Below are 44,187 nucleotides of genomic sequence, written 5' to 3' on the forward strand. Positions count from 1 at the left end.
ACGCCGACCGCCACACCGAACGCCACGCCGAACGCCACGCCGAACGCCACACCTCCCGCCACACCGAACGCCACGCCTCCCACCACGCCGAACGCCATGCCGACCGCCACGCCAACCGCCACGCCGAGCGCCACGCCGAACGCCACGCCAACCGCCACGCCAACCGCCACGCCGACAGCCACGCCGACAGCCACGCCGACAGCCACGCCGAGCGCCACGCCGACAGCCACGCCGACAGCCACGCCGAGCGCCACGCCGAGCGCCACGCCGACCGTAACGCCAAGCGCCACGCCGACCGTAACGCCGAGCGCCACGCCGACCGCTACGCCTCCCCAATCAATCGTAAAACCTATTTGCTCTAGGAGTCCACAAAACAAATAGGGAACGCAAACAGTCAAAATTAATCCCTGAAAGCATAATTTCAAGTGGTTAGGATGCTCGCGCGGAAATTCTAGCCTGCTTTTCCAGGTTGTTTGTTCCGCCAAACCTTCTCCTCCCCCGTAATTTTCCACATACCACGGCAACGCCTGGGGGAAATAAAACACCCAATACAACAACCGCAAATAATCCAAAGGATTCCAAAGAGAGAGGGGGCGCTGCAACTGCGGCGCTAGATCGAGACGGGGAACAGAATCATTGTTTTTATTCATCATTATTTATCGAATCTATTAGATATTTAAGCTGTTTTTTATCCCCCCCTGCCCCCCTTTGAAAGGGGGGAGTTAGAGGAAGAAACTTTATTTTTTCGCGTCTACTTTCCCATGATTTAGGGACTCAAAAACCTTCCTTTCCAAGGAAGATTTAGGAACTCAAAAGCCCCCCTTTCCAAGGAAGATTTAGGAACTCAAAAGCCCCCCTTTCCAAGGAAGATTTAGGAACTCAAAAGCCCCCCTTTCCAAGGAAGATTTAGGAACTCAAAAGCCCCCCTTTCCAAGGGGGGTTGGGGGGATTAAACTCTTCCATATCCAAAAGGATATCTAAGTTGTTTTATAAGTTGTTGGTTTTCCTGACGTTAACCCAACTTACTAATACTATTTTAATTTAATCAAATTATGAAACTCCCCTTTTTTATCCCCCCCTGCCCCCCTTTGAAAGGGGGGAGTTAGAGGAAGACCTTGGAAAGGGAGGAGTTAGAGAAAGAAATTTTATTTTTTCGGATTTGGGGAAATCAAACTCTTTTATACTCCCCTACTTTCCAAGGATTTAGTGACTCAAAAGCCCCCCTTTCCAAGGGGGGTTGGGGGGATTAACTCTCCAAAAGCCCCCCTTTCCAAGGGGGGTTGGGGGGATTAACTCTCCAAAATCCCCACCAACACATCAACCAAAACCTCCAAATCTCCAGGCACCCTCAAAGAATCAATATTCTGCTGAATTAAACGTTGTTTTTTATCCAAAATGCCAAATATCCAAAGTTCCCCCATAGTCACACAACCAAAAATTAAATCCTGTTCCGGTTCCCATTCAGATAATGCAATTAATTCCACAGCTAACTGGGTAAAACCTCGCCTCATATCCTCATGTTTTGCCTCAATTACTAACAGTTGAGAATTACTTTTTAGGAGATAATCAAGACTACCTTTCAATCGTTCATTCACATTCAAAGGATATTCAATTCTGAGCTGAAATTGACAGTAACGAGCAACTTCCAAAAGTACGGGAGCAATTAAAATTTCTCGCCGTGCTGCCTCACTACTCAAACTAACCAAAGGCAAAGTTTCCTCAATTCGCTGACGTAATTCTGGCAAACGTTCCAGTTGCCGATTTGAAGTAGGCAAAGACAATCTTGTTCTTTGGAAATTGTAGTCAAATTCAGCTAAAATATCGTCAGTTTCGTAAGACAACTTCATAATGGATAATGGATAATGGATAATGGATAATTACCTCTTCCTAAAAGGAAAATATTGATTTTATCTTGGTCGAGGGGCGGCTTTTAACCTGAATTATTTAATTATTAATTATTAATTATTCGGTAAGAATGAACCACATTAAAAAAAATGATAATTCTGTAGGGACGTTCCATGGAACCTCCCTACTTTCTTGACCACATTATTACTGTAATTTAATCAATTTTCTCCTCCAAATCTAGCTAATAGTTCCTCACGGGACAATTGTAATAGTAAGGGCATTAATTCTGGTAAAGATAAAGATAGTAAAGGTTCAATAATTACCTCTAGTTGGCTATCCAATTCTCCAAAGCGAAATACAAGTAAGTTTTCGATCATTTGTCGATATCCTTGTTGTATACCTTCTTGCATACCTTCTTGTCTTCCCGACTGAGTAGCCTCTTCTAAACGTTGGGAAAAAAGTGGTGATAATCTCATAATTAACTCCCTATCTTCTGGACTTTTATCTGGATTTACTTCTATATTACTCAGCAAATCTGCTAATAACAATAAAGTATTTTCACGGTGGGGACTACCCTCGGGTAATGCTTTTAATTCATCAATGGCTTGAGTCTGAACTTTGTCCTTTCCTAATATTCTTAGCCATAAGGTTTCTGGAGTTTTTGGTAATTGATGAATCACTACTATTGCTGTGCGGAAATATTCTCCGAAAAAGTAAATTCCCGAACACCAGTTTTCTTCATTTAAAGTAGCTTGAAATCCATTTAATATATTTTGGGAAGCTGTCGGAGTTAATATCCATAATTTCGGATAGTCATCCAGAGAAATACAACTGTTATTTCGGTTAATTTCTCGTTTAAATTTCAGTAATTTGACAAGAAAACTATCAATTTCATCAGGGGTTACAGGATTACGATAAGGTTCAAATAAAGCTGAAGTTGTAGCCAAGCGACCTAATAATCCTAATTCTTCTAGATTTCCTTGAAGTTGTGGTTGAGGTGAAAAACAAACATCTGTTTGTCTGATTTCTCCTCGAACTTCACGGGGTGCTTTTACTTCCCCAATACTTGATAGTAATTCTTCTAAATGTTGTTTGGCAAATTGGTCGTGGGGGAATATTGTCATTTGAGTTATTAGCTAATTAAATTGCATATTTTATTGATTATAATTATACCTCATATATTAAACAGAACTTAACTAAAGAAACCCGGTTTCTCGCAGAAACCCGGTTTCTGGGTTTCCTCTGGGTAAGTCATGCTAAAGAAATGCTATTATTTTTTACTCTCAAATAATTCATAACATTGATACCTTACTTTACCAGGATAACCATCACTTGTTTTAATAATCTCTAAAATCTCATCCTCACTAAATTTAATTCCTTGATATTCTGGTTCCAAAAAATCAGCTTGGAGGCGATCGCTAATAAAATCACGAATCGTTTTTTCATCCCAGGGTTGCAAATATTCTTCAATACAAATATTTTTAAATGGAGAAGTTTTATCCCCACTATCTGGAAATAAAATATCCAGCGATCTAGAAGCAGCAACCACTAAACGCAAAGGAGGATCGACATCATTTGCTAATCCTCGTAATTGACTACGAAGTTTATCAGTAAACCACTCATAACTCATATTTTCTACCACATCAAGCAACAACAAAATTCGATATGGTTTGATATTCCTTTGTAACTGATACCCCCGACAAATTTCAATCCCAACCTTCTCACAAAATGCTGCATAAAAATCATCATCACTCTGAATATTTTGCAAATCCATATATATTGGTTTTCGAGGTTTCTTGAGATATTGATTTGCTTTTTGAGCGATCGCCTTCAACACAGAAGACTTTCCGACTCGACTCTCGCCAATAATAGCAATACTACTGCCACTATTAAGTACCTCAAAAATTCTGTTAATTTCTCGCTCTCTACCAAATATTTCTCGATCGCCTGTTAATTCAAAGGGATTAGAAATCGGAATTGGTACATACCGATCGCCCCTCAGTTGAGCAACGAAAAAATTATTGCCACCCATTTCAAAATAAGGTGTTTGTTTTTTTTGACATTCCTTTGTAACAGCTCGCTCGACATTTTTGGTTAAATGAGTCATTATGTTAGAAATGCTTACCCCTGTATCTCCCTGTTTGTTATCTGCACCTTGTAACGCCTCCAAAAAGTAAAAAGTGTAGATACTCTGGGATTTATCTTTGAAGTAATAAGATTTCTGTTCCGGTTCACAAGAACTAAAAACAACTCTACCTTTCCCTGTTGCCAAAATCTTAAGTAAATCTTTCGAGGGAGCAACACTATGCATATCTGCTGCATTCTTAGAGGTTGCCATTCCACCAGCGTGACAGCTATCAATAACAACAAATAGACGACTTACCTCAATTTTTCTGAGAGCTTCATTAAAACTTTGAGCTGATAATAGAGAATTAGGATCGATAACATTTTCTTCAGAAACTTTAACATCGTATGGCACTAAATAATAATCATCTTTATCTAGCCAACCATGTCCTGAAAAATAGATAAATATAGTTGCTTCACTATCAGCTTTTGCAAATTCCTGTAACCAGCTTAATCCATCTAAAATATTTTCTTTAGTTGCATCTTGGTTATTTAAAAGTCGAACCTGATTTTTAGGATAAGCACATAATTTAGGATTAATTAAAGCATTATAAATCGCTTCAGTATCTTTAACTGTTACAGTTAAAGATAAACCAGGAATTGCCGATTCTCCTACACCTATCAGCAAAGCATACCCATACTTAAACTTTTCTGACATCTTGATTTTATGCTCCTTAAATCATTAAACTTTGGGTGCATCTCAATTTTGAATAAAGCCAAAAATTTATTGCTTTTAGGGAACAGGGAACAGGGAACAGGGAACAGAGAATAGGGAATAGGAAAAAAGTATTTTGGCAAATATGAGATGCACCCTAAACTTTTCCCACTCCTGACTTCTATGTTCAAAATAACAACTCACCCAAAAAAACTAATTTTTAGTCATCATATTCTCCAAGAACCTTTAAATCGGCCAATAAATTAAGTAGTTCATTATTTGGAACATAGTCTTTCCTTGTTATCTTAGGTATTATTAAATGTTATTATATAAGTCGATCGTCTAAAAATTAAAGTAATGTGGGCAAATACAAATATTACTTTAATTATCACTCTAAAAAATAATTTAGGTACGTTTCAGTATTAACGCGAGGAATACCTCAACCAATCCACAACCGTGTACGGATTTCCTAACAATATAATGTGGTTAAGCGATGAAGGCGTTAAAAAACTTCCTGATCGAGTTAAAATGAAAGAATATACAATTAACTTTGGTCAGTTGCAACTGTCGGGACTGCTTCTGAGTTAATTGGGCAGTTGTACTTATGTACTGTGAAAAGTGCTAAATTGCAACATTAGACTTAGGGAGAATAATTTTGGCCAAAAAAGACAAATTAAAAAAGTCTAATCTTCTCTACCAAAGACTAAAAGAAGCATTAGAAAATGGTAGTAAAGTACGTATTGAAGCTGAGGAAAGCTATTATGGTTTCCCTATTACTTTAACAAAAGATTTTGTAGAAATTATGGTCTTAGTGCCTCCAGATGAATATGATGAAGAGGATGATTCTTTTAAACAGGTGACATGGTTAGTTCGACTTTCGTCTATTTTTGCGATCGCCTACCCTACGGAATATTGGTCAACGGCAAGATTGGAAAAATTACTGGAAGTAGGTTCAAATCAAGTTTAAATTTTTTTTAGTTAAAATAATACAGAGGTAGATTAACATTTTCCTATTATTATCTTGAATTTAATAGGAGTTGATTAGAAAAAGGTAAAGAAATCGAAAACCGGGTTTGTGCCAACAGATATCAGTATTGTGATATCTCTAAAACCAACCCGGTTTCTTATTATTGACTTTTTGCAGAAAAAAATCTTTATTCTTGTAGTGCGAGCATCTTGCCCGCGACGAATGTACCTCACGGGTAGCGGTAATTGCTGTAATATCATGTCCGGTTGAATAGTTATAAATAAAAATGGAGGAGTCAGGAGACAGGAGACAGGAGACAGGAGAAAAGAATGTACCAGGAGAAAGAAGTGTTTTTATCACTAATTATCCGGACATGGTATAACTGATAACTGATAACTGATAACTGATAACTGATAATATCATGTCCGGTTGAATGGTAATAATTACAGGACTTACACAGAACCGCCATATCTAGTAAGGGCGAATGCCATTCGCCCCTACATATACCGCCATATCTAGTAAGGGCGAATGCCATTCGCCCCTACATATACCGCCATATCTAGTAAGGGCGAATGCCATTCGCCCCTACATCTGGCGTATAATTCCACATTTTGCCTAAGTCCTGAATTAATTAAAGTTCGTAGTTTTGCTCTCAACCCTATCTATAGTTCGGACTGAGAGCAAAACTACAAACAAAGACTTTTTTATCACTAATTATCCGGACATTGTATAACTGATAACTGATAACTGATAACTGAAATAACCCTATTTTGGAGATGACTCAGGAGCAGGAGGTAATTTATATTGATTAGGATCGACTGTTCTTGCTGGAGTCGGTTTTTTTTCAGACTCAGATGGAGTAACCGACTTCCCAGAAGTACCGCCAGCACCTCTTTGAGGCGAACCGGGTAAAGTTGCTAGAGCTACGCGATCGCCTCCCACTGCTCGCAACAAATCTAAAACTTGCACAACATCATTATATCTTGCTTCTTTAGGAGCATACAATACAACAACTCCTGTGGGATTAAACTGATTATATCTACGCACAAATTTTTCCAGTTCCACAGCATTCACAGGTTGTTGTTCAATAAAAGTTTTTCCCACCTCATTCACACTTACAAGTAACATATCTTGTGATTGAGGTTTACCCGTGCTTGCTTTTGGTAAATCAACATTAATTGCTTGCTGACGGGTTAACTGCAAAGCAGCTAAAAGAAAGAAAGTTAGAATACAAAAAATTACGTCAATTAGAGGTATTAATTCAATCCTCACTTCTTCACTAGCAAATTCTTGATTAAGTTTCATAGTTTTTTTGTTTAGATATAACGATAAATCATAGCGCTACACGCAAAATTAGGTTATCAAAAGATAGAAATGTAATTTTCACCCATCCTCCTTAAGCATCTCCACATCACATATTATTAGGCCGATCTGGAGGTTGTTCAACATCAGTTTCCGGTGCAGAATCTGTTGGCTTTTTATCTAGTTCTAAAGTACCTGGAGTCTTCCCAGAATTCTCCACTCTTGAAGCTGCAAAATAAGTATCTTTATCTGGTGAATTGTAGTTATTTAAAAATACCTGTTGCCAATATTGTCGGTAGAGCAATTCTAACTCATTACCAGCTTTCCGAAAAATCTTTATTTGATTAAATAACAAACTTTGAAATAATCGATAAAATACCAGACTAAAAATAGCTACTACTAAACCGGCAGCTGTACTAATTAAAGCTTCACCAATACCTACTGTTACCCCGGCAGTTGAAGAAGTACCCAAGTCACCCAGGCGAATTGAACCCAGGGAACCAATCAAACCCAAAACAGTGCCCAGTAAACCTAACATGGGAGCTAAAGCAATTACCCCTTCCAGTAATTTATCTCCCTTTCGCATCGAGGCCAACTCATCATCAGCTGCGGCCTCCAGTGCTAATTTAAACACTTCCGGTTCCGGGTTTTGTAACCGTAAAGGTGCGTAGAGAAAACGACCAATAGGTTGTTTCAGGGTACGTCTCGCCATTTCTGTTGCTATACTCCAGTCACGGCGTGCTGCCTCTAATACCCTGGCAACTGTTTGTTTTTCCTTAATTAATAGATTTGTCCAAAACCAGAGGCGATCGATTATGGTACTTAGGGACAAAATTGATAAAACTAACAGAGGCCACATAGAAGGGCCTCCTTTCTGAATCAGCTCTTCAAAAGTCACAGTATATTCACTCCAGCAGTTTCTAACTGATTACTTTGCTTAATATTTGTCTATTTACTTTTTATTAAGTTCTGAGGAACTATCAAATTTTAATATATATATTATAGGAATATATATTGAAAAAAGTTAGAGTAAATGATATCCTTAAGGGTTAGCAAATATTAAGATTTATACATATTCTTTTTAGTATTAATCTTTATAGCGCTACGCGCTAGGGAACAGGGAACAGGGAACAGGGAACAGGGAACAGGGAACAGGAGACTATTAAACGGTTTTTCTGATAGGGAAATGCTCCGCAAACAGGATTTAGAAATGTCCGCGCCCAATATTCGACTGCTATAAATAAAGTTTCAGGATATTTTCAGAACTTCATTTTGATAACTGGTCCAAAAGAGAATGAAATTATCAGGTGTAGACTACATAAACTTGGTTTGAAACCCCTATTATTAATATTAAGGGTGTTATTTCAGTTATCAGTTATCAGTTATCAGTACCTCCAGCTATCAGTACCTCCAGCTATAGGGAGGCTAAGAAATTTAGAATTCTGAATTTAGAATTTAGAATTTAGAATTTAGAATTCTGAATTTAGAAGTCAGAACTCAGAAGTTAAATTCTTAAGATAACTAAATTTGAGAGGTGCGAGATTTAGAACTCAGAATTCTGAAGTTAAATTCTGAGGGTGACTAAATTTGAGAGGCGCGAGATTTAGAATTCAGAATTCTGAATTTAGAATTCTGAATTTAGAAGTCAGAACTCAGAAGTTAAATTCTTAGGGTGACTAAATTTGAGAAGCGCGAGAATGTCCTAACTGCTCTGACGACTGCTATATGACTGAAAAGTCGATCGCTACTCACTAAAGGAAACCTCCAAAATTCCATGATTCGGGACAAAAACCCACATTTACAATTTTTAGCAAACACCATCAGAGTAACTGCAAGATGTTTATTCCCTCCATAAGTCAGGCCATTGATTATCATCCCCTTACTGCTACACCAGAAACTCCTGTAGAGGATGTAATTGTTTCCATGAGTAGTACAGGTTCAAGTTGTGCGCTAATCATAGAAAAACTATCTCCTACTGGTGCTATAACAAGAGCGGAACCAGGCGATCGCACTCCTGAATCCCCTGACTCAAGTAAGAATTCCAATTCTCTAGATACAAGGTTACAATCTTTAGGGCCAATCATTGGTATATTTACTGAGCGAGATTTAGTACAGTTAGCCTCTATCGGCGCTCCTCTCAGTGGATTTCCGATTGCTCAAATTATGATTAGATCTATAATAACAGCCCGACTATCGGAAATTCCAGATATTTTTGCTTTCTTTGCACTACTAGAAAAACATCAAATCAACCATCTACCAATTGTTGATGACTCAGAAGAACTTATTGGCCTAATTACTGGGGGCAGTTTTATTTTCAATCAGCGTCAGATAAATAGTGAAAATAAAAAATCAAAAACAAAAAGCCAAAAAAAAATATCAAATAAAGATTTAGAAGCTAAGGATAATGTACCAAAAAATCAGAATAATTCACAATTACCTCCAAAAATAACCTTTGACTCATCCTTAAAATTACCAACCAATTTAATTCAAATTAATCAGTTAGAAAAAATCCATAAATCTCAAGTTATTCAAGCTTCATTGTGTTTATCAATTAGGCAAATTACTCAACTGATGTTTAGCCATAATGTCAGTTATATTCTGATTATTGAAACAAAGGAAACCAAATCTAAAAATCAGACTGATAGTAACCCCAAAAAACACAATTCACAACCTCAAAAATTCACTAAAATAATCGGTACAATTAGTAGTAGAGATATAGTACAACTACAAGCATTAAAAATAGATTTTAATAGAACTAAAGCGGAGATAGTTTGTAACAATTTACCAGTCCTAATACGCTCCCAGGCAAGTCTAGAAGTGGCTTTAGGTTTAATGAAAAAAAATTATTACCTACTGCCTCTAATTGTACAAGTTTCTACAGGCAAAATAAGTCATCTTATTACTCCGACAAAAATTATTCAACAAATATTTACAAGCAAATCATTATATCAATCATTAATTCGCTTTCATAATTATATAGAACAAACATCTATTAGATTGCATCAAGCTGATGAAAAACTTAAGCAATCTGCCATTGAACGGAAAAATTTAGAACAAAATCACTTAAAAGCACAAGAAATTGCAGCCCTAGCTATTGAAGGAAGTCAAGATGGAATTTGGGATTGGAACATCCGAACTAATGAAATTTTCTACTCTCCTCAGTGGAAAAAAATGTTAGGTTACACAGAGGATGAAATTTTCCATAAAATTGATGAATGGTTAAAGCGAATTCATCCAGAAGATATAGATAAAGTTAGTGCTGCTATTCAAGAACATTTAGCTAAAAAAAATCCTAGTTATCGAATAGAATATCGAATTAAATGCAAAGACGATCGTTTTATATGGATTCTTGACAGGGGAAAAGCTTTATGGGAATCAGAAACGCCAGTGAGAATGGTGGGAACTTTTGTTGATATTAGTCATATAAAAGAAAAAGAAACACAACAACAGTATCAAGTAGAACACTATAGCTACATCATTAATAATTTTCAGGAAATAGTCTGGCAAACTGATGCTCAAGGCAACTTGATTTTTTTAAATGATACATGGGAAAAAATTACAGGATTTACAGCTAAAAATAGCTTGGGTAAAAATTTTTTAGACTATATTCATATAGAAGATATAAATAAGTTAAATTCTACAACAGAAAATAATCCAGAAAATACAGAATTAGCTGTTATTAATAACAAATTAGTTGCAGGTTGCTATCAATTAAGGTTGTTAACCAAAAAAGGAAGCTCTTGTTCAGTGGAAATGAAGAATACATTGCTGGTTGATAGCGAAAACAATATTACTGGTATGATCAGCACCCTTAGTGATATTTCCACGAAGATTGCTACCCAAAAAGACTTACAAACAAGTGAAAAAGCAATCAGAGAATTGTATGAAGTCACGGCAAGTGCAGATAACTCCTTTGAAAGTAGAATAGTCGCATTACTTGAAATGGGATGCCATCGTTTTGGCATGGATATAGGTTTATTAGGGCAAGTTTTAGGAGAACGTTATGAAGTTATTGCCGCTCACCTACCAGAAGACTTCCTATTTGGAATAGCAAAAGGAGACGCTTTTACCCTAGAACAAACATTTGACAGGGAAGTGTTACGATACAATGAACCCCTCGCGATCGAATCAGCTAAAGATTCCCAGTGGCGACATCATCCAGCATATATGGTGCGTCGTGTCGCATCTTATATTGGCACGCAAATTTTGGTCTCAGGAAGAGTTTATGGTACCCTCAGTTTTACCAGTCGTCTTCCGAAGGATAAATGGAGTGTAACAGATATAGAAGTTTTAAAATTAATGGCAACTTATATTGGCGGTGAATTGTTGCGACAAGATGAGATAGAAGCTTTACAAACAAAATATCAGCACTTTTTATTACTCAAACAAATTACCCAAGAAATTCGTTCTAAGTTAGATACTAAAGAAATTGTTCAGACTACTGCAACCCAAATTGGACAACTATTTGGGGTTAACCGTTGTTCAATTCATAGCTATGTGACTGAACCCTATCCACACCTACCTTGTGTTGCTGAATATTTGGAAGCAAATTATGAATCAACATTAGATTTAGAAATTTCTGTTACTTACAATTCTTATACAGAAAAATTATTAGCAGAAGACAAAGCGATCGCTTCTCCAGATGTATTTTCAGATCCTCTATTAAAATCAGCAGAACCGATGTACCGGAGGCTAAAAGTTAGGTCAATGTTGGCAGTTCGTACTTCCTATCAAGGACAACCAAATGGCATTATTAATTTACATCAATGTGATTATATGCGTCAGTGGAAACAGGATGAAATAGACTTATTAGAAGAGGTGGCATCTCAGGTAGGATTAACATTAGCTCAGGCACAAATATTAGAGTCAGAAGTTATTCATAAACAAGAATTAGAAACTCAAAATAAAGCTCTGGAACAAGCACGAGAAGCAGCAGAAGTAGCAAACCGTGCCAAAAGCGATTTTTTAGCAATGATGAGTCACGAAATTCGCACCCCAATGAATGGTGTAATTGGAATGACAGGTTTATTATTAGATATGGAATTAACTCCCGAACAACGAGATTTTGTGGAGACTATTCGCACCAGTGGAGATGCACTGCTAACTATTATTAATGATATTCTTGACTTTACTAAAATTGAATCTGGAAAACTGGAATTAGAACACAGTCCTTTGGATATTAGAAGCTGTGTTGAAGAGGCGCTAGAATTATTGGCACCGAAGGCAGCACATAAAAATTTAGAACTAGCTTGTTTAATTGATGATTCAGTGCCAGGAATGATTGTGGGAGATGTGACAAGGCTGCGTCAACTATTGGTAAACTTATTGGGAAATGCTGTTAAATTCACAGAAACAGGAGAAGTAGTTGTCTCTGTTAGTGCTATAAAAATTGGTGAAAATAATCAAGAAGATATTCTCTTAGAAGAAATCAATTACGAAGAAATATCTAATTTTAAAACTCCGGTTAAAATCACAAGTAGTTATGAAATACAATTTGCTGTTAAGGATACAGGTATTGGTATTCCTCCAGACCGAATGGATCGCTTATTTAAAGCTTTTTCTCAAGTGGATGCTTCTACAAATAGACAATATGGTGGTACAGGTTTAGGATTAGCCATTAGTAAAAGATTGAGTGAAATGATGGATGGTCAAATGTGGGTGGTTTCTCAGTCAGTAGAAATCAATAATTTGACAGAAGAAAAACAACAAAAATCCTTCTTAAATATTGATAATAATGGCAGCATTAATAACAAAAAAGATCGAATAAATATTGAGCAGATTGATCCTGATGAATCTATAGTAAATATTGCCGGAAATCCACCGGATTACTTTGTAAAACCAGAAGCAGGTAGTAGAGGTTCAACCTTTTATTTTACTATTCAAGCTAAGGCAATTAAAATGCCTTATCCCGAAAAAATTGATAGTTTCTTAAAAGGCAAGAAAATATTATTTGTAGAAAGTCATCCTATTAATCAAGAGGTAATTAAACAACAGGTTAAATCATGGGAAATGATACCTGTAATCGCTGATTCTGCTGCTAAAGCTTTAAGCTGGTTGGAACAGAAAAGAGTTTTTGATATTGGAATTATCGCCATGAATCTTTTAGATATGGATGGATTGACATTAGCTAGAAGGATTCGCAAATTGGAAGCTAAACAAAACTTAGAACAAAATAATAATTCGGAGTTATCTTTACCGCTAATAATGTTTACTTATATTGGCAAAGCAGAAATTTTACGAGAACTTCAGGAAGAACAAGTTAGTCTAGCTGGATTTTTGAATAAACCAATAAAACAGTCTCAATTTTATAATGTTTTACTGCAAGTATTTGGAACTACAGGAGAAGGATATCTTAACGCCAAAACTCCTAGTTTAGGCGTGAAATATTTTCAAGATCTGAGTGAAAAAAGTAGCGTTCGCTCTAATGTTCGCATATTGTTAGCAGAAGATAACGTAGTTAATCAGAAAGTCGCAAAACATTTATTAGAAAGAATTGGTTATCGTGCAGATTTAGCTGCCAACGGAATGGAAGTTTTAGATGCTCTGAAACGAGTCCCCTACGATATAGTATTAATGGATGTACAGATGCCAAATATGGATGGGATAGAAGCAACCCGTCAGATATGTCAAAAATACCCAGAAGAAAAACGCCCTTGGATTATTGCGATGACAGCTAATGCGATGGAGGGCGATCGCGAGAAGTGTCTAAATGTTGGTATGAATGATTATGTGACTAAACCAATTCATCGTGAAAAATTAGCAGAAGCTTTAAACAAATTTAAGCCAAGAAAAAACAAAAAATCACAATCCCAAACTGATTCAGAAAATATAGTCAGTAGTGATTTACCTGTTAGAGAGTCAACATTGGTAAAAATCAACTCTCCCAAGCAACCAGTTACTCAGAAGTCGAATTTTACCAACGGCAAGGTAGAGTCAACTTCTCAGTTAGAAGAAACAATCTCACTCAAAAGTACATCGCCTATTCTTGTGCCCAACAATACGAAAAAAGGTTTACAGGAATTAGCAAAATTTGATGATTCTATTGATTTAGATAGAGAGGATGTACCAGCAACTAAAGAAACTACAGCGTTAGATTTAGACTTATTAGAAGGTATCTTAGAATCAAAAGGCGATCGACAACCTGCCCTCGATCCTAAAATTATAGAAGACTTTCGCAATCTTTATGATGATGAACCAGATACCCTGGCTATTTTGATACAAGACTATCTTGCTGATGGGGATAAACATATAAGTACGATTAGGAAATCTATCAAAAAACGCGATCTTAGTGCATTAAAAGGAGCTTCTCATACACTCAAGTCTAGTAGTGCTTTATTAGGGGCAATTAATTTTTCTGAACTATGTAAAGAGTTAGAATCTATGGCTCGTTCTGCGATCGAGTCTGGAGCAGATTTTAATTTAGAAAAAGCTACGGAAATTTTCTCAAAAAGTGAAAGTGAATGGGAAAAAGTTCAAGAAGAGTTAAGTCAAGAGATAAATTTATAGGATTTTTTAGGACTCAGAATTCTGAATTCAGGAGTCAGGAGTCAGGACTCAGAATTCTGAATTCAGGAGTCAGGAGTCAGGAGTCAGGAGTCAGGAGGAAAGAAACAAGTAAAGAATAAGGAAGAGGAGAAGAAGAAGAAAGTTTTTTGATCACTAATTAGGGCTTGCTGATTAAATCTAAAAGTATTGACAGATAAAGGTAACGGCGGTTTTAGGTCTTGAAAAAGTACAAGATTTTTGCTACGCAAGAGCTGCATAAAGTTAGAATGAAAGGGTTGACGCGAGGCAGAAAAACCAAGGGATAATTCTTCCTCCTGCCTTCTCTAAATTCCTTACTCCTCCTGTTTCCTGTCTCCTGTCTCCTGACTCCTACCCGAACCCATAAGACTTTTTCAGCAAACCCTAATTATCCTGACATGATATTATACCCTATCTGTAGGGGTGATTCGCGAATCACCCCTACAAGATGTAGTGGTTATGCATAAGTCCTGATTAATTCTAACCAACGGAAAGATGCTGCTTAATTGTTTGATAACAATCAGAAACAGACGCTCTTTCTGTCATTGCCTTCACTAACGCTTCATAAGCAGACTGATGATTTTCTAGCAAACTACGAGCTTGCAAAGATGCCCAACTTTGTTTGAGTTTAGACTCCCCAGGACGTTTTAATTGTCTCAAAATTGCTGTAATCTTCGCCCGATCTTCTGCTCCACCCTCAGCATTACCATAAACTAAATCCTCTGCAGCGATACCCGCCATCCAGACAATACAATATCGGTCTACAATTTGGTCAGAAATTATGCCTTTTTGTAACTGAGCTGCTAATTTTTGGTCATCAAACCTAACTCCCCCTTGAGCTGACTGACCTTGCCGAAATGCTTCCCATGCACTCAGAGCATACCCACTAATAGGAATTTCCAATAAATAAGCTACCAAAAAATGTCCAGCTTCGTGACGAATAATTCGATCGCGTCTTTCTGAAGATGCTCCTTCCACTAAATCTACAATAATCATACCTCCTTGACCCTGCCATCCCAGAGTATCTATAGTTGCTAATACCAGCACAGAAAAAGTAGCGATCGCTGGTATGACTGGAGACAGATTAAATATCGGTCCAAGTAAACTAGACATGGTAATCACAAAAATACCAATAGCAATAATATTAAGTGAAGTTTGTTTCATAATTAGGGAATAGGGAATAGGGAATAGGGAATAGGGGATAAAGAGAAATAATTAGACATCTCCAGAAAAGAGGGAGTAATGGGTAATGAGTAATGAGTAATGAGTAATGGGTAATGAGTAATGGGTAATGAGTAATGGGTAATGGGTAATGGGTAATGAGTAATGAGTAATGAGTAATGAGTAATGAGTAATGAGTAATGGGTAATGAGTAATGAGTAATGGGTAATGAGTAATGAGTAATGGGTAATGAGTAATGGGTAATGAGTAATGAGTAATGAGTAATGGGTAATGAGTAATGGGTAATGAGTAATGAGTAATGAGTAATGAGTAGGTAGGGACGTTGCATAACAAAAATGCGTTTTCTTATAGGGAATGCTGCGCAAACATGTCGCTCCGCGTTAACGTTTGCGGTAGCATGACCTAGGAAAGTTGTGCTTTAGCTAAACGTCCGTACAGAGTAGGGGGAAAGAATTGAGGGTTTATACTTGATAATTGATTTGATTTTTGATTTTTGGAGATGTCTATTGATTATTTCTTTACAATAATTGATTTGATTTTTTATTATTCTGAGGTATCTGATATGTCTAATATATCTTTATAACTCTATACTATACTTCAACCTTCCCACACTCCCCACACTTCCCACACTCCCTATTCCCTCTATTCCTCAAGTGACCTCGCTTGCTCAAAAGTCTCTGAACTATGACTATCTCCTACAAACCTCCAATGCCAAGGTTCATAACTAATACCTTGAGGATTATCTCTAGGAAACGATAACTCAAAACCATAATTACCAGCATTTTCTTGTAACCACTCGAAAGCTCTAGTATTTTCAAAACTAACTTTGAGGTAACTTCCTGGGGAGCTAGCATCGCCAATATCAATAGCGTAACCTGTATGATGTTCGCTGTAACCGGGAGGCGCACTAACCTCAGCTCTTTGAGATGTCACCTGTCCCCGTTCTGCTTTTACCTCAAAAAATAAATACTCTTGATCTGCTAAAGTTCTAAACCCCGAAAGAGGAACCAAATCAATATTTGCAGACCAAGCTGCATCTGCCAGAGCATTAAATTTTTCTGCTGCACTTGAGCGTAGTCTGACATTTTGGTTGCCAAAAACTGGCTTCAATTCTTGCCAAGATGCTTCTTCGTAGGGCAAATGTCCGAGTATATTTTCTTTTTGCTGAATAGAAGGAGTTGGAGATGGAGAAGATATAGGTATTTCTATAGGAGTTGGAGATGGTTCGACTACTTTTGTCCCAATATTTTGTTTCATTTGCTTGACAAAAAAATTGTCTGGAGTTTGATTAAATTGGAGGTGCAAACCAATACTAATTATTAGAGCGATCGCCCCTATCATTAATAATTGCCAAACCTGCCATTTTTTCTGAACCTGAACAGGTTGCTGTTTAGCACCTTCGTATTCGTCTCTTACAGCTTCAGGAATATCATCTACTGGCAATTTTGCCTCGTCTCGTGTTTTTTTAAATAGACCCAGCTTATTCAAAATTTTCACCTAAAACTCCTCTCCAGAAAGTCAAAAGTCAAAAGTCAAAAGTCAAAAGTTATAATTTTTCAGGTCGAATTGTTCAAGAAAGTCAAAAGTTAAAAGTAAGAATTTAAGGTGCTCAGATATGTCGCTATCAAGAGTAAAGTTTGCCTTGCCCATGTTATGGCTACTTGAAGCATAGCAGCTAACATTGTTAAATTTTGAAACTCATTCAGAGACTACTTCTAACTTCTGACTGTACGTGGCCAATCCAACGACTCCCCTATATGACTTGCGCAGAGCGCTATATTGGTCGGCAAATCTTTAATGGCCAGTTGCCGATTCTGTGGTTTCTACCTCATTTAGTCCATTATTGTTATCCGTAACTTTTCTTGGTCTACCTGGTTTACGTTTGTGACGTTGACTGATAGATTTATCACTAGCTACAGCTAATTCTTCTGGAGTGCATTTTAGAATATCCAGAATTTCCAGGAACTTTTGGGGAGTCATTGTTGGTTCTGTACGCCCTGTCTCCCAGTTACGAACACTGGTTTCGCTGATGCCTAACCTATCTGCTACCTCGGCACGGGTCAGTCCCGCACGTTCTCTCAGGGCTTCCATGTCCATACTTTTAATGTTTCCTCCGCCAATCATCTATTATAATAATATATAATATAACTTTTTTTTGAAAACTGATTTGATAATTAAATCAAACTACCTTATTCTAAACTCGTTCAAATAGAATTGTCTAGGTTTTTTTAAAAAAAGACTAAATTAAGGCAGAAGGCAGAAGGCAGAAGGCAGAAGGCAGAAGGCAGAAGTAATCCTTGACTGAGTTTTAGCATTTTTTATAGATATCCCAATATAAATTGGGTAGGACTATAGTTGTGGCCATAAAAAACAACCCATAATCTGAGATTCTCTTGTATAGCATAAGTATAGACAAAAGTCAATATTTTTATATTCCGGTTCAGAAAATCATACTATAGCGCTACGCGAAGCGTTAATAGGGAACACTTAACTGGGAACAGCGGTGCGACCCCGCGTCGCCGACAGGCGCAAGCGGTCAGACCCCCTGCCGCCGATAGGCGCAAGGGAATGCTGACCAAGAGAGGGAATGCTGACCAAGAGAGGGAATGCTGACCAAGAGAGGGAACAGTAGACTTTCAAAGGCTTTTCCTAGGTCATGCTGCGCAAACAGGATTTAGAAATGTCCTAACCTTAATGCGTAGTGCTATATAGCTTTAAACATTCAGCTATTAGCTGAAGTAAGATTAATATTTTTATTAATAAACAGGAATAACTCTCCAACCAATTTACTTTATTTGTGAGATTTATAATATGAAAAGCTTGAAAGAAAAAGCTCTAGATAAAATTTTATTAGGACTTAGCTTAAAACTAATTCCTTTGATAAGCGTGGGACTTCTATATCCGGGTTATGAAAATTCTAAGAGCGATGATAATTTAGCCTTAGCTTTATTCATATTGATTTCATTTCTAGTCGGGTATGTAATTTTTGTAAAAGGATGCTTTCTTTATGTAAAAAGCAAAGGATATTCTTCTAAGTGGGGATGGTTAGGAATATTCAGCTTGTTAATTTTGCCGATTTTCTTTTTTCTCCCTTCTAAGAGAGACAAAATTTATGTTGAATCTGACAACTCAGAAAATACGTCTTTTGAGGAAGTTAATATTCCCGAAATATCTTTGTCTGTATTTATAGGGATTCCTTTATTAATATCTCCTTTAACTTTCTTTTTATCCAAATATTTAACAGAATCTACCCTTGTAAAACAGTCTATTAATATTATTTTATGGCTCGTTTATGCAATTGCTTTGTTGGCAAAAATGAAAGAGTTGAAATTTGATATTAATCAAATTATTGGGCATAATAACCCTATCAACTTAAAGTCAACTTTAGTTATAACTGTTATGCGTTTTGCTTTTAATATAAGTTTAAGTTCTTTAATGTTATATCAGTTATCATTTATCTTTCCAAAATATGTAGAATATTTCATAAATGATAGAAGTTATACGAATCTTTTAGAAATGGTATTATGGTGTTTTTTAGCTATGTTCTTTGCTCCTTTGATAGAAGAATTTTTTTTTCGCGGAGTAGTTATGCAGAAATGGGTTTTGAAGTGGGGGATAAAAACAGGGGTTATAGCCTCATCTTTATTCTTTGCCCTCTATCATTTTAGATACGATATTATCCCTTTATTTGTCAGCGGTTTAATTTACTCAATTTTATACTTTAAAAATAACAATTTGATTTCACCAATCATTTCTCATTTCTTTTATAACACTCTGGTTGCAATTTTCAATGGTATAGATTTTTTCTTCACACCAGAAACAGAAAGAAATGCGTTTGTTTCTGTTGAAGTTTACCAAAATTATATCCAAGGTTTATTAAGTCAAAGAATTTTTCTGATAGCTGTATCTGCTCCTTTTGTAATTTATTTTATCTATAAAAACTTTCCTAGAAATAACGCAATTATTCCTTATTATGCTAATTCAGCTAAAATCCATGAAACAAGCTGAATTATTACCAAATAACTAATTATTAGTTATTAATTGTTAATTATTAATTGCTTAAAAATTAGCTTTAGTTTTCATCAGTTGAAAAATATTGTAAAAACCATTAGCACGAGAAGGAGTCAAGCTGGCTTTTAAACCTGTTTCTTGAATAAAATCTGGAGTTATTTCAGCAATTTCTTCAGGTGTTAATCCATTCAAACCCTCAATTAAGAAAGCCACTAATCCCTTAACTAACTGAGCATCAGAATCCCCCTGATAAAAAACTTTTCCATCATCTAAATTAGCAGTAACATATACCTGAGATTGACAACCATAAACCTTATTTTCTGGTATCTTTTCAGCTTCAGGCAAATCAGGTAACTTTTTGGCATACCAAAGTAATTGTTCGTAGCGTAACTTATTAGAAGATGCCCTTTGAAATTTTTTTACAATACGTTCTAATGAGGATGGTAAAGACATATTTAATAATTAATAATTAATAATTAACAATTAATAATTACCTGGACAGTACAAAGTTCTAAGAAAAACTATAGTCCTGAGAAAATAGGGAATTAGGAATAAGTAGAAAATTAACATACATTTTGAGAATTAGGCAATGGGTAAGAGTTTCAGAGCTTATTTCTAGTTTTTGATTTAGGTTGTGACAACCTATACACAGATTGCTATCTTTCAACTTTGGGCTAAAGTCCAACTACTAGCTTTACTTTACAGCGCTTTTCAGACGAGTGAACCACATTGTCATAACTAAAACCCTGTCAGGGCAAATACCATTTGCCCCTACTGTGGTTGATCAATTTGAAAAGCGCTGTAACTTAGAGCATTTCCTGAAAAACAAAAATCAGAGCAATAAACTCACTTGCTTGTTGAGCTATTGACTTTTTTATTTTGACTTTTGACTTGCAAATATTAGTCCTTTCATCAACTACAATAGTTAAAGAAACTTAACACTAATATCTGTAATAGAAACTTCTTATGTCTCTTCCTATTCGCAACGTAGCCATCATCGCCCACGTTGACCACGGCAAAACTACCCTAGTTGACTCGCTCCTTAAACAGTCAGGTATCTTCCGGGAAGGTGAAGAAGTTCCTGATTGTGTCATGGACTCCAACGACCTAGAACGGGAACGTGGAATTACAATCCTATCTAAAAATACCGCCGTCAAATATAAAGATACTCTGATAAATATCGTTGATACTCCCGGTCACGCTGACTTTGGTGGAGAAGTAGAACGAGTCCTGGGGATGGTGGACGGTTGTTTACTAATTGTGGATGCCAATGAAGGCCCAATGCCTCAAACTCGCTTTGTCCTCAAAAAAGCCCTCGAAAAAGGTTTACGGCCCATTGTTATCGTTAACAAAATCGACCGTCCCCGAGCGAATCCCCACACTGCTGTTGATAAAGTTCTTGACCTATTTCTCGAACTGGGTGCAGATGATGACCAATGTGATTTTCCTTATCTATTTGCCTCTGGTTTGGCAGGTTACGCCAAAAAAGACCTGGAAACAGAGTCCCAAGATATGCAGTGTTTATTCGATTCTATTTTAGACCATGTTCCTCCTCCAGTGGGAGACCCTGAAAAACCTCTACAGTTACAAGTTACTACTCTCGACTATTCAGAATATTTAGGCAGAATAGTAGTAGGTCGTATCCACAATGGCACGATTAGAGGTGGGCAACAAGCTGCTATTGTCAAAGAAGATGGCACAATTGTCAAATCCAAAATCTCAAAGTTAATGGGGTTTGAAGGTTTGGCGCGCATTGAAGTGGCAGAAGCTACTGCTGGTAATATTGTGGCAGTTGCTGGTTTTAGTGATGCTAATATTGGTGAAACTATTACTTGTCCTAATGAACCTCAAGCTTTACCTCTGATTAAGGTAGATGAACCTACTCTACAAATGACTTTCTCTGTAAATGATTCTCCTTTTGCAGGTAAGGAAGGAAAATTTGTAACTTCTCGACAAGTGCGCGATCGCTTGATGCGAGAGTTAGAAACTAATGTTGCATTACGAGTAGAAGAAACTGACTCTCCAGAGAAATTTTCTGTTTCTGGTCGTGGGGAACTGCACTTGGGTATTCTGATTGAAACTATGCGTCGTGAAGGTTATGAGTTTCAGGTGGCGCAACCTCAAGTTATTTACCGGGAAGTAAATGGTCAACCATGCGAACCTTTTGAATTATTGGTGATGGATGTTCCTGAAGATGCAGTCGGTGGTTGCATCGAAAGACTAGGTCAGCGCAAAGGCGAAATGCAGAATATGCAGGTGGGTACAAATGGTCGGACTCAGTTAGATTTTTCTGTTCCTGCTCGTGGTTTGATTGGTTTCCGGGGTGAGTTTATGCGTCTTACTCGTGGGGAAGGTATTATGAACCACAGTTTCTTAGATTATCGTCCGTTGGTTGGTGAAATTGAAGCTCGACGCAATGGAGTCATTATTGTATTTGAGGAAGGTGTGGCGACTTTTTATGCTTTGAAAAATGCTGAAGATCGTGGGGTGTTCTTTATTACGCCTGGTACAAAAGTGTATAAGGGTATGATTGTGGGAGAGCATAACCGTCCTCAAGATTTGGATTTGAATGTTTGCAAAAGTAAGCAGTTGACTAACCATCGTTCTGCAACTGGGGATGAACTGGTGCAGTTGCAAGCGCCTGTGGATATGAGTTTGGAGCGGGCGTTAGAATATATCGGACCCGATGAATTGGTAGAAATTACGCCGGAGTCGGTGCGGTTGCGGAAACTGAGTAAGAAATTGGTGAAACGCTAAATACAGTTATCAGTTATCAGTCATCAGTTATCAGTTAACTGAAATGACTTGAGCTGATAATTATGGCAAAACTTATCGGGTGCGTTAGATGGCTAAATTTTAGGCCGTGAAAGATATTTAGGAATCCTTCCTAACGCACCATTTTAGATATGTTGGTCTGCTACAACTCAACGGTACCCTGCGACACAACGTAGTAATATTTGACAGTTCAATCGTTTTGTAGTGTGTGCCTAATGCACCCTACTCGACTACTTACAAAATATCATAGGAACGTTTCTACAAAAAAGAAAGTTCAGCTCAAAAACTTTTAAAAAGAAAAAAAATTATGGAAATTGCAGCAACTACCATCGATCAAATTCTCAGCAATTTAGCATCACAACCTGATCCTGCTTGGAAAAATCTAGATTTTGACACACAGAGAAAACAGATTCAAACTGAATTATATTCTTCCGCGCCTAAAGATGGGATGATGCGAGTCATAACAAGGATGCAGTTTCAGGAAGCACCAAATTTAGGCGAGATTGATTGGGAATCAGAATTATCTACTTTTCAACCAATTCAATATCCTCAATACTACCTCCAACCTTTTCATAGTGTTCTGGGAGGATGGTTGTCGGAAACTGCTGCAGTTGGTAATCGAGTAGCAATGGAAGCGGTTTTAGAAAATGCTCATCCACAGAAATCATTGGGAGTCAGAGACGAAATCGCCCAATTATTTCCTCAAGATGCTCGCCACATTTTAGACTTGGGAGCAGGTATTGGAGATGATGCAGCAGCTATTGCTCGTTATTTCCCTTCTGCTACAGTAACGGCATGGGATGCTTCTCCGTTTATGATTGTAGTTGGTCGTCTTTACCACAAGGATATTCCAAATCTACATTGGAAACACGGTTTAGTGGAAAAAACCGAATTGCCAGATAATTCAGTTGACGCCCTCAATATGACTTATCTTCTCCATGAATGTCCTGATGAAATTAAGCAAATTATCCTCGCAGAATGCTGGCGAATTCTTTCTCCAGGTGGTCGGTTAGTTGTAACAGATACGCTCCCAGGCGACTTGCACTCATACAGAGGCTTTTTTGAACCCTATAAAGAGCAATGGCTAAAGGTTGACCCTGATAAGTTACTGCAAGCAGCAGGTTTTGTCAATATTAAGGCGTATCAGTTTGCTTATCCTACTTGGACTCGTGTTGGAGAAAAAACCAACTAATTTAGTTGTTTTGCATCTACGAATTGTAGGAGAAAAAATCTGGATAGAATCAGATGGAACTGAAGGGGGAATTGCTTTAGAATTTTTAGAATTGGAGATTCCTCAAGAAGATATTGTTTTGGGATTTATTCGTCCAAAAAGTAGGCATTTAACTGATTTTTCAGTAGCTTAAATTGCTTGGTTTGCTCTTTTCCAATTTCTTCACCAACTTGTTGAGTATTTGAGCATTTAGAAATGTCTTAACCTATTTGCTTAGTGCTATATAAATAGGGTTTTCTAGAACAATTTAGGCAAAAAAAACCTCCTCAAGTTTAGAGGAGGTTTTCTTGTTTCTCAACGGAAGAAGTTTCCATTAATTCCGCTTCAGACGAAGCACTAGAGTAGTCAGTAATGGGACTGTCAAAACTGCAAATCACGTTTCCATTAATTCCGCTTCAAACGAAGCACTAGAGGCCTTAGGTCTTTTTGATTGGCTTGAAGGTAGAAAGTTTCCATTAATTCCGCTTCAAACGAAGCACTAGAGATTCTCTTCACACCTGGTGAAAATTATCACATCGCTCAAGTTTCCATTAATTCCGCTTCAAACGAAGCACTAGAGAGTCCTAGTTATGGTGTTCTTCATCGTAGCTGTTACGTTTCCATTAATTCCGCTTCAAACGAAGCACTAGAGCATTTGGTACTGCCTTTAAGCGTACCAGTGCTAAACGTTTCCATTAATTCCGCTTCAAACGAAGCACTAGAGTATGGAATTTTGCGATTATGCCAAACCATTCTAATGTTTCCATTAATTCCGCTTCAAACGAAGCACTAGAGAAACCGAGACGCTTTCCATGGAAGGGAAGCTTTTGTGTTTCCATTAATTCCGCTTCAAACGAAGCACTAGAGCCTTACTAATATTACGTTGCGGGGGTGAAACCTTTCATTTTGTTTCCATTAATTCCGCTTCAAACGAAGCACTAGAGGGAAGCAGTTGCAGAAATGAGCGAAAAAGAAAAGCAACAAATGTTTCCATTAATTCCGCTTCAAACGAAGCACTAGAGTTAACTCCTTTGAAGCCAATATCGGGGATGTCTTCTTGTTTCCATTAATTCCGCTTCAGACGAAGCACTAGAGCCTCCATCTGAAGAGACTGTAGTGATTGCCCCTCCCTCGTTTCCATTAATTCCGCTTCAGACGAAGCACTAGAGGACATATTACAAACCAAATTATTTTTGGTGAAGACGTTTCCATTAATTCCGCTTCAGACGAAGCACTAGAGTGGGGGAGATATGTTTGCTTGGTTACAAGGTAATGGAGTTTCCATTAATTCCGCTTCAGACGAAGCACTAGAGTTTAGTGATTGTGCTAATTGTTGCAGATTTCATTTGGAGTTTCCATTAATTCCGCTTCAAACGAAGCACTAGAGGAGGCACAATGGTTAAAGTAAGAAAAGACCAAACAGTTTCCATTAATTCCGCTTCAAACGAAGCACTAGAGTCAGGAGGGCGTTCTGAAGAGTCTGAAGGCTCGAGGTTTCCATTAATTCCGCTTCAAACGAAGCACTAGAGTTAAAGAGTACAATTGGGGAGCTAACCATTCCAGAGTTTCCATTAATTCCGCTTCAAACGAAGCACTAGAGTAATGGCCCTCAACCTCTATGGTAGAGAGGCATAAAGTTTCCATTAATTCCGCTTCAAACGAAGCACTAGAGAATTTTGATCCCATTATTGGAGAGGCAATCAGCTTGTTTCCATTAATTCCGCTTCAAACGAAGCACTAGAGGCAGTAGTAGTGGGTAATAACTACCCTACCATCTACATTAAGTTTCCATTAATTCCGCTTCAAACGAAGCACTAGAGATTCCTATAGACATTAGTATTATCTCATTTGATTTTGTGTTTCCATTAATTCCGCTTCAAACGAAGCACTAGAGGTCAAAAGACAAAAACCAAGAAAAACCCTCTAAAGAGTTGTTTCCATTAATTCCGCTTCAAACGAAGCACTAGAGGAGCATATATCTGAAACATATGACGATGACCAAAAGTTTCCATTAATTCCGCTTCAAACGAAGCACTAGAGACTAGGTGTTACAGAACAGGCGTTAGTTAATGATGCTGTGTTTCCATTAATTCCGCTTCAAACGAAGCACTAGAGTCCCTGACGGCCTACAAGAAAGGATTCATCAACTCGTTTCCATTAATTCCGCTTCAAACGAAGCACTAGAGCTCTTAAGAGCAAAAAACAATGAAAGCTAGAATCAAAGTTTCCATTAATTCCGCTTCAAACGAAGCACTAGAGTTCTACGCTACCATATGATGAGTTGTAGACATTGTAGTTTCCATTAATTCCGCTTCAAACGAAGCACTAGAGTGCTCTATAGCATGATCGCGTGGCCATGGTCACACTTGTTTCCATTAATTCCGCTTCAAACGAAGCACTAGAGTATCTGGTGTTTTGGTTGTTGTTGCTGTCACATTTGGTTTCCATTAATTCCGCTTCAAACGAAGCACTAGAGCAAAGCAGTATTGTCTTTGGGCACCAAAACGGTGCTGGATGTTTCCATTAATTCCGCTTCAAACGAAGCACTAGAGGCAACCAGTGATCTTCCAGAATTTTTGGGTGTCATAATGTTTCCATTAATTCCGCTTCAAACGAAGCACTAGAGTTTTGCTTCACATGCTGAAGCTCCATTGACAACATTTGTTTCCATTAATTCCGCTTCAAACGAAGCACTAGAGTCAAAATCATGCTCGCTCCCTCAAAAAAACAGCTCAAGGGAGTTTCCATTAATTCCGCTTCAAACGAAGCACTAGAGTAAGTGAAATAGTCCCAAATAAAGTGAATGAATTTAATGTTTCCATTAATTCCGCTTCAAACGAAGCACTAGAGTTTTATAGTTGAATCTGAATTAAGTTTCGACACTCCACGGTTTCCATTAATTCCGCTTCAAACGAAGCACTAGAGAGTTCGGTTTTAGAACCACGACAGAATAAGGCTTTCAGACCCCAAAATCGACGCACCCCTTTGATTAAAAAATCAACAAGGCAAATTTTGCCAAAATGACAGCCCTCAAACCCTCTCCCAGCATGGCATCGACGGGGGTCAACGAAATAATCAGGGTTTCAGCGATTCTCTGACCCGCGTCGATGGGGTACCATGCAAAGATGAAAAACAACCCTTTAACCACTCCTAAAATACTAGAAATGACTAAAAAACTACAGCTATTCATTTGTCGAGGTTCTTTACACTACTCACGTTACTTTTAATAATAACCCTAAGCCTACAAATTGTCAACCCCAAATTAATATTTTTTTTCGGCCATATTTTTTCTACCAAATTCTATAAAATCTCAAAAGTTTTACCAAGTATTCCTGAAAGTTGGGAGTAGAAAAATTAGGAATTTAAGATATTTTAGTTTGATGTCTATAATTATAAAAAATACTCCTGAACTTTTACTTATTCAGGACTTACGCATGAGGTACGAAAAACCACGATTTGAGATTGCTTCCCTGTCGGTTGCAATGACGTATTTTCGTCATACTGGGTAAGTCCTGTTATTAACTTACATGACTTACCCAGAATCAGCATATCTACTAGAAGGTGAATGCCATTCGCCCCTACATAAGGTGTATGATTTGGAACTTTGCGTAAGTCCTGACTTAATTACCTCACATAAAAATATACCATGAAAATTTCAGATCGAAAAAACTCAGCTACACCTCAAATAGGTGGTTATGTAGTCGCTATAGCCTTAAGTACAGGTCTAACTTTAACCGCCATACGCACTTTTCCCAGAGTATTTCTGCCCACAGACAACAGACAAACTACGGAAAATCAACCTCAGCTAGCAGTAAATACAAATACCCCTAGAATCGCAAAAGTCCCCGTGAACGCTGATAGCTTTGTTGCCACTGCAGTTGAGAAAATAGGACCCGCTGTTGTGCGCATAGATACAGAACGAACAGTAGAACGTAACTTACCTAATTTTTTTAACGATCCATCTTTCCGTCGCTTTTTTGGAGAGAGTTTTCCCCAGTTTCCCAAAGAGTATCAACAACGGGGACAAGGTTCGGGATTTATTACTGATAGCAGTGGAATTATTTTGACTAATGCTCATGTTGTTAAAGGTGCAGATACAGTTACAGTCAAGCTGAAAGATGGGCGTAGTTTTGAAGGAGAAGTTAGAGGTTTGGATGAACCTTCCGATCTAGCAGTAATCAAAATTGATGGAGAAAACTTGCCTGTTGCACCTTTAGGAAATTCTGAACGGGTAAAAGTTGGGGATTGGGCGATCGCTGTCGGAAATCCCCTAGGATTAGATAATACAGTTACTTTGGGTATTGTCAGTTCCCTAAACCGTGCCAGTTCGGAAGTTGGTATTCCTGATAAACGTCTTGATTTTATTCAAACTGATGCCGCCATTAATCCCGGTAACTCTGGGGGTCCGTTGTTAAATTCCCAGGGAGAAGTGATTGGTATTAATACAGCTATTCGTGCAGATGGGCAAGGTATTGGGTTTGCGATACCTATGGATCGAGCAAAGGTGATTCAAGAAAAATTAGTAAAAGGGGAAAGTATACCTCATCCTTATATTGGGGTGCGGATGATTACATTGACTCCAGAAATCATTCAGAAGTTAAATGAAAATCCTAATTCTTTAATACAGTTGCCTGAAATTGATGGTGTTTTAATCGCACAGATAATTTCTGGTAGTCCAGCAGCTAAAGGTGGTTTACGACGTGGGGATGTGATTACAGAAATTGATGGTAAAAAAATTACCAGTGCTGAAGAATTACAGAATATAGTTCAGGAAAGTCAAATTGGTAAACCTCTAAAAATTTCGGTCAAACGTGGTTTAGAAACTAAAATATTGTCTGTAAGTCCAGGAGAATTACAGGATGCTAGTTAGGGTTTGCTGAAAAAGTCTTTTTTAAGGAGTGGGGGATTGGGGGATTGGGGGATTGGGGGAGTTGGGGAGTTGGGGAGTTGGGGAGTGGAGGAGTGGAGGAGTGGGGGATAACAATAAAAGTGCCTCTCCTGGAGATAGGTTGTCACCTTCGAGAGCGCGATTTCAAGTTGTCTCCAGGTTTGTCTGTAGGTTTTGGTGTATCAAATTGAAAGTAGTCATGTTTGTCTGGTAATATCTAATCCCAATAATTAGTTATTGTAGATCATTGCGACTGGAACTCTTGGAAGGAAGAAATCTCAGGGGTAGTGCAAAATTGCTTGCTTCCTATTGTCGCTGAGGACTTTTTATATCAAATCCAGTAGCATTGCTACAATTCACGCAACCTAGGTAGGGGTTTGGAAACGAAACCCCTACAATTGCAGGAGTTTACAGAGTCAATTGTTACTTTTGCTGGTTTGGATAGCGATCGCTCCCTGCCCATCTCTCATATCAAATCCGCTTGTTTCAGAGTGTTATCAGAAACCGGGTTTGTGGGAGGTCAACGGTAAGGACGTTTAGCTAAAGCACAACTCCGTTAACGCTACGCGACATGGAATAGGAGCATTTCTTATATGAAAACGCATTAATGCTCAAGCAACGTCCGTACAAGAGCATTTGATACAAACCCATTTTCTCTGCTTTTCTATACTAATACTACCGGATTTGATATCAACTCTTCAACCAAAGAGTTCGCTCTAGTGGTACAGAGCATTACTGCTATTTTAGCTTGAGTAGTGTACTGCCTCACCCAACCTACAAAAAAACTATTTAACTCAAATCGTCAGGATCGATACCCAACTCTCGCAGTTTTGCTGCCAAGCGCTCCTTTTGTTGTTTAGCTACTCAAATCGTCAGGATCGATACCCAACTCTCGCAGTTTTGCTGCCAAGCGCTCCTTTTGTTGTTTAGCTACTGTGGCCTCCTGTTCAGCATTGGTAGCTCGTTGTTCAGCATTGGTAGCTCGTTGTTCGGCATTGGTAGCTTGTTGTTTAGCTACTGCTGCCTCCTCTTGAGCTTTTGCTTCCTTCTCTTCTATCGTCGGTATCAAATCTCCTTCCGGAGTCATCCACCGCAACCAAAGTCTATCTCTCTTCTTGTAACTACCCTGCCACAAACCCAGACTGAGTTCTACCTCCGGAACCGACAAACGCCCCTCATTCAACTCTGCTCTTTGGTAGCGATCGCCTACCAAATGAAACGCCTTAATTTCATTAGTATAGCGACTGAAAGTAACATAATAAGGTACTCGGAGAATCCTCTCGTAAACTTCCCATTTAGTAGGAGGTTTTCCCTTTTCTGCTATTGTCTCTCCCAAATCTTCATCTTCTGTACCCGGAGATAATAACTCGACTACTACCAACGGGTTAATTTTTTCGTCCCAAACTACATAACTCAAGCGCATATCCGATTGTTCATACCACCTTGGCACTCCCACAACTGCAAACCAGTCTGGGCGTTTGTACCATTTAGGATGTTTGACATCGTAGTAGAGATTCATATCAACGCCACAAAATAAAAGATCGGGAGACCAGTTGCGAGGTTGAAAAGTTTGGTCTAAAAGTTGAGGTTGAAAGTAGTGAAATTGGTCTGGCAAACCAGGTTCCTCCGGGTTTTCGCTTGGTAAGTCGTACATGGTAGGCAAAGTTGACTTTGCTGGAAGTGGTGGTTCATGTTGAACGGATATATTTGTCATATTATTGCTCTCGACATAGTTTTGATAGTTAGGACTTACGCAGAAACCGGGTTTATGCAGGAAATTTTGCGATTTTAATAATCAGAGCAGTAAACCCGGTTTCTTGTTTGGGTGTGTAAGTCATAATTGTTTTACAAGTGACTCTATCTGCGCGTACTTTTTCCCATGATTACAGAATAACACACTATTTTCATAAATGGAAATAGAGTTGAAAATTTTTGATAAATCTAGGAGTTACGCAGAAACCGGGTTTATCGACGAAATTTCCAAATTTGAATAATCAGGGTAATCAACCCGGTTTATTGTTTAGGATTTACTCAAAATAATGAGATAATAGGAAGCATTCCCAAAACATTTATGTTCACAGAATGAGATGACAAAATATCTATATCCCCTACTGGTTTTAGAACCAGAACAGTACGATACCCTACTCCAGTTAGCGACTCAAAAGCATCAGACACTCTCTGAAGTTGCTGTGGAAGTAGTGCGTCTGGGATTAGAAACCCTGAAACAAAGAAGCGATGGAATCTCTGGTTAAAGCGATCGCTAACCTCAAAAAGCTTTAGAATGTTTAAATTCCCTCCGAGCAGAAATCCAAGAAACTCATGGCATCTATTCTGGCGATCTGGTTGCGGAAGTTAGAACCGAACGAGAAGAGCAAATTGAGAAAATAATTACAGGGGAACTATGAAAATTGTACCGGACTCAAATATAATTTTGGCTTTGGCGATCGCCCTACCCTATACATCAGTTTCTTTGGCAAAGACGCAGCAGTGGCAAGAAGAAAATGCCGAATTAATAGTTCCTAGTTTGTGGAGCTAAGAAATAGTTTCCAGTCTCCGCAAGGGAATGGCGATCGGCAGAATATCTTCCGAACAAGCGATCGCTGCACTCCAATCTATTTTGGCTATGGGAATCACAGAAATCCTACCTACACTTAGATTACATCAGCTTGCTCTAGAATGGTCTGTTCGACTCAACCAAACCGTTGCTTATGATGCTGCTTACTTAGCTTTGGCAGAATCACAACAAGCACATTTTTGGACTGCAGATAGGCGACTTGTGGATGCTGCTAATAACTGCGGAGCATCCTGGGTACATCATATTAACGAGTGACAAACTGGGTAATTAATTATCAGGACTTTACGCAGAAATACCATACCTAGTAGGGGCAAACAACCGTTCGCCCCTACAAGCGGTGTATCAATATCTTATTATTTGCTCAATGGTAAGTATTCAAGTCTGTCTTGATATTCATTGAGAAAGGAAACTCCCGCAATAATGATTAACTCTGTGAGAATTTCACCAATATTTTTGGATGGATCGATGATAAAAATCCCTGGTACATGGTGACCTTCTGTAAGATGATCTGCCAGGTGTTTAGGCATAGATTTTCGATTGTTTGTCACTAAAACGAAATTATGAGTCTCACACCAAATTAAAATCTCTGGATCAAGAGTTCCTTTGGGAGGAGCGTCTGGATCGCCAATCATTCTGACAACAAGATCGGGTGCTTGACGCACCAGTTGGGTCCGGTACAGGGGGGCGATATGCTCATCAAGTAAATATTGAATCGTCATACAGTGTTCCCTGACTCAATATACTCTTGCTGAACATCTATTGCCAATTGCCGAAACCTCTGCCGTGCTGGGGAAGGATTACGCATTTGCTCTTCCCGTTGTTGGCGACAAAACTCTAGCCAGTCAGCTAAGTATGTTCTGACTTCCTCTTTATTATGTAAATAATAGAGGATGGTGGCGTAAACATCTTCCAGGGTAATAGTCTGAAATTGTTCAGCAATTTCTTCGGGAGTTTTCGCACGATAAATGTATTCATAGAGAACACTTTCGATACCAATGCGGCTACCTTTGATGCGGATATCATCAGGCGCTAGGAAATTGAAGTAGTCTTGGATTTGCATCGCTCTTTCTGTTAATAGTGAGTTGTATGATTATGCGTAATTCCTGATTTTCTCTAAGAATTAAGAGTGCTTTCTGCCACTGAAGTTCATCATCTCTAGTCAAATAGCGAACTAGAATATTGGTATCAACTCCAATCAATAGCTGCCTCCTGAATCGCGTTTTCCATATCCTCAATGGTTGCTTTCTCAATTCCAGGATAATGTAGAATACCCGACAAGTCTTCCACAGAGAATTTCAGAGGAATTATTTTAACCTGTCCTTGTTCATCAATAACAAATTCTATTTTACTTCCTGCATTCAGTTTAAGGTAGTCCCTTATTTCTTCAGGAATAGTTATTTGCCCTTGATCGCTAACTATTGTACTTGCCATTACTATTATTTACTAAATTTACTTAATTTTAATGGATATTTATAAAAATTTACGGCATAATCTCAAAAAATTGACAATGCTTAGGTCGAAATAGCTGAAAATCTCTTCTATCCAAAGTCAAGACTTTCGTATTTCCAAACGTTCTGCTATTGCCATGACGCTAGCATCTACACTCATCAATTCTACTGTCTTGATATATCTCCAAAATTTCTGCCACTCGGAACAAATCTTCTGGAGTTAAAGCTAATATCAGAAATCGACTATTCTAATAAGAAGAAAGCTTTTCCGAAACTTATATTTTTCAACAACCTCTAAAACCTCTAATCCTGATTTTTTTCTAATAGTTTGACTCCATTCTAATCGATCAAATTCTTCTAAGTTTATCTGCTCTAGTTCAAAATTTTTCAGTAAATCAGAAATTTCTAACCATCTTGGATTATTAGAATTTTCTAAAATATTTTCATCTGTATAAATTGTATAACTTTTCGTTATTTTAATTTCTCTTGTCCATAAAATATCTAGTTTTCTATGGTGAAATTTAGTGCTTTCATCTCGTTTATATTTGATTTTTTGAACCAAACCATCAATATCATTTTCTGAATTATTTATCTCTGAAAAAATATATTTTGTGGGTGATATTTTTTCTACAAGCTGCACTTCATTTTTTGGAGTATTTTCAGAGAGTGATCGCTCCTGTTCCTCTTGATTAAAACTATTACCATCATTAGCAAATAATCTTGTTAATTCAGCCATTTCATCATCTACAGACAATCCACTTTTTTTTGCAAAAGCTTCAGCTATTTGTTTAATTTTCTCAGATCCAGGACTTCTTATATATCCATTAACTACCTTTGAAATATAGTCTTTATCTAAACCACTTTCCCTTGACAGTTCATTTTGAGATTTAAAGCGTTTAGTTTCAAATAATAGCTCTTTAAATTTTTCTCCTACCTTTTTAAACTTTTTAGGTCTTGTCATTCTTGATTTTTACAAAATTTTCTCTATTCTAAACTAAAACTTGTTCAACTCTTGTTCAACCGTTGCACGTTCAACCAGTTGAACATATACAACTTGTGCAACTCTTGGCAAAACAACACAAACAAATCAAACTAGAAAGTAAGGATTAATCCTAAACTCACTAATCAAAAATAAAGGATTTGAAAAACTATGATTATTAGACAATTCGGCATTTTTTTCGGATACCAAGATATCCATACTGAAAACCTTGCAGAAAATCAAACTTCCCAACCAAAAGTTAGTCTTCTAACACAACTGAAAAAAACCCTTAAGGCTATTCTTAATGCTAAAAATATGACCATGATTCAACCCTTAACTAATTTAATTCAGCATTGGTTTAGTCAACAAAATGATTTGTGATTTTTCCCGGTAGGTATTTTGCCTACGTTATAAGAAACCGGGTTTATGGGAGGTAGATGTTAGGTAGTGAGGCATTTAATATCAACCCGGTTTCTGTGGTTTTTTTTCCTTATAAGAAACCGGGTTTATGGGAGGTAGATATTAGGTAGTGAGGCATTTAATATCAACCCGGTTTCTGTGGTTTTTTTTCTATGTTTTTTTTTACTGTTAACTGATAACTGAAAAAAAAGTGGAGGTAAACCTCAGAATACCCCCCACTCGAAACCATCAATTTTTACCAATTGATAATTGATAATGATTAAAATTTTAAACTTTGAGTAACAAGCAAACTTTTTGAATGCAAAAGTCTTCAATTTAGTACAAAAGTTAGCAATCAAATAATTATCAATTATCCATTATCCATTAATCAAAACTACACCGTCTCCGCTGCCGCAGTCTCCACAGCAGGTTGCGGTTGGAACTGGAACATAGAATAAACCACATTCCTCCGAATATCCGTCATCATATCCAAAAACAACTCATAACCCTCACTCTTATACTCAATCAACGGATCTTTCTGCCCATAACCCCGCAAACCAACCGACTCCCGCAACGCATCCATCTGCTGCAAATGCTCCCGCCACAAAGTATCAATCTGCTGCAAAATAAAGAAACGTTCCGCATCCCGCATCAAACCACCACGAATCTGATTCACCTGCGCCTCCTTAATATCATAAGCATTCCTCACTTGCTCGTGCATAAAAGTCTTAATATCCTCCATCGACAAATCGAACAACTGCTCCGGCGTCAAATCTGCCAACAAATACACAAACTGCTTCACCTTCTCCACCAACTTATCTAACTCCCACTCTTCCGAAGGCAACTCAGGATTAATATACGCCTCCACAATATCATCCATAGTTTGCTCCGCATACTTAATCACCTGTTCCTTCAAATCCCTACCTTCCAATACCCGTCGGCGTTCCGCATAAATCGCCCGACGTTGATTATTCATCACCTCATCATACTCAAACACCTGCTTCCGCATATCATAATAATAAGTTTCCACCTTCTTCTGCGCACCTTCCAACGAACGAGTCAACAACCCAGACTCAATTGGCATATCTTCCTCAACCCCAAACGCCTGCATCATTCCAGCAACACGATCGCCACCAAAAATCCGTAATAAGTTATCTTCCAAACTCAAGAAAAATTTAGTCGAACCAGGGTCACCTTGTCGCCCCGCTCTTCCCCGCAACTGATTATCAATACGCCGTGACTCGTGGCGCTCAGTACCAATAACGTGCAACCCACCAGATCCTATTACTTGATCGTGTTCCTTCTCTGTGTAAGTTTCGTATTCTTGGCGAATTAAATTATAAACTTCCCGCAACTTTTGAATAACTGAGTCTTCAGTCGGAGCTTTTTCCGCAGCGATCGCCACCTTATCTTCCACCACCAATTCTGGCAGCGCTCTTTCACCCCACTCTTTCACCGCAAAATCTACTGCTGACTTCAACATTCCCTCTGTTTGTGGCGACAACTTAACAGGGAATATTTGAGGCGAAACCTTCCAAGTTTTCACCTTTTTCTCAGGACCAAAACCTTTTGCTGAATTAGACTTCTTCGCTCCTGGTATGCGCACCATACCCATAGCATCATCATCTTCTGGTTTCACAACTCTAGGCATCAGATACTCCCGTAGTTTCAACCTTGCCATATACTCAGCATTTCCACCCAAAATAATATCCGTACCTCGACCTGCCATATTCGTGGCAATAGTTACCGCACCACCACGACCTGCTTGTGCCACAATTTCTGATTCCCGCTCCACATTTTCTGGTTTAGCATTCAGGAGTTGGTGAGGAACCTTCAGTTGACCTAACAAATTAGATAGTAACTCCGATTTTTCCACACTCGTTGTACCTACTAACACCGGGCGACCTTCTTGGTGCATATCTGCACATTCTTGAGCGATCGACTTCCATTTTCCTACCTCTGTTTTATAAACCACATCTGATAAATCTTTTCTACCAGTTGGTCTATTAGTAGGTACGATCGTTACTTGTAGATTATAAATCTTTTCAAATTCTGTTTCTTCAGTTTTTGCCGTTCCCGTCATTCCCGACAACTTCGGATAAAGCAAAAAGAAATTCTGATAAGTAATAGTTGCCAGTGTCTGAGTTTCCGGTTGAATATCCACCCTTTCCTTTGCCTCGATCGCCTGATGCAAACCATCACTCCAACGTCGTCCTGGCATTACCCTACCAGTAAATTCATCAACAATAACAACTTCCTCATCACGCACAATATAGTTAACATCTTTGATAAATAACTCTTTTGCCTTCAAAGCATTAAACACAAAATGCGCCCAAGGATCTTCAGGATTATATAAATCTTGTACTCCCAATAATTGTTCTGCTTCGGCAAAACCCTCATCACTCAATAAAACATTTCTTGCTTTTTCATCTACTTCATAATGTTCATTGTCCTTACTCAAAGCTGCTGCAATTTCTGCTGCCTTAATATACTTTTCACTCGGTCTTTCCACCTGCCCAGAAATAATTAAAGGAGTTCGTGCCTCATCCACCAATACCGAATCAACTTCGTCAATAGTGCAAAAATTAAATGGACGTTGTACTACTTCATCCATGCTAGTTGCCATATTATCACGCAAGTAGTCAAATCCAACCTCGCTGTTAGTAGCATAAGTAATGTCGCAGGCATAATTTCTTTTCCGTTCCTCTGGGTTCATACCCTGTTGAATTAACCCCACACTTAAACCCAGAAACCGATGCACTTGTCCCATCCATTCCGCATCCCGTCTCGCCAGGTAGTCATTAACAGTAATAACATGAACACCCTTACCTGTTAAACCATTTAAGTATGCTGGCAAAGTAGAAACAAGAGTTTTACCTTCCCCAGTTTTCATTTCTGCGATTTGGCCTTGATGTAAAATGATGCCCCCCAATAGTTGGACATCAAAGTGTCGCATCCCCAGCACTCGCTTTCCTGCTTCTCGAACCACTGCAAAAGCTTCAGGTAAAATATCTTCTAATATTTCCTTTTCTTGATCCTTGGTTTTTGCTTTTTCCAGAGCTTGTCTAAATTCTCCCGTTTTTGCCCTCAACTCTTCATCTGAAAGCTTTTGAATATCTTCCTCAAGAATATTGATATCTGTCACCCAAGGTTGAAATTTCTTGAGTTTACGTGCGTTGGGGTCTCCTAGCAGTTTTTTGAACATAGTTATTATCTAAGTTAAATTTCAATTATTAACTGTCAAAATGGCTGTTTCCATTACCATTTTTTATTGATTTTGTCAATATAATTCTTGTCTGAGTTTAGTCAGTTTAAAATTATTTGGTTGTTAAAAAATGGGTATCAATTATTTTATCAAAAATTCACGGGTCTAAAACCAAGCCGGATCGGGGTGGGGAGTCTGGGAAGTGTGGGAAGTGTCGGGAGGTTTGAGAGAGCGAATCTTGTCTGCTCAAAATGGTAACTTTTTGCAGCTCTATAGACCGAAAAGCTGGCACTTTTTTCGCTTACTTTTGACTTTTTACTTAAAGACTTAGGTTTGCCCTGGGGTAGGTTTTTTATGGTTTTTCAACCACAATAATAAAGGAGTCCCGCACTATAATTTTTAATTTAGTGTTGGTAGGAATTTATAAGTAATGTTAATATCTGTTTCATTACTATTATTTCACCTATTGAAGTATGATAGAGCTATGAAACAAATAAAGACTATATCCTGCAAATTGAAGGTATCACCAGAACTGGCAAAAGAAATGAATGCCACAATGGTAGAATACGCGAATGCTTGCCAATATGTTCACTTAAATAGTGATAAGAAATTGACAAACAATGTAGCAGTGCAAGCCTTAATGTACGATACAGTTAGAGAAAAGTTTCATTTATCAGCACAAACAACAATTCATGCCATTAGACGAGTATGTTCTAATAGAAAAACATCAAGAACTAATCATATTAAAAAGGAATTAACTTTTGCTCCGACATCAGTGGATTATGATAGTAGAACATTTAGTCTAGATACAAGAAAATGGATTGTTAGTCTAAAGCTGCTAACCAAAAGAACTAAAATTGAATTACTCATTGGAAATTATCAACGTGGAATATTAAAAGGTAGTAAGCCGAAATCTGCTATATTAAGTAGAAGAAAAGATGGCAGTTACTATATTAATATTCATATTGATAATATTGCGCCCGAGCCAACAAATACAGATAAAGTAATTGGTATTGATTTAGGCCGAACAGATATTGCAACAACATCAGAAGATGAATCATGGTCAGGTAAGAAAATAACAAATAAGAGAAATCATTATTCTCAAATGAGAGCAGTTCTAGAACAAAAAGCAGCTAAAGGCACTCGTAGTAGTAGGAGAAGATGTCGGCAACTACAGCAACGGTTATCTGGCAAAGAACGCCGCTTTCAAAAACATATTAATCATCAAATAACAACTTATTTAGTTAAGAAAGCAGCGACTAATAAGACTGCAATAGCCATTGAAGATTTAACTAACATTAGAACTAGGATTAATCAGCAACGTAGGAGCAAGAAAGAACGAAGGTTATCTAAATAACTGGGCATTTTATCAGTTTCGGATGTTTCTCACTTATAAATGTGTGTTGCATGGAGTGAAACTAATATTAGTTAATCCAGCTTACACTTCCCAAACTTGTCATAAATGTTTGCATATTCATCCTACAAAAGGTAAATCATACCGGAATGGTAAGGATTATCATTGCAAAAATTGTGGATGGAAAGGCGATGCTGATTATAATGGTGCTAAAAATATAGCTGCTTTGGGGTTGTCTGTAAACCAGCCTGGAGGCTCCTGGTTATCTTGTAAAGTTAGCAATCTTGATTTTGTACCAAGACAATTAACTATATGGGATATACTGGAGGGCTACTGAAAGCCAACATCATAATCTGTGATTTGATGCCTGGTAGTTTACCCTGTTTTCCTACTTCCATTACTTTTAACTTTTGAATTTTGAATTCATTCTGTCCATTCTGAACTGAGAGTCCGAAAATCAAAATTTTGAACTTTGGGATGACAAGAAACACAACCCTTGATATTTACTTTTTGGGGAAGTTCTATCCCTGGATGAAGTGCCTTGAAATAACGAGAACTAGCAATTCTATAAGGTATTCTCTCATCTTGCTGAGATTTGCGACGAGAAGATACCTGTATATATTTCCAAACAAGTTGACGGGGTGGATCTATAAGAGGAGGGAGTTGTACACCGTAATGTTGAGAATCTCGGAGAATTATTTGCCAACTTTCTGTAGGGAGGACTTGAGGTGGTACTGCAACATGACAAGTCGCACAACTCTCTAAATATAAAGATAGTCCTAACCGATAACCTTGGGGAACCACATCAACATTGCTAATTAATTCAGAATTAATTTCTGAAATAGCAGTTGCAGTAGAGATTTTTGTCATAACCCAACCACAACTCGCACTCCACAAAAATATCAGTAGTAACAACAAAAAAAGATGTGGTCTTTCTCTACGCCTCTTTCTGAGATTAGCTCTTGACATGAATATAATCTCTATGCGATTTCATCTATAATTTTTAACCTGACTAAACAATAGGAATTGTCATACCTTCTTTTGCTACTAACCCATTAGGAAATATTGATTGGAGAGCTACTTGAACTTCATCCAATAAATCATCATTATGAGCAGGATCGTGTTGAAACATAGCTATTTGTTTGACTCCGGCCTTTTTAGCTATTTCTACCCCTACCTCCCAAGTAGAATGTCCCCAACCGATTTTCGGGGATTTTATATCATAATATTCTTCATTTGTATAGGTAGCATCATAAATTAATAGATCTGCATTACGAGCTAAATGAAGCACATTTTCATCAAAACGGTCTTCATAATGTTCTGTGTCTGGACAATAAACTACAGTTTTACCCTCCCAACAAACTCGATATCCAACGGCAAAATTTGGGTGATTTAGAGGAGCTGTTTCAATCTCAATATCATCAACCTTAATTACATCTCCATTCCTAAAGTCATAAAACTTCATCTCCGAACCCATTACCTGTAATGGAATAGGAAAGTTAGGATTTACCATTTGATCGGATAAAGATTCCTTAATAGTAGTACCATCAGGTGCTATTACGCCATAAATGTGAAATTTATTAATTGGTACAAATCCAGGCACAAAAAAAGGGAAACCTTGAATATGGTCCCAGTGAGTATGACTAAAAAATATATGAGCTTCCACTGGCATTTGCTTAAGTAAGTTTAAACCCAATACTCTTAGTCCTGTACCTGCATCAAAAATCAAACGTTTTCCCCCTACACGTATTTCTACACAAGAGGTATTACCACCATAGCGGACTGTGCTACTACCGGGAGTAGGTATACTACCTCGCACACCCCAGAATTCAACAACAAAGTCAGTTGACAAGGTGTCTGACTGAGTAGCTGTTTCCTCAGACTGTGATATTGGGGATGACGACTCTGAAGATGGCATATTTCTATGTTTCAGACTTTCTGTTAGTACAAATCTGTGGAAAATTAAGAAATTTTCAGTTTAGCTTATTCTAGCAAAATGAGTTATTACTCATTGTTAGTATATCTCGATATAATTTACTATTGTCAGCTCTAGGTTAATCAGAAAATTTTCATTGCCAAGGTGGAAATAACTAATATTTCTATATTTAGAATTCCCCAGATCGAGAAAAATTAATCCATAGCTAAACAACTAAATTATTGGAAATAGTAACTTACTCAAATAAATGCTAAAAAGGAGATTCTTTTGATGTTCACGCTTGAGAATTAGTATGAAAAAATTTTAACTCAAGAGTCCCTCACTAAAAATAATTCTGATTATAATTGATATCAATCCGCAGATATAAATTTATATTTACAATTATAAAAATTATCAAGTTTGGAGTCAGAATAATTTCTATGAAAGCTAAGGAACTTTTAACCAAACCAGAAAAATTAGACTTGGTTCAAATCAAAGAAAAAGTTTGAAAATGGCTTTCAGTTCATGCCCCTACCTCTAGAATTAGACATATTCTCAGAGTAGAAAAAATGACAGAGGAACTAGCTAGCTATTATGGCCTAAATCAATAAAAAGCTAGACTGGCAGGACTAATGCACGACTTAGCTAAATACTTTTCTCCCCAAAGTCTATTAGAAATCTCTAAGTCAGAAGGCTTAGAAATAGACCCAGTAGCAGCAGTTTGTCCTCAGTTGCTTCATGCAGATGTTAGTGCAATTGTGGCCAAACAAGAATTTGGCATAGAATATGCGGAAATTTTAGCAGGGATCACTAACGATACATTAGGATGTCCAGCTATGAATCAGCTAAGTTGCGTAATTTTCTTGGCAGATACTTTGGAACCTGGTAGAGGTAAGACCCCTGAGTTAGAGCATTTGAGACAACTTACTCAAAAAAATCTCTACCAAGCAGTTTGGCTAACCAGTGATTATATTATAAAACACCTGCTTGGCTTACATACTTTGATTCACGCACAAATTATATTGACGAGAAATTGGTTTATGGAAAAGGCCAAAATACAACTGGCTCCCCAGAAAATGAAGCAGCCAAGAAATTTACAAGATACGATCAATATAATATAAAGGCCAGTATCAATTACCAATTCAAATAATTAAGAAAATAGATAATTTTATGTCAAGTTACCCTCATATTCAATCTTTGTCAACTGAAAAAACTACAATAAATTCGGAACCAGATCAAACCTTAGAATTGACATCCACAATTGTTAACGCTGCATTAGACCGTAAAGGAGATAACATTGTTGTAATTAAAGTATCAGAAGTATCTTATTTGGCAGACTACTTTGTGATTATTACAGGTTATTCTCATGTCCAAGTAAGAGCTATATCTCAGGCGATCGCTGAAAAGGTAGAACAAGAGAGACAAGTTTATCCTTTAGGAGTGGAAGGCCAAAGCGAAAGTTCTTGGATATTAATGGATTATGCTGACGTTATAGTTCATATATTAAAGCCTGAAGAACGAGATTTCTATAATTTAGAAGCATTCTGGGGTCATGCAGAAAGAATAGATATTTCATCATTGATCGATTAGACTGTAACTGTCCATAAGAATTAGTTCTTTGCGGTTATAAAATAGGTGAGGAAAAAAATTATTTATGATTAGACAGATAACATCTAATTCTCCTGTTCCACCAGAACAACAACCCGCCAACGAATACGAAGAACTCAAAAATTCCTGGTTATTTGACTGGGTAACATTAGAAAGACCTCATTATTTAAGGAAGTTAGTCTGGGTTTGGGTCTGGAGTTGGTTAGTATCAGGCCCTGTCGCGGCAGCAAGTTTTCCACCAGAAAAATATTTGATGCAATTTTTACTGAGTAGTTCGGCAGGTGCAGGAGTAATTTTAATTTTGGTATTGTTACGACTTTATTTAGGTTGGAATTATGTCCGGTCACGTCTTGCGAATACCAAAGTTTTTTATGAGGAGTCTGGTTGGTATGATGGGCAAACATGGCTAAAAACACCAGAGGAAATTACCAAGGATCGATTAATACTTCAATATCAAGTTCAACCACTTCTACAAAGATTAAGCAAAACTTTTTATAGTTTTTTCTTACTAATTTTTATTGGTGGAATTATCTGGTTTTGTCTATAAAATCTCTCAAAGGCACTTTGAAAAAGTGCGATAATATTAGTAGATCACAAGTTAGCAATCTTATTGATTTTTACCTTCCCTATTTTTGTAGAACAAACTAACACAAAGCAAGCATATTGATTAAGAGCTGATTCTAGTTAAAAGTATTGATAATTATATCTACAAATAATAGGTTCATGGGTGTAAATCTTAACTTGATAAATACTCTCCAAAAGTATAGTTAAATAATGTACTTGATTGATACTCCAATTACCAAACATAATCAAGAAAAATGAGGGAGAAATAAGGTCAAGAACTTCCCCTTTCAACGGGATAAAAAAGGAAATTACGGATTTTCGCGCGTCTCCTAATTCAGTAGGAGGTACTGATAATTGATAATTGATAATTGATAATTGATAACTGAAATGACCAGGGGAAAAAGAACACAAACTGCACAACTGGAAGTTAGACTACTTAGAGAAGGTATTGTTGAATCAACTCACCAAGTTCAGGCCACTATATGCGACTATAGAGGTCGAGTTTTATCTGTAGCAGGAGATGCTGATACAGCTACATTTGTTCGTTCAGCTCTCAAACCATTTCAAGCTTTAGGAGTTACTACTACAGGCACTCTAGAACGATATGACTTAACTGATATAGACTTAGCTATTATATGTAGCTCTCATCAAGGTACAATAGAGCAAGCAAGACAGGTGTTTAATGTTTTATGGCGTTGTGATATTGACCCATCAAAGCTACAATGTCCAACTCCACCAGATCGAAATAGTCCTTTGCAATATAATTGTTCTGGTAAGCACGCAGGTATGTTAGCTGTTTGTCAACAAAGAAATTGGCCGATGGAATCTTACTTGGAAATGAAGCATCCAGTACAACAGTTAATTATTAGCAAAATAGCTGAATTACTGGGAATGCCTGCTGTAGAATTTATCGGCGCTCGTGATGACTGTGGCGCTCCAACTTATCTCCTACAATTGACTCAAATGGCAACTTTGTATGCCAAACTAGCTTCAGGTAATAGTTTGGATCTAGAACGAATTGTCCGGGCTATGACATATCATCCAGAAATGGTTGGGGGAGAGGGACATTTTGATACAGAGTTAATGCGCTTAACTTCGGGAGAAGTTGTTAGTAAGTCTGGAGCTGAGGGAGTTCAATGTATTGGTAGGGTAGGTGAAGGTATGGGTTTGGCTATAAAAGTTAATGATGGTGCAAAAAGGGCAAAATATGCTGTGGCTATTCATTTATTAACTCAGATGGGTTGGATAAGTCCTACTCTTGCTGAGACTCTGGAGGAAAATTATATGTCACTCAGTAATTTTAAGCGTTTGGAAGTAGTGGGAGAAATGTCTGTTTAGGGTAGGAGTCAGGAGTCAGGAGTCAGGAGTCAGAATTGTCTCTTGATTTTTCTGCAATTATTCTGCCCAAAAAGAAATTATATAAGAGTATTGTAAAGTTTTGCCGAATCAATAGAAAGATCTAGAAATCTATCAACTTTTATCCATCTTTGACAAAGAAAAGGTTTATTAGATATAATAGTGCCTTACGGGTGTAAAACATAAACTTGCCAACAGCCATTGACCTAATTTTAAATGGGTGAAAATCCTTTCTAGCGGAGGAAGACATAAGTCTATAGCCTCCCTCGTAGTTAAACCTATAAATCTAGAAAAGCAGAAG

The 44,187-nt window shown here is 37.6% G+C and carries 37 protein-coding genes, 1 pseudogene and 1 CRISPR repeat array; of the genes and pseudogenes, 20 read left to right on the forward strand and 18 right to left on the reverse strand.

Annotated features, from left to right (window positions below; translation table 11 throughout):
- The 4 genes and pseudogenes from F6K40_RS15335 to F6K40_RS15350 form a co-directional block, all read right to left on the reverse strand.
- A pseudogene (locus F6K40_RS15335) lies at window positions 1-653 on the reverse strand (ATP-binding protein); the annotation flags it as partial.
- Between the two features lie 636 nt (window positions 654-1,289).
- Window positions 1,290-1,847, reverse strand: coding sequence for a hypothetical protein (locus tag F6K40_RS15340; protein ID WP_293137274.1), 558 nt, complete (start codon window positions 1,845-1,847; stop codon window positions 1,290-1,292).
- A 216-nt stretch (window positions 1,848-2,063) separates the two neighbouring features.
- Entirely contained in the window at window positions 2,064-2,969 is a 906-nt protein-coding gene (locus tag F6K40_RS15345) for a hypothetical protein (RefSeq protein ID WP_293137276.1), read from the reverse strand.
- 146 nt (window positions 2,970-3,115) lie between these two features.
- Window positions 3,116-4,627: a caspase family protein gene (locus F6K40_RS15350; RefSeq protein ID WP_293137278.1), complete on the reverse strand. Its 1,512-nt coding sequence runs from the start codon at window positions 4,625-4,627 to the stop codon at window positions 3,116-3,118.
- A gap of 652 nt (window positions 4,628-5,279) precedes the next feature.
- Here F6K40_RS15350 and F6K40_RS15355 point away from each other — a divergent pair.
- Complete coding sequence (locus F6K40_RS15355) at window positions 5,280-5,591, forward strand: hypothetical protein (protein ID WP_293137280.1); 312 nt, start codon at window positions 5,280-5,282, stop codon at window positions 5,589-5,591.
- A gap of 765 nt (window positions 5,592-6,356) precedes the next feature.
- Here the strand turns inward: F6K40_RS15355 and F6K40_RS15360 are convergent.
- Window positions 6,357-6,896, reverse strand: coding sequence for an ExbD/TolR family protein (locus F6K40_RS15360; RefSeq protein ID WP_293137282.1), 540 nt, complete (start codon window positions 6,894-6,896; stop codon window positions 6,357-6,359).
- A 106-nt stretch (window positions 6,897-7,002) separates the two neighbouring features.
- Entirely contained in the window at window positions 7,003-7,752 is a 750-nt protein-coding gene (locus F6K40_RS15365) for a MotA/TolQ/ExbB proton channel family protein (protein ID WP_375340572.1), read from the reverse strand.
- Window positions 7,753-8,729: 977 nt separating this feature from the next.
- Between F6K40_RS15365 and F6K40_RS15370 the strand changes: the two genes are divergently transcribed.
- Window positions 8,730-14,399 (forward strand): response regulator, encoded by a 5,670-nt coding sequence (locus F6K40_RS15370; RefSeq protein WP_293137286.1) that lies wholly within the window; start codon window positions 8,730-8,732, stop codon window positions 14,397-14,399.
- 498 nt (window positions 14,400-14,897) lie between these two features.
- Here F6K40_RS15370 and F6K40_RS15375 read toward each other — a convergent pair whose 3' ends face one another.
- The 3 genes from F6K40_RS15375 to F6K40_RS15385 all read right to left on the reverse strand — a co-directional run bounded on the left by F6K40_RS15375 (window position 14,898) and on the right by F6K40_RS15385 (window position 17,696).
- The gene (locus F6K40_RS15375; protein ID WP_293137288.1) at window positions 14,898-15,581 is read right to left on the reverse strand and encodes a M41 family metallopeptidase; all 684 of its coding nucleotides are present in this window, start codon (window positions 15,579-15,581) and stop codon (window positions 14,898-14,900) included.
- A 660-nt stretch (window positions 15,582-16,241) separates the two neighbouring features.
- Window positions 16,242-17,096 (reverse strand): M15 family metallopeptidase, encoded by an 855-nt coding sequence (locus F6K40_RS15380; protein WP_293137290.1) that lies wholly within the window; start codon window positions 17,094-17,096, stop codon window positions 16,242-16,244.
- Between the two features lie 297 nt (window positions 17,097-17,393).
- A complete protein-coding gene (locus F6K40_RS15385; protein WP_293137292.1) occupies window positions 17,394-17,696 on the reverse strand; it encodes a helix-turn-helix domain-containing protein in 303 nt (100 codons plus the stop codon).
- A gap of 714 nt (window positions 17,697-18,410) precedes the next feature.
- Between F6K40_RS15385 and F6K40_RS15390 the strand changes: the two genes are divergently transcribed.
- Complete coding sequence (locus F6K40_RS15390; protein ID WP_293137294.1) at window positions 18,411-19,607, forward strand: CPBP family intramembrane glutamic endopeptidase; 1,197 nt, start codon at window positions 18,411-18,413, stop codon at window positions 19,605-19,607.
- 51 nt (window positions 19,608-19,658) lie between these two features.
- Here the strand turns inward: F6K40_RS15390 and F6K40_RS15395 are convergent, their stop codons facing one another.
- Window positions 19,659-20,063, reverse strand: coding sequence for a SufE family protein (locus F6K40_RS15395; RefSeq protein WP_293137296.1), 405 nt, complete (start codon window positions 20,061-20,063; stop codon window positions 19,659-19,661).
- A gap of 513 nt (window positions 20,064-20,576) precedes the next feature.
- Between F6K40_RS15395 and typA the strand changes: the two genes are divergently transcribed.
- The 6 genes from typA (at window position 20,577) to F6K40_RS15425 (ending at window position 29,013) form a co-directional block, all read left to right on the forward strand.
- Window positions 20,577-22,367 carry a translational GTPase TypA gene (gene typA / locus F6K40_RS15400; RefSeq protein ID WP_293137298.1) on the forward strand — a complete coding sequence of 597 codons (1,791 nt, stop codon included), beginning with the start codon at window positions 20,577-20,579 and terminating at the stop codon, window positions 22,365-22,367.
- A gap of 325 nt (window positions 22,368-22,692) precedes the next feature.
- Window positions 22,693-23,577, forward strand: coding sequence for a class I SAM-dependent methyltransferase (locus F6K40_RS15405; RefSeq protein ID WP_293137300.1), 885 nt, complete (start codon window positions 22,693-22,695; stop codon window positions 23,575-23,577).
- Window positions 23,555-23,749 (forward strand): element excision factor XisI family protein, encoded by a 195-nt coding sequence (locus F6K40_RS15410; protein WP_293137302.1) that lies wholly within the window; start codon window positions 23,555-23,557, stop codon window positions 23,747-23,749. The genes F6K40_RS15405 and F6K40_RS15410 overlap by 23 nt, the downstream gene beginning before the upstream one ends.
- 173 nt (window positions 23,750-23,922) lie before the next feature.
- Window positions 23,923-26,520: a CRISPR direct-repeat array (repeat unit 36 nt; unit sequence GTTTCCATTAATTCCGCTTCAAACGAAGCACTAGAG).
- 721 nt (window positions 26,521-27,241) lie between these two features.
- Window positions 27,242-28,465 (forward strand): HhoA/HhoB/HtrA family serine endopeptidase, encoded by a 1,224-nt coding sequence (locus F6K40_RS15415; protein ID WP_293137304.1) that lies wholly within the window; start codon window positions 27,242-27,244, stop codon window positions 28,463-28,465.
- 44 nt (window positions 28,466-28,509) lie between these two features.
- Window positions 28,510-28,674: a hypothetical protein gene (locus F6K40_RS15420; protein ID WP_293137306.1), complete on the forward strand. Its 165-nt coding sequence runs from the start codon at window positions 28,510-28,512 to the stop codon at window positions 28,672-28,674.
- Window positions 28,675-28,860: 186 nt separating this feature from the next.
- Window positions 28,861-29,013 carry a hypothetical protein gene (locus F6K40_RS15425; RefSeq protein ID WP_293137308.1) on the forward strand — a complete coding sequence of 51 codons (153 nt, stop codon included), beginning with the start codon at window positions 28,861-28,863 and terminating at the stop codon, window positions 29,011-29,013.
- A gap of 326 nt (window positions 29,014-29,339) precedes the next feature.
- Here the strand turns inward: F6K40_RS15425 and F6K40_RS15430 are convergent, their stop codons facing one another.
- Window positions 29,340-30,197 carry a Uma2 family endonuclease gene (locus F6K40_RS15430; RefSeq protein WP_293137310.1) on the reverse strand — a complete coding sequence of 286 codons (858 nt, stop codon included), beginning with the start codon at window positions 30,195-30,197 and terminating at the stop codon, window positions 29,340-29,342.
- 373 nt (window positions 30,198-30,570) lie between these two features.
- Here F6K40_RS15430 and F6K40_RS15435 point away from each other — a divergent pair, with 373 nt between their 5' ends.
- The 3 genes from F6K40_RS15435 to F6K40_RS15445 all read left to right on the forward strand — a co-directional run bounded on the left by F6K40_RS15435 (window position 30,571) and on the right by F6K40_RS15445 (window position 31,313).
- Complete coding sequence (locus F6K40_RS15435) at window positions 30,571-30,735, forward strand: hypothetical protein (RefSeq protein WP_293137312.1); 165 nt, start codon at window positions 30,571-30,573, stop codon at window positions 30,733-30,735.
- A gap of 149 nt (window positions 30,736-30,884) precedes the next feature.
- The gene (locus F6K40_RS15440; RefSeq protein WP_293137314.1) at window positions 30,885-31,019 is read left to right on the forward strand and encodes a hypothetical protein; all 135 of its coding nucleotides are present in this window, start codon (window positions 30,885-30,887) and stop codon (window positions 31,017-31,019) included.
- Between the two features lie 27 nt (window positions 31,020-31,046).
- A complete protein-coding gene (locus F6K40_RS15445) occupies window positions 31,047-31,313 on the forward strand; it encodes a PIN domain-containing protein (RefSeq protein ID WP_293137316.1) in 267 nt (88 codons plus the stop codon).
- Between the two features lie 98 nt (window positions 31,314-31,411).
- Here F6K40_RS15445 and F6K40_RS15450 read toward each other — a convergent pair whose 3' ends face one another.
- From F6K40_RS15450 to F6K40_RS15465, 4 genes are all read right to left on the reverse strand, one after another.
- Window positions 31,412-31,777 carry a DUF5615 family PIN-like protein gene (locus tag F6K40_RS15450; RefSeq protein WP_293137318.1) on the reverse strand — a complete coding sequence of 122 codons (366 nt, stop codon included), beginning with the start codon at window positions 31,775-31,777 and terminating at the stop codon, window positions 31,412-31,414.
- A complete protein-coding gene (locus tag F6K40_RS15455; RefSeq protein ID WP_293137320.1) occupies window positions 31,774-32,118 on the reverse strand; it encodes a DUF433 domain-containing protein in 345 nt (114 codons plus the stop codon). Before F6K40_RS15455 ends, F6K40_RS15450 begins: the two co-directional genes overlap by 4 nt.
- Window positions 32,119-32,243: 125 nt before the next feature.
- Window positions 32,244-32,489 carry an AbrB/MazE/SpoVT family DNA-binding domain-containing protein gene (locus F6K40_RS15460; RefSeq protein ID WP_293137322.1) on the reverse strand — a complete coding sequence of 82 codons (246 nt, stop codon included), beginning with the start codon at window positions 32,487-32,489 and terminating at the stop codon, window positions 32,244-32,246.
- A 249-nt stretch (window positions 32,490-32,738) separates the two neighbouring features.
- Window positions 32,739-33,467 (reverse strand): helix-turn-helix domain-containing protein, encoded by a 729-nt coding sequence (locus F6K40_RS15465; RefSeq protein ID WP_293137324.1) that lies wholly within the window; start codon window positions 33,465-33,467, stop codon window positions 32,739-32,741.
- 189 nt (window positions 33,468-33,656) lie between these two features.
- Between F6K40_RS15465 and F6K40_RS15470 the strand changes: the two genes are divergently transcribed.
- Entirely contained in the window at window positions 33,657-33,866 is a 210-nt protein-coding gene (locus F6K40_RS15470; protein ID WP_293137326.1) for a hypothetical protein, read from the forward strand.
- A 412-nt stretch (window positions 33,867-34,278) separates the two neighbouring features.
- Here the strand turns inward: F6K40_RS15470 and secA are convergent, their stop codons facing one another.
- Window positions 34,279-37,089, reverse strand: a complete 2,811-nt coding sequence (gene secA, locus F6K40_RS15475; protein WP_293137328.1) for a preprotein translocase subunit SecA — start codon at window positions 37,087-37,089, stop codon at window positions 34,279-34,281.
- A 202-nt stretch (window positions 37,090-37,291) separates the two neighbouring features.
- Here secA and F6K40_RS15480 point away from each other — a divergent pair, with 202 nt between their 5' ends.
- The 3 genes from F6K40_RS15480 to F6K40_RS15490 all read left to right on the forward strand — a co-directional run bounded on the left by F6K40_RS15480 (window position 37,292) and on the right by F6K40_RS15490 (window position 38,780).
- Window positions 37,292-37,420 carry a hypothetical protein gene (locus F6K40_RS15480; protein WP_293137330.1) on the forward strand — a complete coding sequence of 43 codons (129 nt, stop codon included), beginning with the start codon at window positions 37,292-37,294 and terminating at the stop codon, window positions 37,418-37,420.
- A 183-nt stretch (window positions 37,421-37,603) separates the two neighbouring features.
- Complete coding sequence (locus F6K40_RS15485; protein ID WP_293137331.1) at window positions 37,604-38,446, forward strand: transposase; 843 nt, start codon at window positions 37,604-37,606, stop codon at window positions 38,444-38,446.
- Complete coding sequence (locus F6K40_RS15490; RefSeq protein WP_483143770.1) at window positions 38,403-38,780, forward strand: zinc ribbon domain-containing protein; 378 nt, start codon at window positions 38,403-38,405, stop codon at window positions 38,778-38,780. The genes F6K40_RS15485 and F6K40_RS15490 overlap by 44 nt, the downstream gene beginning before the upstream one ends.
- A gap of 86 nt (window positions 38,781-38,866) precedes the next feature.
- On the opposite strand, the gene F6K40_RS15495 is transcribed toward F6K40_RS15490, so the two are convergent.
- Window positions 38,867-39,313 (reverse strand): diheme cytochrome C, encoded by a 447-nt coding sequence (locus F6K40_RS15495; RefSeq protein WP_293137333.1) that lies wholly within the window; start codon window positions 39,311-39,313, stop codon window positions 38,867-38,869.
- 142 nt (window positions 39,314-39,455) lie between these two features.
- Window positions 39,456-40,361, reverse strand: coding sequence for an MBL fold metallo-hydrolase (locus F6K40_RS15500; RefSeq protein ID WP_293137334.1), 906 nt, complete (start codon window positions 40,359-40,361; stop codon window positions 39,456-39,458).
- A 617-nt stretch (window positions 40,362-40,978) separates the two neighbouring features.
- Between F6K40_RS15500 and yqeK the strand changes: the two genes are divergently transcribed.
- From yqeK to F6K40_RS15520, 4 genes are all read left to right on the forward strand, one after another.
- Entirely contained in the window at window positions 40,979-41,479 is a 501-nt protein-coding gene (yqeK, locus tag F6K40_RS15505; protein WP_365671580.1) for a bis(5'-nucleosyl)-tetraphosphatase (symmetrical) YqeK, read from the forward strand.
- A 49-nt stretch (window positions 41,480-41,528) separates the two neighbouring features.
- Entirely contained in the window at window positions 41,529-41,948 is a 420-nt protein-coding gene (gene rsfS / locus F6K40_RS15510) for a ribosome silencing factor (RefSeq protein ID WP_293137335.1), read from the forward strand.
- Window positions 41,949-42,012: 64 nt separating this feature from the next.
- Window positions 42,013-42,513: a CGLD27 family protein gene (locus F6K40_RS15515; protein ID WP_293137336.1), complete on the forward strand. Its 501-nt coding sequence runs from the start codon at window positions 42,013-42,015 to the stop codon at window positions 42,511-42,513.
- A gap of 404 nt (window positions 42,514-42,917) precedes the next feature.
- Window positions 42,918-43,868, forward strand: coding sequence for an asparaginase (locus F6K40_RS15520; RefSeq protein ID WP_293137337.1), 951 nt, complete (start codon window positions 42,918-42,920; stop codon window positions 43,866-43,868).
- The last annotated feature ends 319 nt before the right edge of the window (window positions 43,869-44,187 follow it).

This window comes from Okeania sp. SIO3I5, assembly GCF_010672085.1.
In the GTDB taxonomy this organism is placed as follows: Bacteria; Cyanobacteriota; Cyanobacteriia; order Cyanobacteriales; family Microcoleaceae; genus Trichodesmium.

Coding starts and splice junctions, on each gene's coding strand:
- F6K40_RS15460 (WP_293137322.1), bottom strand. CDS start 32,489: ATGGCAAGTACAATAGTTAGCGATCAAGGGCAAATAACTATTCCTGAA.
- F6K40_RS15450 (WP_293137318.1), bottom strand. CDS start 31,777: ATGACGATTCAATATTTACTTGATGAGCATATCGCCCCCCTGTACCGG.
- F6K40_RS15500 (WP_293137334.1), bottom strand. CDS start 40,361: ATGCCATCTTCAGAGTCGTCATCCCCAATATCACAGTCTGAGGAAACA.
- F6K40_RS15340 (WP_293137274.1), bottom strand. CDS start 1,847: ATGAAGTTGTCTTACGAAACTGACGATATTTTAGCTGAATTTGACTAC.
- F6K40_RS15385 (WP_293137292.1), bottom strand. CDS start 17,696: ATGGACATGGAAGCCCTGAGAGAACGTGCGGGACTGACCCGTGCCGAG.
- F6K40_RS15350 (WP_293137278.1), bottom strand. CDS start 4,627: ATGTCAGAAAAGTTTAAGTATGGGTATGCTTTGCTGATAGGTGTAGGA.
- F6K40_RS15390 (WP_293137294.1), top strand. CDS start 18,411: ATGAAAAGCTTGAAAGAAAAAGCTCTAGATAAAATTTTATTAGGACTT.
- typA (WP_293137298.1), top strand. CDS start 20,577: ATGTCTCTTCCTATTCGCAACGTAGCCATCATCGCCCACGTTGACCAC.
- F6K40_RS15455 (WP_293137320.1), bottom strand. CDS start 32,118: ATGCAAATCCAAGACTACTTCAATTTCCTAGCGCCTGATGATATCCGC.
- F6K40_RS15370 (WP_293137286.1), top strand. CDS start 8,730: ATGTTTATTCCCTCCATAAGTCAGGCCATTGATTATCATCCCCTTACT.
- F6K40_RS15415 (WP_293137304.1), top strand. CDS start 27,242: ATGAAAATTTCAGATCGAAAAAACTCAGCTACACCTCAAATAGGTGGT.
- F6K40_RS15430 (WP_293137310.1), bottom strand. CDS start 30,197: ATGACAAATATATCCGTTCAACATGAACCACCACTTCCAGCAAAGTCA.
- F6K40_RS15375 (WP_293137288.1), bottom strand. CDS start 15,581: ATGAAACAAACTTCACTTAATATTATTGCTATTGGTATTTTTGTGATT.
- F6K40_RS15345 (WP_293137276.1), bottom strand. CDS start 2,969: ATGACAATATTCCCCCACGACCAATTTGCCAAACAACATTTAGAAGAA.
- rsfS (WP_293137335.1), top strand. CDS start 41,529: ATGTCAAGTTACCCTCATATTCAATCTTTGTCAACTGAAAAAACTACA.
- F6K40_RS15495 (WP_293137333.1), bottom strand. CDS start 39,313: ATGACAAAAATCTCTACTGCAACTGCTATTTCAGAAATTAATTCTGAA.
- F6K40_RS15405 (WP_293137300.1), top strand. CDS start 22,693: ATGGAAATTGCAGCAACTACCATCGATCAAATTCTCAGCAATTTAGCA.
- F6K40_RS15435 (WP_293137312.1), top strand. CDS start 30,571: ATGACAAAATATCTATATCCCCTACTGGTTTTAGAACCAGAACAGTAC.
- F6K40_RS15515 (WP_293137336.1), top strand. CDS start 42,013: ATGATTAGACAGATAACATCTAATTCTCCTGTTCCACCAGAACAACAA.
- F6K40_RS15365 (WP_375340572.1), bottom strand. CDS start 7,752: ATGTGGCCTCTGTTAGTTTTATCAATTTTGTCCCTAAGTACCATAATC.
- F6K40_RS15465 (WP_293137324.1), bottom strand. CDS start 33,467: ATGACAAGACCTAAAAAGTTTAAAAAGGTAGGAGAAAAATTTAAAGAG.
- F6K40_RS15445 (WP_293137316.1), top strand. CDS start 31,047: ATGGCGATCGGCAGAATATCTTCCGAACAAGCGATCGCTGCACTCCAA.
- F6K40_RS15470 (WP_293137326.1), top strand. CDS start 33,657: ATGATTATTAGACAATTCGGCATTTTTTTCGGATACCAAGATATCCAT.
- F6K40_RS15395 (WP_293137296.1), bottom strand. CDS start 20,063: ATGTCTTTACCATCCTCATTAGAACGTATTGTAAAAAAATTTCAAAGG.
- F6K40_RS15360 (WP_293137282.1), bottom strand. CDS start 6,896: ATGAAACTTAATCAAGAATTTGCTAGTGAAGAAGTGAGGATTGAATTA.
- secA (WP_293137328.1), bottom strand. CDS start 37,089: ATGTTCAAAAAACTGCTAGGAGACCCCAACGCACGTAAACTCAAGAAA.
- F6K40_RS15520 (WP_293137337.1), top strand. CDS start 42,918: ATGACCAGGGGAAAAAGAACACAAACTGCACAACTGGAAGTTAGACTA.
- F6K40_RS15440 (WP_293137314.1), top strand. CDS start 30,885: ATGAAAATTGTACCGGACTCAAATATAATTTTGGCTTTGGCGATCGCC.